Genomic DNA, 56728 nt, shown 5'->3' on the forward strand with positions numbered 1-56728 from the left:
CATAGACGTACGGCGCCCACGGTTCGGTGACGATACGCAGCTTCTCGCCCCGAGCGGCAAAGCTCAGGCAAGCAAAAACCAGCACGGCGAATAACTGCGTGATCAAAGGCATGGCTTGAGATTACGACGAGAAACCGGAAAGAGCCAGAAAGTGGCCGCAGAAGCTCTGTTTCGGGCGTTAAAAGCAAAAGATCGCAGCGGCGAAAGCGCTGTAGGCGCCGTCGTGGCTGCGATCTTCTGGTTCTGCGTTTACGTCTTTTTAGCGCGGCAGCTTCAGGTTGTTCCAGATCGCCAGGCTCGGTTCGGCCTGGTTCATGGAATAGAAGTGCAGGCCGGGCGCGCCGCCTTGCAGCAGGCGTTCGCACATTTCCGTGACGACCTGTTCGCCAAAGCGCTGAATGCTCTGGCTGTCATCGCCGTAGGCTTCGAGCTGCTTGCGGATCCAGCGCGGGATTTCCGCACCGCAGGCATCGGAGAAGCGCGCGAGTTTGCTGTAGTTGGTGATCGGCATGATCCCCGGCACCACCGGAATGTCCACGCCCAGCGCCTGCAAACGGTCGACGAAGTAGAAGTAGCTGTCGGCGTTGAAGAAGTACTGGGTGATCGCGCTGTCGGCGCCGGCGCGGGCCTTGCGCACGAAGTTGGCGAGATCGTCTTCGTAGTTGCGCGCTTGCGGATGCATCTCCGGGTAGGCGGCGACTTCGATGTGGAAATGATTGCCGGTTTCTTCACGAATGAATTCAACCAGCTCATTGGCGTGACGCAGCTCGCCGCTGGTCATGCCCATGCCGGACGGCAGGTCACCGCGCAGGGCGACGATGCGCTTGATGCCGGCAGCCTTGTACTCGTTCAGCAGGCCGCGCAGGTCGTCCTTGCTGTCGCCGACGCACGACAGGTGCGGTGCGGCGGGGATTTTGACTTCGCTCTCCAGCTGCAGAACGGTGTTCAGCGTGCGGTCACGGGTCGAACCGCCCGCGCCGTAGGTGCAGGAAAAGAAGTCAGGGTTGTAGGTGGCCAGCTGACGCGCAGTGGCGAGCAGTTTTTCATGCCCAGCATCGGTCTTGGTCGGGAAGAACTCGAAGCTGTAGCGACGGTCTTGGGACATCGGAGGGGACCTCCAGCTACGAGCTGCAAGCTTCAAGCTGCAAGAGAGCGGAGCGCCCAAACCTTGCACCTGAAGCTTGCGGCCAGCGGCTGCATAATGACGATGAAGTAGCCAGCGACAGCCGCAGGCAGCAAGTAAACCAACCGCTTCTACTTGCAGCTTGCAGCTTGAAGCTCGCAGCTGCTTTTAATAGCGGTAAGCGTGCGGCTTGAACGGGCCTTCGACGGTCACGCCGATGTAGTCAGCCTGTTGCTTGGTCAGTTGAGTGACCACGCCGCCGAAGCCGCGAACCATTTCCAGGGCCACTTCTTCGTCGAGTTTCTTCGGCAGTACTTCAACGGTCAGGCGCTCGGCTTTCTGGGCTGGCGACAGGTCGGCGTACTTCTGGCCGAACAGGAAGATCTGCGCCAGCACCTGGTTGGCGAACGAACCGTCCATGATGCGGCTCGGGTGACCGGTGGCGTTGCCCAGGTTCACCAGACGGCCTTCGGCCAGCAGGATCAGGTAGTCGTCGTTCTGTGGATCGAACGAGCCAGCGCCGGTACGGTGGATCTTGTGTACCTGTGGCTTCACTTCTTCCCATGCCCAGTTCTTGCGCATGAAAGCGGTGTCGATTTCGTTGTCGAAGTGACCGATGTTGCAAACCACGGCGCGCTTCTTCAGGGCTTTGAGCATGTTTGCGTCGCAAACGTTGACGTTACCGGTGGTGGTCACGATCAGGTCGATCTTGCCCAGCAGCGCTTTGTCGATGCTCGCTTCGGTGCCGTCGTTGATACCGTCGATGAACGGCGAAACCAGTTCGAAACCGTCCATGCAGGCTTGCATGGCGCAGATCGGGTCGACTTCGGAGACCTTGACGATCATGCCTTCCTGACGCAGGGACTGGGCCGAGCCCTTGCCCACGTCACCGTAACCGATGACCAGCGCTTGCTTGCCGGACAGCAGGTGGTCGGTACCACGCTTGATCGCATCGTTCAGGCTGTGACGGCAGCCGTACTTGTTGTCGTTCTTGGACTTGGTCACCGAGTCGTTGACGTTGATGGCCGGGATCTTCAGCTCGCCCTTGGCCAGCATGTCCAGCAGACGGTGCACGCCGGTGGTGGTTTCTTCGGTCACGCCGTGAACACGGTCCAGAACCTGTGGGTATTTCTTGTGCAGCAGCTCGGTCAGGTCGCCGCCGTCGTCGAGGATCATGTTGGCGTCCCATGGCTGGCCATCTTTCAGGATGGTCTGCTCCAGGCACCACTCGTACTCTTCTTCAGTCTCGCCTTTCCAGGCGAAAACCGGGATGCCGGCAGCGGCGATGGAAGCAGCGGCCTGGTCCTGAGTCGAGAAAATGTTGCAGGACGACCAGCGCACTTCGGCACCCAGGGCAACCAGGGTTTCGATCAGCACGGCGGTCTGAATGGTCATGTGGATGCAGCCGAGGATTTTTGCGCCTTTCAAAGGCTGCTCGGAAGCGTACTTGCGGCGCAGACCCATCAGGGCCGGCATTTCCGACTCGGCGATGATGGTTTCGCGACGACCCCAGGCAGCCAGGGACATGTCGGCAACTTTGTAATCGTTAAAATCTGCAGGCGTGATAACAGCGCTCATGAGAGCCTCCATTCGTAATGTATGCGAATGGGCGCCGTTGTGCGTTTAGTGTCCGGCCTGAGCCGGTCAACGCCCCATCCGAGCCTGACAGGTTGAACCTGCTGCAGCGCCCCTCGGACAGGTGGCGGGAAAACGGTACCAAGTGAAGGTTACCGTTTTGAAACGGGGGCGATTATAGCTTTCTTTGAGCTGCGAGTGGCAAGCTGCAAGCGACAAGTAACAGCGGCTCGGCTTTTAACTTGCAGCTCGTCGCTTGAAGCTTGAAGCTGGGGGCGTAACCTATTGCACAAACAACTCGGAGGCCGCCCCCCATGAATTTCCACACCCGCAAGTGGGTAAAACCCGAAGACCTCAACCCCAACGGCACCCTGTTCGGCGGCAGCCTGTTGCGCTGGATCGACGAAGAAGCGGCGATCTACGCCATCGTTCAACTGGGCAACCAGCGCGTGGTGACCAAGTACATTTCCGAGATCAACTTCGTCAGCGCCTCGCGCCAGGGCGACATCATCGAACTGGGCATCACCGCCACCGAGTTCGGCCGGACCTCGATCACCCTGACCTGTGAAGTGCGCAACAAGATCACCCGCAAGAGCATCCTGACCGTCGAGAAGATGGTCTTCGTCAACCTCGGCGAAGACGGCTTGCCGGCGCCGCACGGGCGAACCGAAATCAGGTACGTCAAAGACCAGTTCAAGGATGACGTGCCCGTTACCGAGTAATCGCGTCACACCGGCGAACGGAAGCCGATCGGCGCGTGTCGTAGCCTTATGACCCCGCCACCGGTTTCCCGCCATGACCACACCAACAGACGGCAAGACCCCCGATCTCTCGGCCAAGGAACAGCACGAAGTCGAGAAAAACCAGCCGCCCCGCGCGGCGGTTCTGCATGAAATCATCCGCAAACAGGGCGACCAGGAGCTGGAGCGCAGCATCGCCGCGCTCTGGTGGTCGGCGCTCGCGGCCGGGCTGACCATGGGCCTGTCGCTGATGGGCATGGGCCTGCTCAACTCGCGTCTGCCCGAGGGCGATGAATTTAAGGTGATCGCCAGTTTCGGCTACTGCGCAGGCTTTCTCGCGGTGATCCTCGCCCGCCAGCAACTGTTCACCGAAAACACCCTGACTGCCGTGCTGCCGGTGATGACCAAGCCGACCCTGGCCAATTTCGGCCGGCTGATCCGGCTCTGGACCGTGGTGCTGTTCGGCAACCTGTGCGGGACGATTCTGGTGGCGTACGTGATGCTCGAACTGCCGATCTTCGACAGCAAGACTGACGTAGCCTTCCTCGAAATCGGCCGCAAGGTCATGGAAAACCACGCGAGTCAGATGTTCGCCAAGGGCATTGTTTCGGGCTGGATGATCGCAACCATGGTCTGGATGATTCCGTCCATGGAGAGCGCGAAGATGTGGATCATCATCCTCATCACCTATTTCATGGCGCTGGGCGATTTCACCCACATCGTGGTGGGGTCTGCAGAGGTGTCGTATCTGGTGTTTGCCGGCGAGTTGCCGTGGAGTGACTTCTGGGCGGTGTTTGCCGGGCCGACCCTGGCGGGAAACATCATCGGCGGCAGTTTCATCTTCGCCCTGATCAGTCATGCGCAGATCCGCAGTGAAAGCGGCGCTCCGAAAGAGTCTGCGGACCAGGCCGAAAAGCCCGATCCGCAGCAGATCAAGAAATGATCAATGGTGCGCGGGCCCGGCAGCGCTCGCCGGCTCGTCGCGCGTTGCGTGCTTGACCAGTTTGCCGATGGTCAGGCCCTGCAACAGGATCGATGACAGCACCACGATGTAGGTGATGCTCAGCAGCAGATCGCGTTCCGGGCCCAGCGGCAGGGCCAGGGCCAGTGCCACCGAAACACCGCCGCGTAAACCACCCCAGGTCAGGATCCGGATCGTGCCGCGCGGCACCGTGCGCCAGCGCCGCAGCAAGACGATGGCCGGGGCCACGGTGAGCAGGCGCGACAGCAGAATCGCCAGCGCCAGCAGACTTGCCGCCGCCACGTGCGACCAGTTGAACGGCAGCAGCAACAGCTCCATCCCGATCAGCGCGAACAGCAGCGCGTTGAGCATGTCGTCGAGCAGTTCCCAGAAACCGTCGAGGTATTTGCGGGTCATGTCGTTCATCGCCAGGTTGCGACCCAGGTTGCCGATGATCAGACCGGCGACCACCATCGCAATCGGCGCCGAGACGTGCAGTTCGGTAGCCATCGCCGAACCGCCGATCACCAGTGCCAGGGTCAGCATGACTTCGATCTGGTGCTGCTCGATGCTCTTGATCATCAGGTACACCAGATAACCGATCAGCCCGCCGTACAGCACACCACCAACGGCTTCGTGGACGAACAGCATGGCCGTGGCGCCAACAGTCGGGGTTTCGCCCAGTTGCGCGATGCCCAGCAACACGGTGAACACCACCACGGCGGTGCCGTCGTTGAACAGCGATTCGCCGACGATGGTGGTCTTCAGCGGCTTCGAGGCATTGGCCGTGCGCAGCACGCCGAGTACCGCGATCGGGTCGGTCGGGGAAATCAGCGCGCCGAACAGCAGGCAGTAGAGGAAACTCACGTGCCAGCCGAACAGGGCAAAAATGTAGTAGGCGAGGCTGCCGATTACGGCGGTGGCGATCAGTACGCCGAAGGTCGCCAGCAGGCCGATGGGCCAGCGGTAGCTGCGCAGGTCGTTGAGGTTCACGTGCAACGCACCGGCGAACAGCAGGAACGAGAGCATCCAGTTCATCAGCAGACCGCCGAAGTCGATCTGACCGATCAGTTGCTGTACGCGCTCTTCGAGACCGGGGTAGCCGAGCAGGCTCAGGCCTTGCAGCAACAGGGAAAACATCAGTGCGGTAACCATCACGCCGATGGTCGGAGGCAGGCCGATGAAGCGGAAATTCACAAAGGTGAGGAGGGTGGTGAGGCAGATGAAAGCGGCGACGAGTTCAAGCATCCGGGGTCCTTTGGATGGGGGTGGAAGACAGCGCGCCCGTTCATGGACGCAAGGGTTGGATGGGCTGACGCCGGGTGGGGACACAATCGTGTCCCCCGGGAAAATCAGCCGGACACATTGGCCGCAGCGACACCCCGACGTTGCAGGTAGATGAAAAACAGCGCCGTGAGCACGGTCAGCACGCCCACCAGCGCGCCGGTCCACGGCAAGTCCGCCAGATCCGCGCCGCTGGCTACTACCAGTCCACCGATCCACGCGCCGGCGGCATTGCCGAGGTTGAAGGCGCTCTGGTTCAGGGTCGACCCGAGGTTCGGTGCTTCATGCGCCTGATCGATGATCAGCAATTGCAGAATCGGGCACAGGGCGAAGGCAAAAATTCCCCACAGCACCAGCGTGATCGCCGCTGGAACCACCGAGCGACTGGTCTGGCTGAACGCCGCCAGAATCACCACCACCGCTAGCGCGACACCCACCAGCGACGGCAACAGACGGCTGTCGGCCAGGCGCCCGCCGAGCATGCTGCCGCCGGTCAGGCCGACACCGAACAACAGCAACATCACGGTCACGCCGTGAGGGCTGACGCCGGTGATGTCCTGCAGAATCGGCGCGATGTAGGTGAACACGCTGAACAGGCTGGTGGACGCGAGCACGCTCATACCCAGCGCCAGCAATACGTTGACCTTGCCCAGCACCTTGAATTCGCTGGCGAGGTTGGCCTTGTCCATCGGGATGTGTTTCGGCAACCACAGCCACTGGGCGAGGGCGGCGATCACTCCGATCACCGAGACCGCCCAGAAGGTCGAGCGCCAGCCGGCGTACTGTCCGAGTGCTGTGCCCAGCGGTACGCCGAGGACGTTGGCCAGGGTCAGGCCGGTGAACATCATGGCAATCGCCTGCGCCCGTTTGTTCGGCGCGACCAGTCCGGCGGCCACCACCGAACCGATGCCGAAGAACGCCCCGTGGCACAGTGCGGTGACCACGCGCGCCGCCATCAGTGTCGCGTAGTTCGGCGCCAGCGCGCACAGCACGTTGCCGAGGATGAACATCAGCGTCATGCCCAGCAGCGTGGCCTTGCGCGGCATATTGGCGGTGCCGATCGCCAGGATCGGCGCACCGAACACCACGCCCAGGGCGTAGCCGGTAATCAACAGGCCGGCGTGGGGAATGCTCACCGCGAGGTCGCGGGCGACATCGGGCAGCAGGCCCATGATGACGAATTCAGTGGTGCCGATGCCAAAAGCGGCAACAGCGAGTGCAAGCAAGGCGAGTGGCATGCGCAAGGTCTCTGTCGGTAGTCTTGACGCTTTGATCAGGCATACGCAGGCCGGCGACCGGTCTCGGGCGAGAACGGGGCAGGCAGAAATTATTGGAATTTATCTGTGCGCAACTGAGTGCGGCGTGGTCGCGTGCAGTATAAACAGCTGCTGACACATCGCGAATCAATAATCTGACTAATTGGCTCAGGCTCAACAACAAGAAAAAAGGAGTGGCACGTGCTGGCGACAGCTCTGGTGTTGGTGGCGGCGCTGTTGCACGCAGCGTGGAACACGTTGGTCAAGTTCAGCGCCGAACGGCTGCTGGTGGTGGCCTGCATGGACAGCGTGGCGCTGTTGTTCGTCGCGCTGGCGTTGCCTTTCATCAGCCTGCCGCCGGCGGAAATCTGGCCGTGGATTCTGGCGTCCGCGGCGTTCGAGCTGCTCTATCGCTACCTGTTGATCCAGGCCTATCGGGTCGGCGACCTGGGGCTGGTCTATCCGTTGATGCGCGGATTGTCGCCGCTGGTGGTACTGGCGCTGACCCTGATCTTCGCCGGCGAGGTGCTGACCACCCAGCAAATCTTCGGGATCCTGCTGATCCCGCTGGGCATGGCTTGCCTGCTCTGGCAGGGCGGCGGCGGGAAACATTTGCCGTGGGCGATGCTGCCGGTGGTGGCGCTGATTGGGTTGTGCATTGGTTGTTACACCTACATCGATGGGCAGGCGTTGCGGCGCTGGTCGCATCCGCTGGATTACCTGGTCTGGGTCACGCTGCTCAGTGCCTGGCCATTCCCGTTGCTGGCGGGGGTAGCGAAAAGGCCGGCGTTCAAGCTGTTTTGGCGCGAGCAATGGAAGCTGGGGCTGGCGGTCGGGTTCTGCGTGTTGTTCAGCTACGCTCTGGTGCTGTGGGCGATGCAGTTGGGCTCGATTGCCGAAGCGGCGGCGTTGCGTGAAATCAGCGTGATCCTGGTGGTGCTGTTCGGCATGCGTTACCTGAAAGAACCTTTCGGCCGGCCACGGCTCTTAGCCTGTGGGCTGGTGCTGGTCGGCATGCTGGTGATGAAGCTCTGACCGCCCGGCAATTCTAAAACTCGAAAGAAGGACGGCGTTATGACGGTGGCTTTGTGGTGTGTGTTGATCGCGATCTTTCTGCCCTATCTGTGCACCGTCGTGGCCAAGGCCTCGGGTGGTTTCAGACTGCGGGACAATCATGATCCCCGGGACTTTCTGGACAGCGTGGATGGCGTGGCACGCCGTGCCCATGCGGCGCAACTGAACAGCTTTGAAGTGACCCCGGCGTTTGCGGCGGCGGTGATCGTCGCGCATCTGGTGGGCACGGCAGAGCTGGTGACGGTCAATGTGCTGGCGGTGCTGTTCATCACCAGTCGCCTGCTCTACATCATTTGCTATCTGGCGGACTGGGCGGCTTTGCGCTCGTTGGTCTGGTTCGTCGGGATGGCGCTGATTGCCAGCTTTTTCTTCGTTTCGGTCTGAACCTGAAAAGATCGCAGGCTGACGAGGCCTGCGATCTTTTGCATTGTACTTACGGCTTGTCGGCCACCTGCGGCACTTGCGGCAACGCCGCGCCTTTCGGCCAGAGCATCCAGATCTGCCCTTGCTGCTTCATGTCGCCGGCCAGTTGTCCGGCGGCATCGCCGGTGCCCCAGAACAGATCCGCGCGAACCTCACCGGCAATCGCGCCGCCAGTGTCCTGAGCAGCCACAGGGCGTACCAGCGGCGTGCCGTCCGGGCGAGTGGTCGACAGCCACAACAGGCTGCCCAGCGGAATCACCTTGCGGTCCACAGCCGCGCTGTAACCGGCGGTCAGCGGCACGTTCAGCGAGCCGCGTGGCCCTTCGTTGCTGTCCGGGTTGCGGGTGAAGAACACGTAGCTCGGGTTGCTCGCCAGCAGTTCCGGAATGCGCGAAGGGTTGGCCTTGGCCCAGTTGCTGATCGCACCCATGGTGACGTCTTCTTTTTTCAGCTCGCCCTGTTCCACCAGCCAACGGCCGATCGGTCGGTACGGATGACCATTCTGGTCGGCGTAGGCGATGCGCAGTTGTCGGCCGTCATCGGTCTGAATTCGCCCCGAACCCTGAATCTGCAGGAATTGCAGGTTCATCGGATCGGTCAGCCACGCCACGACCGGCGCCTTGACGCCCTGGCTCTCGATGGTCGCCGCGTCGTCGTAAGGCTTGAGCACACGACCTTCGAGGCGTCCTCGCAGACGCTTGCCTTTGAGTTCAGGGTAAATGCTGTCCAGCGACACAATGATCATGTCTTCGGGCACGCCATACACCGGCACGTTAGCGGTGGCGGTTTGCGTCAGACTGCCGGGGTACACCGGTTCGTAGTAGCCGGTGATCAGGCCGTTGGGATTGTCGTTCTCGGCGCGCAGGCCGAACACGTCAAGGTTCTGCTTGAGGAAGGTACGAATGTCGCCAGCGCTCTGCGGCACGTTGGCAGCTGCCGCGCAGGTCGGGCCCCAGACCGGGTCAGCCTTGAGCCGGGTGCAGGCGCTGCGCCAGGAGCCGAAACCGGCGACCAGATCGCTATCGGACACCGCCGGCAGGGCTTCCCAGGTGGCGCTGGAGTAGGTGGCCAGGGCGTGGGTTTTCGGCTTGGCGCTGTCGCCACCGGTGCAGCCGGCGAGGATCGCCAGCAGCGGGAGGGTAGCGATGAGCGGATGACGCCAGGCCTTGAAACGGCTGTTCATGGAGAGTTTCCTGTGCCGGTTGCAGAAGTGCTCCATGCGCTCAAGCAACCCGTATTGTTAATAGGGCTATTGGTGTTTGGCGGTGACGCGAGGATACTGGCCGCCGATTTCCGTGACCTGAAGCCACCATGACTCTTAAACGAATTTCTGTTGTATTGCTGGCCTGTCTGAGCTTGTCCGCCTGTGGCGGCGTCGACCCGAATTCCCCGCTGGGCCAGCGCAAGGCGATCTTCAAGCAGATGCTCAAGACCGGCGAAGACCTGGGTGGCATGTTGCGTGGGCGCATCCCGTTCGACGGAGCGAAATTCGCCGAAGGCGCGGTCAAGCTCGATGCGTTGTCCCATGAGCCGTGGAAACATTTTCCGCAGGTGCGCGAAGAAGATCACACCAGCGCCAGGGACGATGTCTGGCAGAAACAGGCCCGTTTCCAGGAAATGGCCCGCACCCTTGAAGCGGCCACCGGTGAACTGGTGATCGCCAGCAAGGTTCAACCCTACAAGGCCAGTAACCTGGGGCCTGCCGTGCAGAAAGTCGAAGATGCCTGCAGTGCCTGCCATAAAGAGTTTCGCGACCACTGATGTTCAAGGAATCACGGCTTTTGGCTGTGATTCCTGGCTTTCTTATTTGTCGAGTTCGTCCAGCGCGTCCTGTAATTCCTTGCGCGATTCGGCGAGCTTGTTCTTGCGCTTGTCGATCTTCTCCGGATCGCCTTTCTTCATGGCCTTGTCCAGATCGGCCTGACGCCTGCTCACTTCGTGCTTGGCGTCGAGCACCTTGTTTTCGCGTTCTTTCTTCAGGCCAGCGTCGGTGCAGTGTTCCGTGACTTCGCGCAGGGCGGTTTCGAGACCGGCCTGCTGGTCGGCGTTGCCGCGGGACTTGGCCTGTTCGATCTGATTGATGATGCCCTGCTTCTTGGCGGCACAACCGGTCAGGCCCGGAGCGTCTTCGTCGGCCATCACGGGGGCGGCGAGGACTGCGCAGAAAGACAGCAGGGCGAGCGGTGCGAGAAATTTCATAAAAGCTCCATGTGCAAAGGCAATCGTATCGGTGAAGCACTGCGCTGTTGGAGCGCTCCGGCGGACATTGGGTTCCCGGTTGGCCCGGGATTGCGCATTCAGAAGCCGTCGACACCGGCGGCTTGCAAGGTTTTACTCAGGGCCAGTACCTGCGGGTCGCGAAAAAAGGCGCTCAATTGCGCCGCGCGGCCCGGGCCGATCCCGGCTTCTGCCTGCCATTGTTCGGTATTGCGTTGTGCCAGCGCCTGCCATGAATCGGCAAGTGTTGCCTGACCTGTCGGCGGCAAACCCAGGGCTTTGAGCCACTGCGCAAACGGTCGTTGGCGGGCGCTGTGAAAACTGTGCAGCAGGCGGGCACTGCTGCGCTCGCCGAGACCGGCAATGTTAGCAAGCTCCGGCCCGTCGAGGGTCAACCAATCCAGCAGGCTGTTCAGGCGGCCTGTTTCCAGAAGTTTCTCCCAGGTGCCACGGCCGACATGGGGCAGCGCCAGTCCCTGCTTGCCGCTGAGCCAGGTCAGGCGCGCGAGGAACTGGCTTTCGCAGCCCGGCGTCGGTTGCCAGCAGCTCAGGGCGTGAAAATCGCTGGCGAGCGGAACGTTCAGCTCCACGCGTTCGGTGCTGCGCAGCACCACGCTGTCCAGGCGCGGGATCGTCAGCCCGGCCAGACTGATCGCGACCTGATCGCCGGGGCGGATGTCCAGCTCCTGCCAACGCCTGAGCGAACTGACGCTGACCCGTTTGATCTGCCGGTCATCGAGCATCACCGGCGACAGCTCGAGCACCGGCGTGATGCGCCCGGTGCGGCCGACCTTGAAGTTCACCTTGCGCACATTGGCCAGTGCCTGGGCGAACGGGTATTTCCAGGCGACAGCCCAGTAGGGCGGACGAGCCTGCCAGCGCTCGGCGGGCGGTCGCAGGCTCTGGCGCAGAACCACGCCGTCCGTGGCGAATGGCAATGGCGAGCGATACCAGTGATCGCGCCAGTGTTGCGCGTCGTTCAGGCTGGCGACGGCCTGGGTGTAGGGCTCCGTGGTAGGAAAACCGAATTGTGTCAGGGCCGCGATTCGCTCCGGCAAGTCCTTCGGCCCTTGCGGCCAGTCCCAGACAAACAGCCCGATGCCGGCGGCGTGTTCCGCGCCGAGATCCTTGCGTCCCAGCAGGCCGGCCACGGTGGCGCGGGCGTTGGCGCTGCCGGCACGTGCCTGCATGTGTCCGTTCAAGCGCCAGTAGAGTTCGCCTTGCACCAGCAGATCCTGCGGTTGCGTCAGCTGTTGCGGAATGGCTCCGATCTTTTTGGCCGACGCCGTCCAGTCCTGCCCGCGAACACCATCCCCGCGACTGATCGCCTGATGCAGTCGGCCGTCGCGATAGATCAGGGTCACCGCCACGCCATCGACCTTGGGTTGTACCCAGACGTTTTGGCGGTCGCGCAGCCAGGTGGCGATGTGCGCCGCATCGTGAAGTTTGTCCAGGCCGGTGTGGGCGACAGGGTGCGCAACCGGGCCTGATGCGCTGCGCAGCGTCTCGGGCGGAGAGGGAAGTTTGAAGCACCGACGCCATTGGTTCAGGCGCAAACGGGACTGATCGTAGAGCTCATCGGCGATCACCGAGCGGCCTTCGCGATGATAGGCGTCGTCCCAGCGATCAATCTGTTGTTGCAGGGCGGCGACTTCGCTCGAAGCCCGCGTGGCAGCCCAGTCGGGGCAGTCGTCAGCGAAGGCGTTGAGGTGGAAAACCGGCAGGAAAAACAAAAACAGACGCAGTGTGGCAAGCATTGTGAGCGTCCTTGCTCAGGGAGATGCTTGAAGGCTAGGCGAGGATTTGTTGTTGAGAGAGGTGGGTGTTTTGCGAGCTGTTTCCGATCCGGATGTGATGTTGTTGACTCGGGTCTCTTCGCGAGCAAGCTCGCTCCCACAGGGTTCGAATGAAAAAGCCCCGCACGGCGAACCGTGCGGGGCTTCTTGTACCACCAGGAAAATTACAGGCCGGCAGCGGAACGCAGAGCGTCGGCGCGGTCGGTTTTTTCCCAGGTGAAGGTGGAGAAGGTGTCTTCGCCAACGGTCTTGGTCTGCGGAGCACGACCGAAGTGGCCGTAGGCTGCGGTTTCCTGGTACATCGGGTGCAGCAGATCCAGCATGGTGGTGATCGCGTATGGACGCAGGTCGAACACTTCGCGGACCAGTTTGATGATCTTGTCATCGCTGATCTTGCCGGTGCCGAAGGTGTTCAGCGAGATCGAGGTAGGCTGGGCCACACCGATCGCGTAGGAAACCTGAATCTCGCAACGCTCGGCCAGGCCGGCAGCCACGATGTTCTTGGCAACATAACGGCCAGCGTACGCAGCCGAACGGTCAACCTTGGATGGATCCTTACCGGAGAACGCGCCGCCGCCGTGACGGGCCATGCCGCCGTAGCTGTCGACGATGATCTTGCGACCGGTCAGACCGCAGTCACCCACCGGGCCGCCAATGATGAACTGGCCGGTCGGGTTGATGTGGAACTGGGTGTCCTTGCTCAGCAGTTCGGCAGGCAGCACGTGCTTGACGATCAGCTCCATCACGCCTTCGCGCAGGTCGTTGTACGACACTTCAGGGTTGTGCTGGGTCGACAGGACCACGGCGTCGATACCGACAACCTTGCCGCCTTCGTAACGGCAGGTGACTTGCGACTTGGCGTCTGGACGCAGCCAAGGCAGCAGACCCGATTTACGGGCTTCGGCCTGACGCTGCACCAGTTGGTGCGAGAAGGTGATCGGTGCCGGCATCAGCACGTCGGTTTCGTTGCTGGCGTAGCCGAACATCAGGCCCTGGTCGCCGGCGCCCTGATCTTCAGGCTTGGCACGGTCAACACCCTGGTTGATGTCAGGGGACTGCTTGCCGATGATGTTCATCACGCCGCAGGTCGCGCCGTCGAAGCCGACGTCGGAGCTGGTGTAGCCGATGTCGCAGATCACGTCACGAACGATCTGCTCCAGGTCGACCCAGGCGCTGGTGGTCACTTCACCGGCAACGATGGCCACGCCCGTCTTGACCAGGGTTTCCACCGCAACGCGTGCATGCTTGTCCTGGGCGATGATGGCGTCCAGCACTGCATCGGAAATCTGGTCGGCGATTTTGTCCGGATGTCCTTCAGACACGGACTCGGAGGTGAAGAGGGAGTATTCGCTCATCTCGATGTTTTCCTGAATTTACCGATGGTGAGTGTCGCCAGCCGGTCGCTGAAAATGGCGAACCTGGATCTGGAAACCATTACGTAAGCCTACATAGAGGCTTTCCCCGGGAACGAGTCCCGCAGCGGTGGCCCAACGGGCCAGATCGTCCTGTTCAAACCCCAACCACAGATCACCGCAGGCCTCCCTGGCCCAACTCTGGTTGTGGCTACATAACTCTGTCACGAGCAGGCTACCGCCCGGTTGCAGCAGGCTGGCCATGTGCTTGAGCGCTTCGGCCGGCGCGGCGAAATGGTGCAACACCATGTTCAACACCACGCAATCGGCCTGAAGGCTCACGCCATTCAATGCATCGGCCAATTGCAGGCTGACGTTAGTCAGCTGTTCACGTTCACATACCTGACGGGCCAGTTCGAGCATCGCCGCGCTGTTGTCCAGCGCGGTTACGGTGCCGAAGCGACGCGCCAGTTCCGGCAGGAAAGCTCCATCGCCGGGGCCGACTTCAATGGCCGTGGCTGCGCCATCGAAGTTCAGTTTGTCGAGCAGGGCCAGCACGCTTTCACGGTACTGCGGCAGGCCGGCAATCAAATCCTGCTGGGCGCGGAATTTCTCCGCGACCCGGGCGAAAAAGTCCTGACTGTTGGCAGCGCGCTGCCCGTGAACCTGTGCGATCCGGGTTTCCACGTCCGCCGGCAGTGCCAGATTGTCGACTTCTTCTAACAAGGCCGCGTGCAACTTGCCGCCCAGCAACTCGGTGTGGGGCAGGGCGCGGCGATAGAACACCGCATTGCCTTCACGGCGAGTGGCCACCAGATCCGCCTGCGCCAGCACTTTAAGGTGATGGCTCATGCCGGACTGGCCGATACCGAAAATCTGCGCCAGTTCCAGTACGCCGAACGAGTCGTTGGCCAGAGCGCGCAATACATTCAGCCGCAGCGGATCGCCGCCGGCCTTGCACAGGGCCGCCAGCTCGTCGCAATCGTCATGGCGAATGGAAGGCACGCGTAAGTTCATAGGGCTGGCAGTCTAGTGACGGCCCGGATGCATCGCAAGGTCTATATCAAAAAGTTTTGATATTGCTCGATGGATGGCGCATTCGATTGCACTTCTCACGAACCGGTTAACTCTACAAATGAACAGCGGAAAGGTTTCACCTGCCGAATCCGATGTTATCCATGGGAAAAACGTCTCCGGATGACTATCTGTCATTGCCCCGAGGCGCTCGGGTGAGGGAAAATGCCCTCCTTTTTTCCGTTTCAATCTATTCACACCCAGGAGATCAGCGATGCCTAGCCGTCGTGAGCGTGCCAACGCCATTCGTGCCCTCAGCATGGATGCCGTGCAAAAAGCCAACAGCGGCCATCCCGGTGCCCCCATGGGTATGGCAGATATCGCCGAAGTGCTTTGGCGCGACTACCTCAAGCACAACCCGAGCAATCCATCGTTCGCCGACCGTGACCGCTTCGTGCTGTCCAACGGCCACGGCTCGATGTTGATCTACTCGCTGCTGCACCTGACCGGTTACGACCTGTCGATCGACGACCTGAAACAATTCCGTCAACTGCACAGCCGTACCCCGGGCCACCCGGAATTCGGTTACACCCCGGGCGTTGAAACCACCACCGGCCCACTGGGTCAGGGTCTGGCCAACGCCGTGGGCTTCGCCCTGGCAGAAAAGGTCCTGGGCGCGCAGTTCAACCGTCCTGGCCACAACATCGTCGACCACCACACCTACGTGTTCCTGGGTGATGGCTGCATGATGGAAGGCATTTCCCACGAAGTCGCTTCCCTGGCCGGCACGCTGGGCCTGGGCAAGCTGATCGCCTTCTACGATGACAACGGCATCTCCATCGACGGCGAAGTCGAAGGCTGGTTCACCGATGACACGCCGAAGCGTTTCGAATCGTACAACTGGCAAGTGATCCGCAACGTCGACGGTCACGACCCGGAAGAGATCAAGACCGCCATCGAGACCGCTCGCAAGAGCCCGCTGCCGACCCTGATCTGCTGCAAGACCACCATCGGTTTCGGTTCGCCGAACAAGCAAGGCAAGGAAGATTGCCACGGCGCCCCGCTGGGTGACGCGGAAATCGCCCTGACCCGTCAGGCGCTGAACTGGAACCACGGCCCGTTCGAAATCCCGGCCGACATCTATGCCGAGTGGGATGCCAAGGAAAAAGGCCGCGCTGTGGAAGCCGAGTGGGATCAGCGTTTCGCTGCCTACTCCGCCGCGTTCCCGACCGAAGCCAACGAACTGATCCGTCGCCTGAGCGGCGAGCTGCCGGCCGACTTCTCCGAGAAGGCCGATGCCTACATCGCTGAAGTCGCGGCCAAAGGCGAAACCATCGCCAGCCGTAAAGCCAGCCAGAACGCCCTGAACGCGTTCGGCCCGCTGCTGCCGGAAGTGCTGGGCGGTTCGGCTGACCTGGCCGGTTCCAACCTGACCCTGTGGAAAGGCTGCAAAGGCGTCAGCGCCGAAGACGCCAGCGGCAACTACATGTACTACGGCGTGCGCGAATTCGGCATGACCGCGATCATGAACGGCGTTGCCTTGCACGGCGGTCTGGTGCCTTACGGCGCGACCTTCCTGATGTTCATGGAATACGCCCGCAACGCGGTGCGCATGTCCGCACTGATGAAGCAGCGTGTGATCCACGTCTACACCCACGACTCCATCGGTCTGGGCGAAGACGGCCCGACGCACCAGCCGATCGAGCAACTGACCAGCTTGCGCAGCACGCCGAACCTCGACACCTGGCGTCCAGCCGACGCCGTTGAATCGGCGGTGGCCTGGAAAAACGCTCTGGAGCGCAAGGACGGTCCTTCCGCGCTGATCTTCTCGCGTCAGAACCTGCAGCACCAGACCCGTGATGCCGGCCAGATCGCCGACATCAGCCGTGGTGGCTACGTGCTGAAGGACTGCGCAGGCGAGCCTGAGCTGATCCTGATCGCCACCGGTTCGGAAGTCGGCCTGGCCGTTCAGGCCTACGACAAACTGACCGAGCAGGGCCGCAAGGTGCGCGTGGTTTCCATGCCTTGCACCAGCGCGTTCGACGCTCAGGACGCCAGCTACAAGCAATCGGTTCTGCCGTTGCAGGTCAGCGCGCGTATCGCGATCGAAGCGGCTCACGCCGACTTCTGGTTCAAGTACGTGGGTCTGGAAGGCCGCGTGATCGGCATGACCACCTACGGCGAATCGGCTCCGGCTTCGGCACTGTTCGAAGAGTTCGGCTTCACCCTGGAAAACATCCTGGGTCAGGCTGAAGAACTGCTGGAAGACTGATCCAGAAAAGGTGTCGTCTTAACTGACGCCATCGCGGGCAAGCCCGCTCCCACATGGGCGATGTAGATCCCTGTGGGAGCGGGCTTGCCCGCGATGGCGGTCGGTCAGGCAACATCGCTTTGACTGATACACCACGGTAATCGAGAACCCCATGCCTCAACCGCGTCCCTACAAAGTTGCACTCAACGGCTACGGCCGGATTGGTCGTTGCGTCTTGCGTGCGTTGTTCGAGCGAGGCGAAAAGGCCGGGTTTGAAATTGTCGCGATCAACGATCTGGCCGACATGGCCAGCATCGAATACCTGACACGCTTCGACTCCACCCACGGCCGGTTCCCCGGCGAGGTGAAGGTCGACGGCGATTGTCTGCATATTAATGGCGACTGCGTGAAGGTCCTGCGCAGTGCCACCCCCGAAGGCATCGATTGGGCGTCGCTGGGCGTCGATCTGGTGCTCGAATGCTCCGGCGCTTACCACACTCGCGCAGACGGCCAGCGCTTTATCGACGCCGGCGCGCCACGAGTGCTGTTCTCGCAGCCGATGGCCAGCGAAGCGGATGTCGACGCCACCATCGTCTATGGCGTCAACCAGGATTGCCTGACCGGCGACGAACTGCTGGTGTCCAACGCCTCCTGCACCACCAATTGCGGCGTGCCGCTGTTGCGGCTGCTGGATCAGGCGGTCGGTCTGGATTACGTATCGATCACCACGATTCACTCGGCGATGAACGACCAACCGGTGATCGACGCCTATCACCACGAAGACCTGCGCCGCACCCGTTCGGCGTTCCAGTCGGTGATCCCGGTGTCCACCGGTCTGGCGCGTGGTATCGAGCGCCTGCTGCCGGAACTTGCCGGGCGAATTCAGGCCAAAGCCGTACGCGTGCCGACGGTCAACGTGTCCTGCCTCGACATCACGATGCAGACCGCGAGCGACACCGACGCCGGCGAGGTCAACCGGATCCTGCGCGACGCTGCCACCAGCGGCCCGCTCAAAGGTCTGCTGGCCTACACCGAGTTGCCCCACGCAAGTTGTGATTTCAACCATGACCCACATTCGGCCATCGTCGATGCCAGTCAGACCCGCGTTTCCGGCCCTCGGCTGGTGAACATCCTGGCCTGGTTCGACAACGAATGGGGTTTTGCCAACCGAATGCTGGATGTTGCAGAGCACTATCTGCAGACAGCGACTTCAAAAAAACCGTAGGAAGTGCGACCCATGACCGTGTTGAAGATGTCCGACCTCGATCTGCAAGGTAAGCGCGTATTGATCCGCGAAGACCTCAACGTCCCAGTCAAGGACGGTGTTGTCACCAGCGATGCGCGTATCCTGGCTTCGCTGCCGACCATCAAGCTGGCCCTGGAAAAAGGCGCGGCCGTGATGGTCTGCTCGCACCTGGGTCGTCCGACCGAAGGCGAATTCTCCGCCGAGAACAGCCTCAAGCCTGTCGCCGACTACCTGAGCAAGGCCCTGGGCCGCGAAGTGCCGCTGGTGGCTGACTACCTGGGCGGCGTTGACGTCAAGGCCGGCGACATCGTGCTGTTCGAAAACGTGCGCTTCAACAAGGGCGAGAAAAAGAACGCCGACGAACTGGCTCAGCAATACGCTGCCCTGTGCGACGTGTTCGTGATGGACGCTTTCGGCACCGCGCACCGCGCCGAAGGTTCGACCCACGGAGTCGCCAAGTTCGCCAAGGTCGCCGCTGCCGGCCCGCTGCTGGCTGCTGAGCTCGACGCACTGGGCAAAGCCCTGGGCGCCCCGGCCAAGCCAATGGCTGCCATCGTTGCCGGCTCCAAGGTCTCGACCAAACTCGACGTGCTGAACAGCCTGAGCCAGATCTGCGATCAACTGATCGTCGGTGGCGGCATCGCCAACACCTTCCTCGCTGCTGCCGGTCACCCGGTTGGCAAGTCGCTGTACGAGCCGGACCTGCTGGACACCGCTCGCGCCATCGCCGCCAAGGTCAGTGTGCCGCTGCCGGTGGATGTAGTGGTTGCCAAGGAATTCGCTGAAAGCGCCGAAGCGACCGTCAAGCTGATCGCTGACGTCGCTGCCGATGACATGATCCTCGACATCGGCCCGCAAACTGCAGCCAACTTCGCTGAACTGCTGAAATCGTCGAAAACCATCCTGTGGAACGGCCCGGTCGGCGTGTTCGAATTCGACCAGTTCGGCAACGGCACCAAAGTGCTGGCCCAGGCCATTGCCGAAAGCGCTGCGTTCTCGATTGCCGGCGGTGGCGACACCCTGGCGGCCATCGATAAATATGGCGTGGCTGAAAAGATCTCCTACATTTCCACCGGCGGCGGCGCGTTCCTCGAATTCGTCGAAGGCAAGGTGCTGCCGGCCGTTGAAGTCCTGGAAAGCCGGGCCAAGGCCTGAGGCCGCCCGATTGGCCAGGCAAAGGAGTGTTCAGATGGTCAAGTCGTTAGCGCTGTTGTTGCTGACCGGTACGCTGGCGGCCTGCGGGAGTAACCCGAAGGCCGAGCCGACACCGGCACCCGGCGAGGCACAGAAAGGCTGCTACCAGGCCGACTGGCAGGCCGAAACCAACCCGGTGCTGAACAAGCGCTCGGGGCCGGAAGGCCTGGAAAAATACGAGACGCAAACCCCGGCCAAGGAACATGGTTGCCCTTGACCGGTCTGACTCTTTAACTCAGGGCCGGCGGCGTGCGCTGCCGGTCGAGGAACACGGATGAAAGGCTTGATCGCCGTTGCGGCACTGGGATTATTGGGTGGTTGCGCGCAGTGGAACCCGTTCCAGTCGTCCGCCCCTGTGGATAACTGGACCACCTGGACCTGCGACAGCCAGGCCAAGGTGCTGTGGCGCTACACCGATGCCGCCCGCAAGGAAGTCGATGTGCGTCTGGGCGGCGGTGATCAGGTCTATCGCCTGAAAGAAGAGCCGGGCGCCTCGGGCGCGCTGTACAGCGACGACATGCTGGCGTTTCACATCAAAGGTGAGGAAGGCCTGGTCTACTGGGTTGCCACCAATGATCTGATCGGCCGGGGCTGCAAAGCCGAATAAAACAGAATTTGCTTTATCGAATCACCACGTCGGGCCTCAACCCCCGATCTGCAATCACTTGAATAGCCGCCGCCGCTCCGGCAGGCTGGCACGATTAACGACCCAAACCGGGAGAGAGACACACAATGGCACTTATCAGCATGCGCCAGATGCTGGACCACGCAGCCGAGTTCGGCTACGGCGTTCCAGCCTTCAACGTCAACAACCTTGAGCAGATGCGCGCCATCATGGAAGCCGCTGACAAGACTGACTCCCCGGTGATCGTTCAGGCTTCGGCCGGTGCCCGCAAATACGCCGGCGCCCCGTTCCTGCGTCACCTGATCCTGGCGGCAATCGAAGAATTCCCGCATATCCCGGTGTGCATGCACCAGGACCACGGCACCAGCCCTGACGTCTGCCAGCGCTCCATTCAACTGGGCTTCAGCTCGGTCATGATGGACGGCTCCCTCGGCGAAGACGGCAAGACCCCGACCGACTACGAATACAACGTCCGCGTAACCCAACAAACCGTGGCCATGGCTCACGCCTGCGGCGTTTCGGTAGAAGGCGAGCTGGGCTGCCTGGGTTCGCTGGAAACCGGCATGGCCGGTGAAGAAGACGGCATCGGCGCCGAAGGCGTTCTGGATCACAGCCAGATGCTGACCGACCCGGAAGAAGCCGCTGACTTCGTCAAGAAGACTCAGGTCGATGCCCTGGCCATCGCCATCGGCACCAGCCACGGCGCCTACAAGTTCACCAAGCCACCTACCGGCGACGTGCTGGCGATCGACCGTATCAAGGAAATCCACAAGCGCATCCCGAACACTCACCTGGTGATGCACGGTTCCTCGTCGGTTCCACAAGAGTGGCTGGCGATCATCAACCAGTACGGCGGCGACATCAAAGAAACCTACGGCGTACCGGTCGAAGAAATCGTCGAAGGCATCAAGCACGGCGTGCGCAAGGTCAACATCGACACCGACCTGCGCCTGGCATCCACCGGCGCCATGCGTCGCCTGATGGCCACCAACCCGAGCGAGTTCGACCCACGTAAATTCTTCGGCGAAACCGTGAAGGCGATGCGCGACGTATGTATCGCTCGTTATGAAGCCTTCGGTACGGCTGGCAATGCTTCGAAGATCAAGCCGATCTCGCTGGAAAGCATGTATCAGCGTTATCTGAAGGGTGAGTTGAACGCCAAAGTCAATTGAGACTGGGTGTTGAGCTGATTGAATAAGAAATCCGCCGAAAGGCGGATTTTTTTTGCCCGGAAATTCATGGTTAGGCCATATTTCTGCTGGGTGAAATGTCACCGGTAACGGGCAAAATCCAGATTGATCTGGCGGGCTTCAATGGAAGCGGTCCTCTGCGAGGGCTGCAACCTGATACGTTTGGGAGTCGACGATGCGCGGGCGTGGAAATCGGCGGTCAATGGCCGAGGACCATGCTGGACCTCGGCGCCGTATGAACTGTAACTCGTCTGTAAACACGGATGATTCCATCAATAAGTTGAAGCTCAGTAGATCATTTAAAATTTATGAATTCATAAATAATGATGCTCTGGTTTGGAGTTGGTACGGGGTAAAAAAAACGCGACGTATCAAGTAATGTTAAAGGAGTAAGGTGTTTTAGACTGTAAGCTATGGGTTTTCCCGGAGAGCTGCGAGCTGAGGCTATAATTGCTGCGGCTACAGGATCAATTCCATTGTAAATCATGTGTTCGTAGATTATCCCCTTATGTTCAAATGTTATGTCGTCGCCTTTTTCCCAAGCCCATGGTTGTGTGCCCATTTTCCTGATCTCCATTCTGAATATTTTAGTCTTTATTTATTGATCTATGTGAGCGGCTATGGTTGACTGCATATGTTTAAGTGCTCGATTGATGGTTTGAGAAGTGTTCAATGTGTTATTTGAATTACTGGAATTGCCAAGGGCGCTTTCATCAATAATTATCGGACCAAACACGTTTTTGAGTGCAACTTTAGAGGTGGCTGTGGGAACAGGTGTGGGGATACCGGTGCTCTCGTCTTTTACAATGATTTCCTCTTTGACGGTGTCGAAGCCAATAACTTCGCCAGCAACTCGCTTACCGCCTGATAGCCAGGCAATCAGAAAAGTGCCGACCGAAATAAGCGCTATTGGTAGTTGCTGCGTGGCAGGCGTAGCTGTTGGCTGTATAGCAATGTAATTTGTTGATTTGCCTGTAATGATACTAATCATTTGAGTCACCATTGATAGTCGATGCGACTGTATCTTGGATCTGTCCGTTTATTAAAGCTCATCACGATGTCAAGGGTTTTCAGGTCTTTGAAATTAAATCCGATTGGATCGAATTTGATCATGGTGTAGGAGTAATAAATTTTCGGAATCAGCGTTGTGATGAAGTTTCGCATGACAAGTCGTGTGTATTAAATGTTTTAGCGCTCAAGTTATAAGCTGTGTCTTTATTTTGATCTCCAGGATGTTTTTACCGTGTTTCGCTCCGTGATCAAGGGCTCTGAATTGTAAAGGTTTTCGGGGAAATGATGTAAACCGTACCTTTGGCTTGGTCCGTCACTGATCCATAACACTCTATACTTCCATCGTTGAGTTTGTTCATGTCTTTCATGCCGACAAAAACTTTAAGAGGCCGGCTGTCGATGATTTGACGATTGTGTACGTAAGTATTTGCCGAATTGTTAGTTGTAATGTTCTCGAAAATAAAATCCAGCACCTGTCCCGCGTTGGTAGGGAGGGAGGGATCAATTTTCAAATTAATCCCCCCTAGATGTTGGAACTGTCCGTAGGGTTTGTTGTATTTGGTGTATGCGACATTTGCCGGGTCTTTTGGGTTTAAGCCGATTACATCTTCAGCTAAAATATTGGTGTCTGAATAACAGACCTTTGATTCTGGAATGACTACGTATTTAGTGATGGCCATGGTTGAGCGCCTTTGCCTAAAAGAGGAAATGTGGTTTGCGTGCCAGGTTGTTCAATCAGTTTAAACTGCGGGCCTGACCAGGCTGGAGGTCGCAAGGTCGGAGCTGTTATCAGATTATATTTGCCTTAGTCTATTCCCTTGAAATTCGACTGCTTCGGTGGTTACGTGAGCTTTGACTGTAACGGCAACCTCGTAGTTTGGATAAGGCTCAAGTCCCGCAGTCCTTAACGTTAATTTTTGCCAAATATAGGACTGGTTCAGTTCTTTACCTTGGGTGCCATTGACATAAGCTGGGTTATTTCGAGTATCCCAGTCTTTCTCAGTATATTTGCCACCTTGTTGCCGGATGTAGGGCGATAATATGAGTGGACGCAGATCGGGTTCCGTTCCCCGTTGGCCAGCTTTAACTTCACGAATCTCGGCAGAAGTTACAGTCCATGTGATACCTGACGTGTTGTTAAGTTGAGCATCAGTATCGTTTCTACTCGATGCACACCAGTCGGACACAATAAGAATTTCGTTGTTCTCATTCGTTGGCAGAATGAGTGCCTGAATATCCTCTGGACGGATCTCTATTAGCCTGTCATTTTCATCAAGTACTGTGATTTTTTCTTTCTGAATATCTTCAATGGTTCCACTTCGTAGCCTGTTTCTAACAATGGCATTAATGGCAACATAATTGCGATATAGAACAATAATATCTGTTTCCATTTTCTTTACCTCTCTTTTGCATCTACGGTGCGGCTTTTTTTCTGGCATTGGAACTGTCACATCTGACAGGTTTTTATACCGGTTCGCTATGTCACCGAGTCCGATCAGTAATAGCTGTGTGAAAATGCAGTCTTCCGTAGAGGCCAGCCCTGATCATCGAGCGTATTGCCGAGGCAATGACTCAAGCCTTGGCGAATCATCTGGGCAGAGTGAGCAGTGAGTTGTTTGCTGATATGCAGCGGGAATGGGATGCAGGGCGGGTAGTGGCGTTGAATGACTCTGTCGGCCCAGTATGAAGCGAAAGGCAGTCGGCGCGGCTCGTATTTGATACCTGTCGGCGGAGTTGAAACCAAGGTAAAGCGGGAGGCAGATTCATGTAATCAATCAGAAGACAAATAAATCTGTCCCCTCTATTCTTAAATTAGTCCCGCTTTTCTTGGTTTCAGGAGGGTGCATATTTGATAAGAGTGATAATAGCGGGTATGTCAAATGTTTCTGTTTCTTTCTTTGCGCAAACGGTTACGGTCAGTATTGTTTCAGTTAAAGGAGGCTGCGGGTAACTGTTCTTCGTAGATATTGACGAATCGTTATTGAATTTTCTGTTCCAGTCGGTGGGCGAAATCCCGTCTGGTGGATGGATGACGCGAGTTGTTGGTAAAACCTCAAGGGATTTTTCACTTACTGTGATCGACTGGACTTGCCACGTTGGTGTTGGCCCGGAGGTGGAGTGGGTGGTTTGTCTTAATTCATATTTACCCGGTATACCTGCATACTGGTTGTCTAAAGTATGGAGTTCACCATAATGGTGTATAGTCGGAGTGATTTGGTTATTAAATGTAGGAGCGGGTGGCTCATGGGATGATAGATTTCCAGCACCAAAGATTCCATCAGGAAGAATTGGGAGGTCTATTCTCGTCATAAAACCGCTTAATGTGTTTTGCGTTGGCGGATAAACGTGCTCTGTGTTTGGCTGGTCGATGATTATCGCTTTTATTTGTGATGCAGGGATGTTAACAGCCTGGCCGGTATTCGGGATGATACGGATAGAGTCAGCGTTTATTTCTGCTATTTTTCCAACCACTAATTTTATTTTATTACCTGATTGTGCTATCAATTGAATGATATTGGATCGAAAGTAGCTCACGCTAATGGTGTCATCGTTAATGCTCATTAGGATTCTCCATTAAAGAGCAGAAAAAGGTGACAGATTGTTTCGTAAAAAAATGGGGACAGGTTTATTCGAATAATAAATCTGTCCCCTTTGAATCTGAATCTTTTTGAATCTCTGATTTTTGTTGTTAATTAAAAACTAAGAAGCAGGCTCTGTCTGAAGTTCTTATGGCCGGAAAGAACATATTCAATTGATCATTTCCCAAAATATATACATTTTCAAAAATGGATATTGGTCCCGAAGAGCCTAGTTGGGGTGTTTGGGGTGTTTGGGGTGTTTGGATCGGTTTTGACGGGACATTCCCCATATCTGATGGGTTGTGCATTGTAAACTGTCCATTCGGATTGGGGTAAAATCTGCTGACTATAAGAGCTCTGCCATGAAGTTCATCATTGATCACTTCTTTTATCTCATTAAGGTTCACGGTCTTTATTTTGTCTGTAGTCTGTAAGGTTATATCTATAGTTTTCATTTCTTTGTTAAAGGAGTTGATTTTGCCTTCCAGTAATTTAGGCTTGTCGTACTCGGAAACTATCATTTTGATACTGGCGCCAGCCATATAATAAGTGCTTGGTGGCTTGATATCTGAGTCGCTCATTTTTTCAATCTCCTTGTAGGGTGTTGCGTCAGATTGGATTTTTTTTCAGCGTCGGCCACAGGGATTACATAAGTCCGTCCCCTTATCTGATGAAGAATGGGGAGAGATGGTGGGAGTTGCCATGACGTTAACCTTTCATGCTGTTGGGATATTTTTCTTGTGTTGATTTTTCATTATCCTGCAACCAGGATAATAGGCCCGTCTATAAAATTTCCGCTCTTAACGAACTCATGAATCTCAAAAGGTCGAAAGTGTTCGAACTGTGGAGGTATTAATTCGTCAAGGGTCGGGAACTCAAATCCTTCAAGTATAGATCTTTGGGGAGTTTGGGACTGTTTTGGCGGGTTGTTCTCCTCATCAACTGGGTCGTCCATTGAGGAGTCTGATTTTTCATCGGTGTTGAATATTTTGAATATAACAGCGCCACAGAAAAAATCTGTATCAAGAATCAAATTTTCTATGCTGTCAAAGTTAATGATCGTTGGAGTGTTTGTAGTGCGTGAAGTTATCTCTATGGTTTTTAGTTCTTCGTCGATGGATTTGATTGTGCCTGTCAGTAAATTACGTTTGGTGCCTTTTGATACTATCATGCTGATAGGGCCGCCAGGCATGTAACGGATGTTTAGCTTGTTATCTGAGTCGCTCATTTTGCAATCTCCTTGAAGGGTGTTGCGTCAGATTGAATTCTTTTTTTGTTAATTGAAACTGTCAGAGTTGACAGGTTTTTATGATTTTTTAATGTGGACGCTATTCAGTCCGGAAATATCAAATGGATTGAATCGAGGGTGTTTCACATTTGTTGATAAAAGATGATTCAAACAACAAATGAGGGTAAACCAAAGAACCCGCCATTGGCGGGTTCTTGGTTTCTCGCTTGCAGATCAGTGATTACATTCCTGGCAGGACATGATCCAGCGTCTGATTTACAGCCAGCTCCGCATCCCTCACCACTTGAGCGATACCCAGTGCAGTTTTGTGGTGGGATGGCGGCAGTATCGCGGGCGAAGTGTAATCTGAACTTTTATATCAGGTCACGCGGTATGTTCTTGAGTTTGAAATGCCTACCTGCTGTCCTGATGAATTGCTGTGAATGCATCTCAAGTCATAGGTGCCTGGCTGCGTAATCCGTTGTTTAATTAGAAGTTCATACCAGTACTGGCTTCCCCTGTAATTGATATAAGAATTTAATAGTGGCAGATCCAGGGTCCGGGTGTGAATGAGGGTAGAATTAAATGTGTTTAGGTCGATAAGTTCAAATGTCAATTTGTCGTCGATTCGCGTATAGAGGGGAAGTAGATAAAGTAGATTGTAGTAAGGTGGATTCGCGGGTGGAGAATTATCTGGTTTTTGTAATATCGGTGAGATCGCTGGGCGCGCTCCTGGTGTTATTGCTGGGCCAGAAGCGATTGCTGTTGTCAGTAATGGTGAAGTCGGGAGTGGAATGGCTGGAGGCTGTTCAGTATAGGTTGTCATTTTGGAACATTCCTTTGTTGTTGAGGGGGCGCAATCAAGATGATATGCGTCAAGCGTTTGGCCCGTTTGTAAAGGGATTGATGAGTCAATAGCCCGGTTGAATTCATCTAACTTCTGGGATTGCCCATTGAATTTTCCATATCGTGTATAAGCGACGTTTTGGGAATCCTTAGGGTGTCTGGATATATTTGTCCATTACAATGAGCCAAATCTGTATCGGGTTGGTTTCAGATCAATCAGCGCAATCCCTATCATGGTCTTTTGAGCTCTAACGTTTTCGGACTGATGATGTAGACCTGGTTGCCTGAGGTGATCGATCCATATAACCAAAACTTACCCTCTCCCAGTTTTTCCATTTCTGCTTTTGTCACATATAGGCGCTGACGCGTATTATTGGTTACTACGATATTGTAGATAGAGATATAGGAGGGAGGTCCATCTTCATTTTCAATGTAAAAATCCAGCTGATCACCGCTTTGGCTTATTGTTGCGGCATCCAACAGAATGCTAAATCCCTGGAATCTTTGAAAGGTGCCGTAGTTCTTGTTGTAGAGTGTGTAGGCAACATTGTTTGGGTCTTTATAGTTAAATCCGAGTATCGCGTCGGCTTTTATCGGTCCGTCAGAGTAATAGATTTCCGGTGCCGGTGTTGTGATGAAAGTTTGCATGCTGGTAGCCTCTTACTGGTTCGGAAGTTGTTTTGGGTAGGATCCATTAAAAATACGAACTTCCGTTCTCTCTGCATCCGCCAAAGCTTTACATCGTTGAGCTTGAACGTTCAAGGTAACTGCATGGTTACGTTTTTCGTGGTGAAGATGTAATAAGTATCGGTGGACTTTACATACATGTTTCCATAGACATCCCAGACTCCGACGTCAACTTTCAACATGTCCGCGGTGTTAACGTAATATACCGGGGAGTTTGCATTGACGGTCGTCAGCGTGAGACTGTAAGTCTTTTGGGGGGAAAGTAATATTGCGTTGTCAATGTAGAGGGACAAAACCCCTTCATCTGGTGTGTTGGCGGGGACTTTTATGCTGATGCCGGATAGGCGCTGGTAAGGTCCATAAGGTAGTCCGTGAGTTTGGTAGGCGGCATTATTCGGGTCTTTCATGTTTACCCCGAATGGTGATTTTAACGGGTGATTTTGGGAGTCGTTGTAAAAAAGAGTTACTTCTGGGAGTACAACATACTTGGCCATGATGCTCTCTCTCTCGGTTAACAGAAACTTGTTGGTTTGTGTGTTAATAGAGTGAGTTGTTTTCTGGTTTTTTTAACTGTCATATCTGACAGTTTTTTATATCGATTCTTTATTGCTTTAAAAGCGAATGGATATATGTTGATGCTGGTTATTTTTTGACGGCGTGAGTTCTATTGAGATTGGCTGGTATACAAGCTGGGTGGCTCTGTTCATGTGATGCTCAACGGGTCATTTAACCATCGTCGACTCAGTGCTTTTTACGCGTGCCTCAGAAAATGCCCCAATCAAGCTGGAGCATTTTTCTGAGGCTTATTCAAAAGAGTTGAATGGATTTACAGTGCAGAAGCGCTTGTTTCGCTTCACTCGGCTGGCATTATTCCTTTGGCTCTACGTGATCCAGCGCCTGATTCACCGCCAGTTCCCCCAGCATCACCAGTTGTGCAATGCCTATCGCGGTCTTGCGGTCGGCAGGGGTGAGGGAGGCGGCGAAGTTGTTGAGCATTTCGCTGGCGGAGCCGAGGGTTTCGCTGGCGTTGGCCAGCAGGGATTCGGTGTTGTAGGCGGGATTGGCAAAGTACATGCGGTCGGGTTCGTTGACCGTGGCCATGATGCGGGCGCCGGGGCAGAGGTAGTGGTCGAGGGCGCGTTCGGCGACTTCGTTGAGTTTTTTCGAATCGAGGGATTCGTAGGGGGAGGCCAGATCAATATCTGGAGGATTAGGCGTAGGTTTGAACATTTGGTGGATTCCCGATAGGGCCACGACCAATCCGCTACTACACGAAAGGGTGGCGGCTGTACGCAAGTTAGTAGACCGGGCAAACCCACCAAATCCCGGCGCACCCGAAGGCGCCATGCGCACAGCCACCATCAAGTACAGGCCAGGCCTGACTGAAGGACGCTTGTACGACGGTGGAGTTGCCGGGCTACTAAACCCGATCACTGCGAATCAGTGACCAGAATCAAGTTACCGACGGCCCTCCAGGCGCACAAGCCGGCGGATTCTGGCGTACCGGTAGGCAGCGACGCAAGCCGTTGTAGGCTTCAGGACGTTACGCGCACTGCCTTTAAACAGCGGCCTTAAACGTGCGCGCCACCGCTATTTATCGTGATCGATATCCAGCTTGCTGAACGTCACCTGCCCACCCTCGCTGGTGTACCCGGTGTTGTCCTGCACATACACGCCCGCCTTGAAATACAGCGGTTTGTTGCGCCACGTCGCGCTGATCTGAGAATCCCACTGATACCCGGCCGCACTCACGCCCAGTGCGCCGCCGGGGCTAAGGTGAATGAGGTAGTTGAACTCGCGATTGAGTTTGATCCCGGTGGCGAGGGTGATGACGCGGCTTTCGTCCTGATCCGGATGGGTGCGCAGTTTGATCACCAGGTTGCCGGTCTCGGTTTTGTCTTTGTACTGGTACTCAAGCTTGAGCATCGGCTTCTGGCTTTCATAGGCGTGGATCTGGCCGATGACGATCTTGCCGGAGCTGGGCACCTTGTTGACCGAAAGGGTCGCGCGCAGCAGGTTGTCGGCGTCGGGGTAATACCAGTTGCGCAATGTTCCGTTGCTCCAGGTTTCGCGCAGTTCGGTGCGCGGGTAGATGGCGTTTTCGGTTTTCGAACCGGTCACCGGGGACCAGAAGAACAGGGTGCCGGTGTCGGAATGGAAGTACTGATCCTTGAAGCCGTTCACCAGTTTGGAGGTTTCGACGGTGTAGGGCGGGCTGCCAACGGGAACGCTGAGGTTCCAGGTTGCGAGGTCGATCATGTCGGTTCTTCCACTCTGTTTCTCTTGCACGCGCGTGCCAGAAGCTCTAGCCCGCGCCTCTTGGGGGCGGCCTTTATAAGCGTAGAGGGATTTTTTGTTAACGGCCGTCTGGCGGATGATTGGCGTCAACATCCTGTCGAAATGCCACCTTTCCCGGAATTCGGGGCTTGCAGCCGTGACCGTTAGTCGGCTGATGACCGGTTTGGTTAAATGATGGCTGGATGACAGCTATTGCTTTTACAGATCCCGGACTAGAGTGAAGGCTCAGTGACTGTACGGTTTTCACGAGGAACCGCCCGGAACGCTGATCCGAGATGCCCCGACACGAGATGTCCCGACAAGAGAAGCAGCATGGAATGCGCGCAACCCCAGCCAGGTGAAGGCAGCTCAGTCCTTTTGATCGTTGATGACTACCCTGAAAACCTGATCAGCATGCGCGCATTGCTGCAGCGTCAGGACTGGCAGGTGATGACCGCGGCTTCCGGTTTCGAAGCCCTCAGTCTGTTGCTCGAACACGACGTCGATCTGGTGCTGCTGGATGTGCAGATGCCGGGCATGGACGGCTTCGAAGTCGCGCGTCTGATGCGCGGCAGTCAGCGCACGCGCCTGACCCCGATCATTTTTCTCACCGCCAACGAGCAGTCCCAGGATGCCGTTATCAAGGGCTATGCCAGCGGTGCTGTGGATTACCTGTTCAAACCGTTCGATCCGCAGATTCTCAAACCCAAAGTCCAGGCGTTGCTGGAGCACCAGCGCAATCGCCGGGCCTTGCAGCGCTTGAGCCAGGATCTGGAATCAGCACGGGCCTTCAATGCCTCGGTGCTGGATAACGCCGCCGAAGGGATTTTGGTGCTGGCCGAGGATGGCTTGATCCGCTTCGCCAACCCGGCGATTTCCCGGCTGCTGAACGCGCCGGTGAAGGAACTGGAAGGGCAGGAGTTTCTTGATTTCCTGCAGAAACCGCACATTCCGTTGTGGGCCGATTCCGAGTTTTATGCCAGTTACAAGCGTGGCGAGACGTTACGCTTACACGACGCGTTGCTGCGTACCGCGCCGGGGCAGCAAGTGCCGGTGGCTTTGTCCTGCGCGCCGCTGCCGAGTGAACAGCACGCCATGGTGGTGACGGTGCTGGACATGTCGGTGGTGCGCCACCTGCATCAGCAGCTGGAATTTCAGGCGGTCACCGACCCGCTGACCGGGCTGCTCAATCGCCGGGGTTTCTACCAGACTGTGGAAAACCTGCTGTTGCGTGGCGAGCGCACGGACAGCAGTTGGGTGCTGATGTACCTCGATCTCGACGGCTTCAAAAGGGTCAACGATTCCCTCGGCCATGATGCCGGGGACCGGGTGTTGCGCTGGGTCTCCGAACAACTGAAAGCCTGCCTGCGGCCATTCGATATTCTGGCGCGGATGGGCGGCGATGAATTCACCGCGCTGCTGGATCTGGAATTCCCCGAACAAGCGGCGAAGATCGCCGAAAAACTCATTGAGCGGGTGTCGATCTGTCAGCAGATTGAAGGTCTCGATATTGCCTTGGGCGCGAGTATCGGCATCGCCACTTACCCCGATTGCGGCAACAACCTCGACGGTTTGCTGCGTGCCTCGGACATTGCCATGTACGAGGCCAAGCGCGCCGGGCGTCAGCAATATCGTTTCTACGATCATGAAATGAACGGCCGCGCGCGATCGCGGCTGATGCTGGAAGAGAGCGTGCGCAACGCCATCGAGAATCGCGATTTCAATCTGGTGTATCAGCCGCAGGTGGCGATTGGTGATGGTCGCGTTCGTGGTTTCGAGGCGTTGCTGCGCTGGCAGCACCCGAGCGTCGGCGATGTGCCGCCGGGGCTATTCCTGCCGTTGCTGGAAGAGGCGACTCTGATCAGCCGGCTCGGCAGCTGGATTTATCATCGCAGCGCCGGGCAGCGTAAGGCGTGGGAGTCCGAGTTCTCCATGGATCTGGTGATCGGCGTGAGCCTGAGCAACACTCAGTTCGGCCTGCCGAATCTGGTGACTGAATTGCGCCAGGTGCTGGAGCGACATGGTTTGCAGCCGCACCAGATGGAAGTGGAAGTGACTGAAGAGGCCCTGACGATCAATCCGGACGAGACCCGCAAGCAGTTGAAGCTGCTGCGCAATCTCGGGGTGCGGGTGGCGCTGGATGATTTCGGTTCCGGGGCCTGCTCGTTGGCGCATTTGCGCGATCTGGAACTGGACACTCTCAAACTCGATCGCCACCTCATTGCCCGATTGCCGGACTCGTCCCGGGACGCCTCGCTGGTGCGCACGGTCATCAATCTGTGCAAGGAATACGGCTTGCTGGTGATTGCCGAAGGCGTGGAAACCGTCGAGCAATACCAGTGGCTGCAAGCTCATGGTTGCGAGTACGTGCAAGGGTTTCTGGTGGCACGGCCGTTGGTCGCCGAGGACACCGCACGCTTTACCGAGCCGTTCGACTGGAGCGCGTTGGCCGGTTGAATTCGCTACACTGGCGGCCTTTTCATGACCCGTGCCGCCCCATGACTGCGTTGAAATACCTCCAGGCCTATCCCGCGAATCTGCAGGATCAGGTGCGCCAATTGATCGCTGACAACCGCCTCGGTGATTACCTGAGCCAACGCTATCCGGGCCGCCACGATGTGCAGAGCGACAAGGCGTTGTACGGCTACGCGCTGGACTTGAAGCAGGAATACCTGCGCAACGCCCCGGCCATCGACAAGGTGCTGTTCGACAACCGCCTCGACCTGACCCACCGCGCCCTCGGCCTGCACACCACGGTGTCGCGGGTGCAGGGCGGCAAGCTCAAGGCCAAGAAAGAGATCCGCATCGCCTCGCTGTTCAAGGAGGCCGCGCCTGAGTTTCTGAAGATGATCGTCGTGCACGAGTTGGCGCACTTCAAGGAGTCGGATCACAACAAGGCGTTCTATAAATTATGTGAGCACATGCTGCCGGGCTACCACCAGGTCGAGTTCGACCTGCGGGTGTATCTGACCTGGCGAGACATGCAATAAAAGATCAAACAGCGGAGCGCATGCATGGACGTAAGCAAGACCAAGAGCAGTTTCTACCGGCGCTTGTACGTGGCGTACCTGATCGACAGCGGCCTGGCCAGCAGCGTGCCGGCGCTGACCGAGGTCACCGGCATGCCCCGGCGCACGGCGCAGGACACCATTGCGGCGCTGGCGGATCTGGATATCGTCTGTGAGTTCGAGCAGGAAGAGGGCGCGCGCAACCATGCGGGGCGCTATCGGATTCGTGATTGGGGGGCGATTGATCGGGGGTGGATCGAGCGGAATTTGCGGCAGATCAAGGCTGTTCTCGAGTATCCCTGAGTCCTGTGTTGACAGGGCTGGCGCCATCGCTGGCAAGCCAGCTCCCACAGGGATCTTCAGTGAACACAGTCATTGTGAGCGACAGATAAACCTGTGGGAGCTGGCTTGTCGGGCCGCCGCATCGCAGCGATGAGGGTTTCAGGAACGCCGCATACCAATATGCGGAATGTCATCCTCAAGATATTCTTCGCCCGCCACGACAAACCCGTACCGCCCGTAATACCCCTGCAAATGCGCCTGGGCCGACAGATAGATCGGCACTTCAGGCCAGCGCTTCTGCGCTTGTTTCAGCGCCTGCTCCATCATTTCATGCCCCAACCCTTTGCCACGCCCGGCCGGCGCCGTGAGCACGCGGCCGATCACCACGTCGCCGCCCTGGGATTCCGGGTCCAGCAGGCGCAGGTACGCCACCAGCTGATCACCGTCCCAGCCCATCAAATGGCAGGTGTCACCGTCCAGATCCTGACCGTCCGGATCCAGGTACGCGCAGCGCTGTTCGACCACGAACACTTCCGAGCGCAATTTCAAAATGGCATACAGCTGCTCCAGTCCCAGATCGCTGTGATGTTTGCAGACCCACTCGATTGTCATCTTCCGATTCCTTGAACTACGTCGCCCGATACTAAGCGCAGCGTCGAAATATGTCTGTATGGCTGAGAAATCTGTGACAAAGGCCAAAATGCCATCATTCCAATATCGCGGCCCGCCGTACTTTGTGTAATCTGCTGGGAAGCGCTGTGCAATGGCTTCAATGAGCTAATGTTAGGGCCTGGGATTCGCCGGTAAGGGGCCTTGGGGTTTTGACTGAAAACACGCCGGGCGGCCCGCCCGCTAAGGATTTTCAAGCATGCCGCGATTGCATCGAGCCTTTGCTTTGATCGGATTGCTGTTGCTGGGTCAAAGCGCGGCAGCAGAGAAATTGCGTCTGGTGTTCGACGTCTGGCCGCCCTTTACCGATGACACGCTGGTCAACGGTGGGCTGGCGACCGATATCGTCAGCACGGCCCTGGCTCGTGCCGGTTATGCCAGCGGTTACGAGCAGGTGCCGTGGGCGCGCGCGTTGATGGGGGTTGGCGAAGGACGTTACGACGTGCTGGTCAACGCCTGGTACAACGACGAGCGCACGAAGCTGGGGCAGTTTTCTGCCGAGTACCTGCTCAATCGCGTGCGTTTCCTCAAGCGCAAGGACGCGCCCATCGAATACAACAACCTGCAGGAACTGCACACCTATCCGATTGCGGTAGTGCGCGGCTACGCCTATTCGGCGCCGTTCGATGCTGACGCCGCGTTGCAGAAAGTCCCTGTGCATAACTTCGCCATGGCCGTGCGCATGCTGGCGGCGGACCGGGTCAAGCTGACCCTGGAAGACGAATACGTCGCCCGCTATTACCTGGCCCGGGAATCACCGAGAGTGCGCAACGCGGTGGAGTTTCTGCCCAAGCCGTTGAGCGAGAACAGCCTGCACATCCTGGTCAGCCTGAAGAACCCGCAGCACGAACAGATCGTGGCCGGGTTCGACAAGGCGATTGCGTCGATGAAGGCCGATGGCAGCTATGACAAGCTGCTCAGGCAGCATGGGATGTAAGGGGCTGATCCAGAATTTGCGGTGCGATTGATTGCCTCATCGCTGGCTTGCCAGCGATGAGGCCTGTCCGGCCAACTCAGTCTTCGGCTGTGTCTTTGATCAGGTGCGCCGCCAGCGTGCGCAACGGGCCGAGCTGGCGGCAGATCAGCGCCAGTTGCGTCTGCACCAGCCGCTGGCCTTCGTCGATTTCGTCCGGCATCTGCTCCAGCTCATTGGCCAGCGCTTCTTCCTCATCACTTTGAATCGCAATCGGCTGTTTGCTCGCCAGACCCTGGGCGATTTCATCGATGCTCGCCGCCAGACTCACCCCGGCGCCGTCGATCAGGTGTTCGCGCACCTCGGCCGGCAACTGGGTTTCGCGGTGCGCGCCGAGGCCTGACAGATAGCTGAGCAAGGTGTGCGACAGCACCAGGAAGCGGAAGCCCACGTCGGCTTCCTTCCGGAAATGCCCCGGCTCCATCAGCATGTTCGCCAGCGTAGTCGACAGCGCCGCGTCGGCGTTGTGCGCGTTGCGCCGGGCCAGGCGATAAGCGAGGTCGTCGCTCTTGCCGGCGGCATATTGCTGCATGATCTGGCGCAGGTAAATGCTGTTGCAGGTGAGGGTGTTGGCCAGCACTTTGTTCAGGCGCCGACCCTGCCAGTCCGGCAGGAACAGGAACACCGCAAGCCCGGCGATCAGGCTGCCGAGCAAGGTATCGAACAACCGCGGCACAAACAGCCCGTAGCCGTCACCGACCTGGTTGAAGCAGAACAGCACCATGATCGTGATCGCGGCGGTGGCCACGGTGTAGCGGGTGGTGCGGTTGGTAAAGAACACCACGCCGGCGGCGATGGCGAAACACGACTGCACCAGCGGGCTTGGGAACAGATCGAACAGCGCCCAGGCAATCGTCAGACCGATGGCGGTGCCGAAAATCCGCTGGCCGAGTTTGCGCCGGGTGGCGCCGTAGTTCGGCTGGCAGACGAACAATGTGGTGAGGATGATCCAGTAACCCTGCGACGGGTGAATCAAGTGCACCATGCCGTAGCCGATGCTCAACGCCAGCGGCAAGCGCAGGGCGTGACGGAACAGCAGCGAGGTCGGCGTCAGCTGGGTGCGCAGGCGAATCCAGACATCCTTGAAGTTGCGCGGCGAACGGTCGAGCAGGCTGCTGTCGGTGGCATCGGCCAGGGCGTCGGGGTTGCTGGCGTCGCTGAGCAAGCGGTCGAGGGTGCCGAGGTTGGCCGCCAGTGCGCGCAATGAACGCAGCAGCCCGCGCCAGGCCGGGTTGCTCTGGATGCGCAGGTGTTCGAGGGAGGCGTGCAGGTCGCTCAGGGCTTCGGCGAAACTCGCGTCGTAGATGAATGGCTGGCGCATCTGGATCGATTCGGCCAATGCACGGCAGACCTTGCCTTGCTGGCGCAGCAGGCGCTGGCAGCGGAACAGCACGTCGCTGTGGAAAAACGCATCGGCCAGGGCGTTGTAGGGATAGTGGGAAGAGCTGGCGCGTTCGTGAATGTCCTGAGCGAGGAAGTACAGCTTCAGGTAACGGCTGACTTTCGAGCCGGGGCGACCGTTGCCGACCCGGTGCAGGATGATTTCCTTGGCGCTGTTCAGGGCTGCGACGACCCGGCCGTTTTGCTGGGCCAGTTCCAGTCGCCGTGCTTCGACGTCCATCTGCCGGATCGGCTCGAACAGCGAGGATTTCAGCTTCAAGTAATAGCCGAGTTCGCGGAACAGCCGCGCCAGACTCTGCTGCACCGGCTGATTGGAAAACATCGCCTGCCACAGCACCGACAGCAGGCCGTACCATGCGGCGCCGGCCACCAGCAGCATCGGCTCGTGCCAGAAATCCGTGACCGCGCCGCCGCGCTGATCCACGCCGATCATGGTGTAGACGGAAAGAATCAGGGTCGCCGAAGCAATCGCACCATAACGCTCGCCGAGCGCACCGAGCATGGTCAGGCCGAAACTGGCCAGCGCTAGGGCAATGACGAACACGATGGGGTAGGGGAACAGCAATTCCACGGACAGCGCCGCAACGCTGAAACACACCAGTGTCACCGCCAGTGCGTTGAGGCGGCCCTGCCAACTGTCGTCGGTCTCGGCCAGGGCGCTGGCGATGATCCCGAGGAACAGCGGGATCAGCAGCCCCATTTCATCCTGATACCAGCACAGCGCCATGCTGCCGGTCAGGGCGATGAACACCCGCACGCTGTAGCTGAATTTATCCAGCGCCCACAGGCGCCGCAAAGACTGACGAAACGAGGTCGAGGACATGAAGTGCGAAGGCCTTCCGAGGCGATGCCGCTAAATTGAGCCAGTAATGACGCCGACGCAATGGCGCCGATCACATCTGACAGCAAAAAGTGTTCCTTTGGGTTCTTGCGCCGACTTCAAATTTTGAATCTTGCACACAAACCTGTGGGAGCTGGCAAGCCAGCTCCCACAGGTTTTTACATTTAGTGTTGAGTCAGACGTACTGCGCGGCTGCGTAACCCGAGGCCCAGGCCCACTGGAAGTTGAACCCGCCCAGATGCCCGGTGACGTCCAGCACTTCACCGACGAAGTACAGGCCCGGGCTTTTCAGCGACTCCATGGTCTTGGACGACACTTCGCGGGTGTCGACGCCACCCAGCGTCACTTCGGCAGTGCGGTAGCCTTCGGTGCCGGCCGGGACGACTTTCCAGCTGCCCAGCTTCTCGGCGATGTCCGCCAGTTCGGCATGGGTGTACTGCTTCATCGGTTTGGAGACGAACCAGTTGTCCGCCAGCAGGTTGGCCATTTTCTTGGTGAAGATTTCGCCGAGCAGGGTTTTCAGTTCGCTGTTCGGACGCTCGGCGGTTTGCTGTTGCAGCCAGCTCGCGGCGTCGTGATCGGGCAGCAAGTTGATCTCGACCGTGTCGCCCGGCTCCCAGAACGACGAAATCTGCAGAATCGCCGGACCACTGAGGCCACGGTGAGTGAACAGGATATTCTCGCGAAAGCTCTGATCGTTGCAGCTGACCAGACAATCCACCGAGGTGCCGGACAGTTCGGTGCACAAATCCTTGAGCTGATCGGTGATGGTGAACGGCACCAGACCGGCGCGGGTCGGCAGCAGTTCATGGCCGAACTGTTTGGCGACCTGATAACCGAAACCGGTCGCGCCCAACGTCGGGATCGACAGGCCGCCGGTGGCGATCACCAGCGACTGGCACTGGATCTGGCCGAGAGTCGTGTCGAGCAGGTAACCGCCTTCGACCTTCTCGATGGTCTGGATCGAGGTGTCGAGGTGCAGATTGACGCCGACCTGATCGCACTCATCCAGGAGCATGCCGAGGATGTCGCTGGATTTGTTATCGCAGAACAGTTGGCCGAGTTTTTTCTCGTGATACGGCACGCCGTGCTTGGCGACCATGCCGATGAAATCCCACTGGGTGTAGCGGGCCAGCGCGGATTTGCAGAAGTGCGTGTTCTGCGAAAGGAAATTGCTCGGTTCGGTGTACATGTTGGTGAAGTTGCAGCGCCCACCGCCGGACATCAGGATTTTCTTGCCGGCCTTGTTCGCGTGGTCGAGCAGCAACACCTGACGCCCGCGCCCGGCGGCGGTCAGTGCACACATCAACCCTGCGGCGCCAGCGCCAATGATCACGACTTCGGTAGAGCGCAAAACGGTGTCCTCACACTAAATTCAAATTCACCGGAAACCAATGTGGGAGCGAGCTTGCTCGCGATAGCAGTGTGTCAGTCACACATATTTCAACTGACAGATTGCAATCGCGGGCAAGCCCGCTCCCACAGGGGATCTTCCTTGGATGGAAGATCGCTTACAAAACGCGAACGCGCAGCGAACGACCCTTGATCTTGCCGTTGTTCAAGCGCTGCAGCGCCTGCATGACCACGGTGCGCTCGACGGCCACATAGGACTGGAAGTCAAAGATCGCGATCTTGCCGACCTGGGCGCCCGGGATGCCGGCTTCGCCGGTCAGTGCGCCGAGAATGTCGCCCGGACGTACTTTGTCCTTGCGCCCGCCAGCGATGCACAGCGTGCTCATCGGCGGTTGCAGCGGGGCACCGCCCTGGGACTTGAGGTTATCTACCTGATCCCAGTTCAGCGGGGTTTTCTGCAGTTGTTCGATGGCTTGCGCGCGGTGCGCTTCAGACGGCGCCACCAGGCTGACCGCGATGCCTTTCTCGCCGGCACGACCGGTACGGCCGACGCGGTGAATATGGATTTCCGAGTCGCGGGCCAGTTCGACGTTGATCACCATGTCCAGTGCATCGATGTCCAGACCACGGGCGGCCACATCGGTGGCGACCAGTACTGAGGTGCTGCGGTTGGCGAACATCGCCAGCACCTGATCGCGGTCACGCTGTTCCAGATCGCCGTGCAGGCCGACGGCGGAAATGCCTTTGGAGGTCAGGTGATCGACGGTTTCCTGCACTTGCTGCTTGGTGAAGCAGAACGCCACGGTGGAGGCCGGGCGGAAGTGGTGCAGAACCTTGGTCACCGCGCTCATGCGCTCTTCCGGGGAAATCTCGTAGAAGCGCTGTTCGATCTGGGTGTCGTCGTGGAACGCTTCGGCTTTCACCGTTTGCGGGTCACGCATGAACTTCGACGCCAGTTGCTTGATGCCCACCGGGTAGGTCGCGGAGAACAGCAGAGTCTGACGACGGGCCGGGGTCTGCTCGATGATGTCTTCGATGGCGTCGTAGAAGCCCATGTCGAGCATGCGGTCGGCTTCGTCGAGGATCAGCGTGTTGAGGCCGTCGAGGACCAGCGACCCCTTGCGCAGGTGTTGCTGGATGCGCCCCGGCGTGCCGACGATGATGTGCGCGCCGTGCTCCAGCGAACCGATCTGCGGGCCGAAGGACACGCCGCCGCACAGGGTCAGGACCTTGATGTTGTCTTCGGCACGAGCCAGACGACGGATTTCCTTGGCGACCTGGTCAGCCAGTTCGCGAGTCGGGCAAATCACCAGCGCCTGGCAACCGAAGTAGCGCGGATTGATCGGGTTCAGCAGGCCGATACCGAACGCGGCGGTCTTGCCGCTGCCGGTCTTGGCCTGGGCGATCAGGTCCATCCCCTTGAGGATCACCGGCAAGCTCTGCGCCTGGATCGGCGTCATCTGGGCATAACCGAGCGATTCGAGGTTAGCCAGCATGGCGGCGGACAGCGGCAAAGTATTAAAAGCGGTGGCGATGGTGGTCACGGGACTGGCCTGCAAAACAAATGTCGCGCAGTGTAGCAGCCTCTGGCCACTTTCCTCGAAAGTTCTGGACGAACGCAAAGCCTGTGACGAGGGCCGGTTCCCTCGCCACGCAGACCCTTTCAATGCTCGATATGTTCTTCCCGGCGTTTGGCGCGCCGTCCGTCCTCTTTCGATAGCTGCGAGAAAATCGTCGCCGCCAGCATCGCCATGATCCCCACGGTCACGAACGTGAGTTGAAATGCGCCCAAAACGGTCTCAACGCCGTCGTTGCCGACTTCCGCCGTAAAGCCGCCAAGCAGCGCACCGGCGCACGCCACACCGAGGCTCAGCGACAACTGCGCCACCACGGACAGCAAGCTGTTGCCGCTGCTGGCGCTGGCGTCGTCGAGATCGATCAGGGTCACGGTGTTCATCGCGGTGAATTGCAGCGAGTTGATCGCGCCGAGAATCGCCAGCAGGCACAGCAACAGCCAGTACGGCGTCTGCTCGCTGACCAGCCCCATGCTCGCCAGCATGATTCCCAGAAGCAGGGTGTTGCCGGTCAGCACGATGCGATAGCCCAAGCGCTCGATCAGTGGCCGCGCGCCCCACTTGGCAACCATCGCGGCTGCGGCCAACGGCAGCATGCTCATCCCGGCCTGGGACGGCGAATAACCCAGCGCCACTTGCAGCAGCAACGGCACCAGAAACGGCAGTGCGCCGCTGCCCAGCCGGGCGAAGAGGTTGCCGAGAATGCCGACCGCGAAGGTGCGGGTCTTGAACAGCGACGGCGCGAACAGCGGGTTTTCAATGTGCCCGGCGCGCAGCCAGTACGCCGCCAGACAGGCCATGCCGCCGAACAGCAACAGCATCACTCGCAGATGCGGCAGGTGCAGTTCGCCGAGGCCTTCCATGGCGATGGTGATCAGCACCATCGCCGCGCCGAACAACAGGAATCCCAGGCTATCGAAGCGCGTGCGCTCGGTGCCGCGCAGGTCGGGGATGAATTTCCACACCGCGTAGCAACCGATGACACCGACCGGCAGGTTGATCAGGAAGATCCAGTGCCACGTCAGGTATTCGACCATCCAGCCGCCCATGGTCGGACCGATCAGCGGGCCGAGCAGGCCGGGAATGGTGATGAAGCCCATGATCCGCACCAGTTCCGAACGCGGGTAGGCGCGCAGCACCACCAGGCGTCCGACCGGCAGCATCAGCGCGCCGCCGAGGCCCTGGATCACCCGCGCGCCGATCAGCATGCTCAGGCTGCTCGACAAGGCGCAGAGCAGCGAGCCGAGGCTGAACAGCAGGATCGCGCCGAAGAAGATTTTCTTGGTGCCGAAGCGGTCGGCGATCCAGCCCGAGGCGGGAATCAGCAGGGCCACGGTGAGCATGTAGGCGATGATCACGCCCTGCATGCGCAGCGGGTCTTCGGCCAGATCCCTGGCCATGGCCGGCAGGGCGGTGTTGAGGATGGTCCCGTCGAGGGACTGCATGAAGAAAGCGATGGCGACGACCCATGGCAACCAGCGGGCGGTGATGGCGTCGAGAGGCGGGCGGTTGGGCATGGAACCTCTGTTAGTGGCAGGTAACCGGACCCTGTGGATGCTGCGGTGCGACGATTCGACTTGCCAGCGATGGCGGACTTTCAGGCAACGAAGATGTTGAATCTGATGCCTTCATCGCTGGCAAGTCGAATCGTCGCACCGCAGCCCCCACAGGTTTTGCGGTGTCGCGGTGTTATAAGGTCAGGGTCAATCGGCTCACCAGCGCCCCCGGCAACAGCGCCGACGAGGTATTGCGCTGGCTGTAGGTGCTCGCCGACAGCAGCAACTCGCGTTCGGCGGTCAACGCTTCCAGCTGCGAACCCAGCAGGCTGTAGGCGCTGTCGTCGAAACGCATGGTACTGACCGGCGCCTGAATCTCGCCGTTCTCGACCCAGAAGGTGGCAAACCGGGTCATCCCGGTCAGGCGCGCCGCCGGTTGATCGGAGAAATTCAGGTACCACAGATTGCTGATGTACAGCCCGGTGCCCAGTTGCTTGAGAATTTCCGCTTGAGGCAAATCACCAGCGCCCATGTTCAGCGCGCTCGGCGATTCGCCGCCGCTGGCACCGTTGGCCGCCAGACCGTATTCGGCAGCACTGCGCGAACCCACCAACTGGTCCCCCGCCTTGCCTTCGATGATCAAGCGCAGATCGCTGCGCGGGTAACCTTCACCGGAGAACGCCGGGCTCAGCGATTCGCTGACTTTCTCGTCGAGGGACACCAGCGGGCTGAACGCCTGATCGCCGGCATACAGCTTCTGCAACGGGCTGCTTTTGCTGGCAATCGACTGCGCCGAGAAACCGCCCCAGCACAACATGCCCATGATTTCTTCCAGGGCTGCGGGCGCCAGATAGGCGCGGTATTGGCCAGGCGGCAAGGTGCGCAGCGGGCGACCGAGAAACTCCAGCTGTTCGCGGGCCTGCTGGATGCGTCTGGCGAAGTCTTCGCTGTTCCAGTCATGCCCGGCGTAGCTGGCTTTCACCGCTTCGCCGTTCTCGTGGAACAGACTGAAATCGAAGTTGAAGCTGTTGGCCTGATGCCAGCCGAACGCCCCGGAAGAGCTGGCAAAACCACGGCTGATCGGGCCGGCGGCGTAGAAGCCGACCAGATCCAGGCCTTCGGCAGCATTAGCGATTTCCGCCACCACCTGCTCGGTGTCCGGCAGCGGATGTTCCTGCACGTTCTTGCTCTGCCAGCCGTTGTGGTTGAGCAACAGGTACGGATCCTGCGGCAGCAGCGGCAGGGTTTCGCGCAGTTGTTGCAAACCTTCGGCGAGGCGTTGCAGGTCGGTGGCCTGCTCACCGGACAGGGTAATGTGCAGGTCGGCATGGCGACCGTCGTCGATCAGTTTCAGGCCGATACCGGCTTGTTGCACTTGCCCGGCCTGACGCACCCTGGCGTGGTTGAAACGGACGAAGGCCGACGATTCGGCGTCGTAACTCAGGGTGAACTGTTCCGGCTCGCACACGGCATCGCGCAGCCAGTTGACCAGCACCTTGAACGCCTCGGACGGGTTCTTGGAAATACTCATCAGGCGTCTCCCCCAAACACATCTACATTACTGAACACGCAGGCCGGCGAAGCGTGGCCGACGCGGATCACCTGGTTAGGTTCGCCCTTGCCGCAGTTCGGCGTGCCCAGCACCTTTGTGGTGCCGGCGTTGCCGACGGCGCGCAGGCTCTTCCAGAAGTGCGCGGAAATGCCCCGGTAGTTTGGATTTTTCACTACACCCTTGAGTTCGCCGTTTTCGATCAACTGGCCCCATTCGCAGCCGAACTGGAATTTGTTGCGCGCATCGTCGATCGACCACGAACGGTTGGTGCTCATCAGAATGCCGTTTTCGATGCCGCCGATCAGTTGCTCCAGCGGCTGGTCGCCCGGCTCGATGTTGAGGTTGGCCATGCGGTCGATCGGTGGGCGGTTCCAGCCGCAGGCGCGGCTGTTGGCGACGCCATCCAGGCCCGCGCGAAATTGCGACAAGGCACCGCCCAACGGACGGACCAACAGGCCTTCATGAATCAAAAACTGCTTGCTGGCCTTGGAGCCGTCGTCATCGTGACCATAACTCGCCAGTTCCTCGGGAATGCCCGGATCGAACGTCACGTTGAGCAGTTTCGAGCCGTATTGCAGGCTGCCGAAATCCGAGGCTTTGACGAAACTGGTGCCGGCGTAATTGCGCTCGTCGCCGAGGATGCGGTCGAGCTCCAGCGGGTGGCCGATGGATTCGTGGATCTGCAGCATCATCTGGTCCGGCATCAGCAGCAGGTCGCGCGGGCCTTGCGGGGTGTTGGACGCGAGCAGCAGTTGCAGCGCCTGATCGGCGACCTGCGGACCGGCACCGATCAGGCCGCAACGGCTGATCACATCGGCGCCGCCCTGCTGGCCGAAGTTCTCGCGACCGAGGCTGCGGGTCTGGCTGTCGTTGCCGTCGTAGGCGGTGACGCTCAGGCCCGGATAGACGAAACGCTGGGCCTGGCGCAATTCGGCGCCGGCGCTGCTCAGGTAGATCTGTTCGACGTGGGTGATCCCGATGCTCACTTCCCAGTTCACCAGGCGCTCATCCTTTGGCACCGAGGCGGATTCCGCGCCGAGCAGCTCGAAGCATTCGCTCAGGGACGGGAAGGGTTGTTCCAGATTGGGTGAAAAGTAATCGGCGCGGTCGCTGGACACCGGCTGCTTGCTCAAGTCGAGCAGGGCGTGCGGCTTGATCCGCCGGGCCTGTTGTTCGGCACGCTCGAGGGCGGCTTGCAGGCCTTGTTGCGACAGGTCATTGGTCGCGGCGTAGGCTTCGACGCCGTTGACCCGGACGGTGAGCATCGCGCCTTCGTCGCGGCTCAGGCTCGGCGGTTCGGCAACGTTCTTGCGCACCGACAGGTACTGGCCGGACTCGCGTACATACCGCAGGGAAAAAAACTCGGCGCCCGTGCGCAAGGCAGCAAAGCGCTGCTTGAGCTGGGGGTGGAAATCGAACATCAGGGAACCTCCTTGTCATGGGAGCAGCGGCAAAGCGAATTCGGCGGGGAGGGAGGGGACGATTGGGCGAGGACTAGAGTAGGCCTGCGTGGGGGGGAGTATCAAGCGTAGCGCTTGAGAGGGAAATACATTCTGTGAGTGACCTTCATCCCCTCAGGCGAAAGGGGCGTACTTGAGCACGCGTGTCCAAGGGCCCCTGGTCGGCTCTGCGGTAAAGCTTCAGTTATTCAAATAGACGAATGCGAGTACGTAAACCAGCAGGCTGGCAAAGAAACCTGGCAGAATTTTTCGGGTTCTGGCCACGACGACAAATGTTCCGACTAACAGCAGCAGTTTCAGCGCATCCAGAATCTGAAACTGTTGCATCAGACTCGGGCCATCAAGCCTGGCAAATGCCGTGTCATAAATGATCACTCCCAACATCGCTTGGGCGCTGTAACTGACGAAGCGGTAAAAGGAACCTTCGGTGCGCGTCAACGCCGTGGTGTTTTTGAAAGCAAACGGTAATGCACGAAATGCAAAAGCCGTGATTGCGGCGAAGCCGATCAGCATCCAGACAGTCATTGCGAAGCCGTTCCTTGGCGAGTACGGGTGTTTTCAATCATTACGAGCATGCCGCCGATCACAAAGGGCGTAATCAGCAAGTTGTAGTCCTTGAAGAGCAACACCAGCAAAGGAGCACCGATGAAGCCCAGCCAGTAGCTGGAGACCTCCATGTAGTGCGGCCAGTGCTTGCCGGCCAGCGCAGTGAACTGAAGTGGCAAGAGCATCGTCATGGCGGCTGCAACGGTCGGTGACGCAAAATCTGCGCCGGCGATAAAGCCGACGTAAGTGCAGATGATCGACAAGGCGAAGATGGGTGCGCCTACGCCAACAAAATACGCGAACGGGAAACTCGTCTTGTGCTTGAAGCGCGTTATGCATGCCGTGAAGATCGAGGGTGTCAGCAGTATCAATGACGCGAGAGTCTTACGCGTCGACGTCTGCTTGAGGTGCGGTGCCAACGTCGCTGAAAGCAAAACAAATCGGGCGTTGAGTGCCAGAATAATCGGGATCAGTAACCATCCGTCGTTGTAGTTTTGTATGAGTAGAAACTGTAACGGCGTCGAAAAAATCAACAGGGTCGTCGCCATCGTCTGACTCAATGTCAGCGCTTGAGCAGCGCCCACCATTCCGATGGATAAATACAGAAAAATGAACGCGATGCCGAAGGTGATAGCGTCGCGCCCTCCCGCCTTGAGCGTTTGCGCGAAGGTGGAGTCGGATGAAGACTGGCAGCCGTTCATCAAGCCGCTCCTCGGACTGCGTGCTTTTCGTCCAGCGAGTAATACTGCTTGCGAGGCCCTTTGCTGCGAAACAACAAGCGTGGCGTAGTGGTCAACGTCGAAGTTGCGGCTTGCGAGCGAACCTCATCGGCGCTGATGTTCAGAGTGGGGCGAGCATGCAATATCTTGTTATTGGCAACGATCAGGAACGTGCCGGTCTGCGCCGTGGAGACATTGCACTTGGCAGTGGGTAGCCCTGCGCGGATTTTGTCCAACACCTCTTGACCGCCGTTGAGCGCACGCATTCGCTCGCCGCTGTGAATGTCGATACGGAAATCAAGTGAAAACCGGTAGCCATACAGTTCACTGTATTCAACGACATTTCGAACGCGCTCTTTCGAGCCGCTGACGTTTTTACCTGAAATGAAAATCGCCTGCATGCCAAGTAAGGTTTGAATTTCTTCATCATCAAGTGATAACAGCAAGTCGGCTGGGAAATAATAGGCGGTCGGCGTGCGAGTAGTGTCCCGGCACACCGTGAGTGCAAGATAGTCAACATCCAGACTTTCATACAAATCATCTGAGTGCGGGGTGATGTCACCATAACCATTACCCCATTCCCGATACTTTTCAGCGGAAGGTTTCATGTACAGCGCTTTATGGTCTTCGTATTCGTACTTGATATCAGTCAAGTGGAACAGGTCGGCCAGCGCCTCGTGGACGGTGAGGGCCAGTGCGGGGCAGTCGATGCTGAAAATATTTCTGATACACACCGCGGCAATGCCTTTGTTGGTGCCGACCTGGTCAAAGTAGAGGGTGTCTTCCGGGTGAAGATAATTAATGAATAAATTTGTAAGTTGTATTTTTAGGGTGTGCAGGTTTTGACCCTTGTTCTTTTTCCACCATGACTCGATAACGCCGCTTAAATAGCTGAAGTCCAAAGTGATGGTTTTTTCTTTAGATAATGCATGCCGAAAGAAGCTGGCGGACATATTCTCATTTGCGTAGTTGAATGGCATTGTTCTTCCTTGGTTTGTACTTTGGAGGCGCGCATTCTAGTGTGTTTGATCGAGAGGTAAAGTTGGTAAGTATTGCGAGTTTTGTTCGGTTGAAGTTGCACTTTTAAATAGTAGGAAGGGTTAAATAAAAAAACCGCCAGCCTCTGAAAGAGGTGGCGGTTTTTAGTGCCGGTGCCAGTAGGTTGTCAGTGAGCGGCAGGCGTTACATCACGCAGCGCCTTGCCTTTCACCGGCGCATCGCCAGCGACATAGTACGGTGCGTTGCTGCGCGGCAACGGCTGGCGGCCACGGATCTTGTCGGCGATTTTCTCGGCGATCATGATTGTCGGCGCGTTCAGGTTGCCGGTGGTGATGATCGGCATGATCGAAGCATCGACCACACGCAGACCCTGCATGCCATGCACGCGGCCTTCGCCGTCCACTACTGCCATTTCGTCGGTGCCCATCTTGCACGAGCAGGACGGGTGGAACGCGGTTTCGGCGTGCTCGCGAATGAACTTGTCCAGCTGCTCATCGGTTTGCACGTCGATGCCCGGGCTGATTTCGCGGCCACGGAAGGCGTCCAGTGCAGGCTGTTGCATGATTTCACGGGTCAGGCGGATGCCGTCGCGAAATTCCTGCCAGTCCTGCTCGGTGGCCATGTAGTTGAACAGGATGCTCGGGTGCTGGCGCGGGTCCTTGGATTTGACCTGGACGCGACCGCGGCTCGGCGAACGCATGGAACCCATGTGCGCCTGGAAACCGTGCTCTTTCACACCGTTGCTGCCGTTGTAGTTAATCGCCACCGGCAGGAAGTGGTACTGGATGTTCGGCCACTCGAATTCCGGACGGGTACGGATGAATCCGCCGGCTTCGAACTGGTTGCTGGCGCCGATGCCGGTGCCGTTGAACAGCCACTCGGCACCGATGGCCGGCTGGTTGTACCAGAGCAGCGACGGGTACAGCGAGACCGGTTGGGTGCAGGCGTATTGCAGGTACAGCTCGAGGTGATCCTGCAGGTTTTCGCCGACGCCCGGCAGATCGTGAACCACCGGGATGTCGAGGCTTTCCAGCAGTTTCGCCGGGCCGACGCCGGAGCGTTGCAGCAGTTGCGGCGAAGCGATTGCGCCGGAGCAGACGATGACTTCCTTGCGGGCGCGGGCTTCAACACGTTCTTCAGCGGCGCCGACCAGGTAACGCACGCCAACGGCACGCTTGCCTTCGAACAGAACCTTGTCAGTCAGGGCGTGAGTGACGATGGTCAGGGTCGAACGCTTCTTGGCCACGTCCAGGTAACCACGGGCGGTGGAAGCACGGCGGCCGTTCGGCGTCACGGTGCGGTCCATCGGGCCGAAGCCTTCCTGCTGGTAGCCGTTCAAGTCTTCGGTACGCGGGTAACCGGCCTGCACGCCAGCTTCAACCATGGCGTGGAACAGCGGGTTGTTGCCCGCTTTCGGGGTGGTCACGCTGACCGGGCCGTCGCCACCGTGATAGTCGTTCGGGCCGATGTCGCGGGTTTCCGCTTTACGGAAATACGGCAGGCAGTCGAGGTAGGACCAGTCTTCCAGGCCTGGCAGTTTCGCCCAGCCGTCGTAGTCCATCGCGTTGCCACGGATGTAGCACATGCCGTTGATCAGCGAGGAGCCGCCGAGGCCCTTGCCGCGACCGCATTCCATCCGGCGACCGTCCATGTGTGGCTCCGGATCGGTTTCGTAGGCCCAGTTGTAGCGACGGCCCTGCAGCGGGAATGCCAGGGCTGCCGGCATCTGCGTGCGGAAATCGAGACGGTAGTCCGGGCCGCCGGCTTCGAGCAGCAGGACGGTGACGCCTTCGTCTTCAGTCAGACGGGTCGCCAGGGTGTTACCGGCAGAGCCGGCACCGACGATGATGTAATCGAATTCTTGGGACATTGAATGCACCCTCTTTGAAGTTGGTCAGGTCAGGCCTGGCGAGTGCTTTGCACTCGATTCGCGGGCAAGCCCGCTCCCACAGGGGTCGGGGCTGCCACAGATCGGGTGGACGACATCCAACCTGTGGGAGCTGGCTTGCCAGCGAGGCGGCCTCGCAGGCGATAGAGCGCTCGGGTCTTAGAACACCGAGACGTAATCGCCCAGCTCGACCTGTACCGATTTGATGCGAGTGAAGTTGTTCAGCGAGCTGATGCCGTTCTCACGGCCCACGCCCGACTGCTTGTAACCGCCAACCGGCATTTTTGCGTCGGACTCGCCCCAGGCGTTGATCCAGCAGATACCGGCTTCCAGTTGATGAATCACGCGGTGGGCGCGGTTCAGGTCGCGGGTGACGATACCGGCGGCCAGGCCGAAGTCGGTGTCGTTGGCGCGACGGATCACTTCTTCTTCGGTTTCGTAGCTCAGGATCGCCATCACCGGGCCGAAGATTTCTTCACGGACGATAGTCATGTCGTCGGTGCAGTCGGTGAACACGGTTGGAGCCACGAACGCGCCTTTGGCGAATTCGCCGTCGGTCAGACGCTCGCCGCCGCACAGCACGCGGGCGCCTTCTTCTTTACCTTTGGCGATGTAGCCCAGTACGCTTTCCATGTGCGGGAAGCTGACCAGCGGGCCGAAGTTGGTGTTTTCGTCTTCCGGGTTGCCAACGCGGATGCGGGCAACGCGCTCGACGATCTTGGCTTCGAAAGCGGCTTTCAGGTGGCTCGGCACGAACACGCGAGTGCCGTTGGTGCAGACCTGACCGGAGCTGTAGAAGTTGGCCATCATGGCGGTGTCGGCGGCGCGATCCAGGTCAGCGTCGTCGCAGATGATCAGCGGGGACTTGCCGCCCAGTTCCATGGTCACGTCTTTGAGCGACGAAGCCGAAGCGCTGGCCATGACCTTCTTGCCGGTGTCGGTGCCGCCGGTGAAGGAGATTTTCTCGATGCGCGGGTGCTCGGTCAGCCAGGTGCCGACTTCACGGCCGCTGCCGGTCAGCACGTTGAAAACACCGTTCGGAACGCCGGCTTCGGTGTAGATCTCGGCCAGTTTCAGGGTGGTCAGCGAGGTGACTTCGCTTGGCTTGAAGATCATCGCGTTACCGGCCGCCAGGGCTGGCGCGGATTTCCACAGGGCGATCTGGATCGGGTAGTTCCAGGCGCCGATACCGGCAACCACGCCCAGCGGCTCGCGACGGGTGTAGACGAAGGACGTGTCACGCAGCGGGATCTGTTCGCCTTCGATGGCGGGTACCAGGCCTGCGTAGTATTCCAGTACGTCGGCGCCGGTGACGATGTCGACGTATTTGGTTTCGGAGAAGGCTTTACCGGTGTCCAGGGTTTCCAGGGCAGCCAGTTCATCGTTGCGCTCGCGCAGGATGTCGACGGCGCGACGCAGGATGCGCGAACGCTCCATGGCGGTCATCGCGGCCCAGATTTTCTGGCCCTTTTCGGCGCTGACCACAGCACGCTCGACGTCTTCCTTGGTCGCGCGTTGCACCAGTGCGAGGACTTCACCATTAGCCGGGTTGATGGCTTCGAAGGTGGCATCGCTGCCGGCGTCGGAGTACGCGCCATCGATGTAGAGTTTTTGCAGTTCGAAACGGGCCATAGTGTCCTCGCAAGTGCATTAGTGGTTGGCGTTGGCCACCGGGTGAGCCATGTAACTGTGGCATCGCTGGTCGGTGACAGTTCAGGGGCCGAGCGTTTTTTCTGTGCTCTAGCTCACCTGCTTGGCCAATTGGAAATCCATGTATTCGTAAGCGATCTGTTGCGCCTGCGCAGTGTCGAAAGCGTCTCCCGACAGCGCGCCGCGCAACCACAAGCCGTCGATCAGAGCTGCCAGTCCACGGGCGGCGGTGCGCGCATCTTCGAGCGGCAACACACGGCGGAACTCGCAGCACAGGTTGGAATACAGACGGTGATCGTTGATCCGCTGCAACCTGTGCAAAGACGGCTGGTGCATGCTGGTGGCCCAGAAGGCCAACCAGGTTTTCATTGCCGGGCCATTGACCTGGCTGGCGTCGAAGTTGCCTTCGATGATCACCTGCAGATGCGCCCGGGGGCTGCTGTCTGCCAGCGCCTGACGGCGCGCGGTGACGTTCTCGCTGAGGACGCTCATCAGATACCGCATCGTGGCGGCAATCAGGCCGTTCTTGTCCTGAAAATAGTGACTGATGATGCCATTCGAGACACCGGCCAAACGGGCGATCAGCGCAATGCTGGCGTCCCCCATTCCGACCTGATCAACCGCCTGCAAAGTGGCTTCGATCAGTTGTTGGCGGCGGATGGGTTGCATACCGACCTTGGGCATCTTGCACATCTCCTTAGGCCTTCCGACAGACGACAAACGCCGATCGGATTGAGGGCCAGTCTATTTTGTTTTGATTGAACGTTCAATCAACAAAGAATAAGATCTGCGACAAATCGTCGCTGCCTACAGATTTTTCCTGCGTGTAAGTGGCGATAAAACCGACATCCGAAAATGCTCGAAACCTGCGCGGGGCAAGGCGCGGTTCGACGTTCGATGGACGTGTTGAATGGGCAAGACGCTCAAGGCCAGGTTTCGGATGAACGTCCAGACCTCGGCCACGACGGCGATTCGCGGTGCCAACTCTGCAGGTTCGGGCTTTTTTCGGGGTGTCTTTATATCACCCGCCGGTCGGCTGCCAACTAACCGATTGGTCGGGTTCCGTGTTGCCTTGTGTTCTTCTCTCGCACTGCCTGGAGCATTTGTGCCATGAGTTCTGCCTCGCTAATAAAGACCCCGCCCGAGAAGGTGACGGTCAACGGTTGGGTGTTCTACACCTCTACCGCGCTGATTCTGTTGTTGACCGCCATTCTGATCATCGCCCCGCAAGAGGCCGGCAGAATGCTGGGAGTGGCTCAGGCCTGGTTGTCCCGCAGCTTCGGCTGGTACTACATGGTGGTGATCGCTGCTTACCTGGTATTTGTGGTGGGCCTGGCGTTTTCCTCCTACGGCAAACTCAAACTGGGTAGCAAGGACGACACCCCGGATTTCAGCTACGGCGCCTGGGCGGGGATGCTGTTCTCGTCGGGTATCGGTATTTCGCTGCTGTACTTTGGCGCCTCCGAGCCGCTGGATCACTACTTCAATCCGCCGGAAGGCGCGTCGGCCACCAACCTGGCGGCCCGTCAGGCTGTTCAGCTGACCTTCCTGCACTGGGGCCTGCACGGCTGGGCGATCTACGCGCTGGTCGGTCTGGCCGTGGCCTATTTCGCTTACCGTCATAACCAGCCGCTGGCCCTGCGTTCGGCGCTGTACCCGCTGGTGGGCGAGCGTTGGGTCAAGGGCGCTGCCGGTCATGCGGTGGACGGCTTCGGCATGTTCGTGACGCTGCTGGGGCTGGTGACCAACCTGGGAATCGGCTCGCTGCAAGTGTCCTCGGGCCTGGAAAACCTGTTCGGCATGGAACACAGCAACACCAACCTGCTGATCGTGATCATCGTGATGAGCACCGTGGCGACCATCGCCGCCGTGTCCGGTGTGGAAAACGGCATCCGTCGTCTGTCCAACCTCAACATCATCCTGTTCAGCGGCCTGCTGATTTTCGTTCTGCTGTTCGGTCCGACCCTGCACTTGCTCAACGGCTTCGTGCAGAACATCGGTGACTACCTCAACGGCGTCGTGCTGAAGACGTTCGACCTGTACGTCTATGAAGGCGACAGCGAGAAGTCCGACCGCTGGCTGGGCCTGTGGACGCTGTTCTACTGGGCGTGGTGGATCTCCTGGGCTCCATTCGTCGGCATGTTCATCGCGCGGATTTCCCGTGGTCGTACCGTGCGTGAACTGGTGGCTGGCGTGTTGCTGATTCCGCTGGGTTTCACCCTGGCGTGGCTGTCGATCTTCGGTAACTCGGCGCTGGATCTGGTGATGAACCAGGGCGCGGTGGAACTGGGCAAGACGGCGCTGGAACAGCCGTCGATGGCGATCTATCAGTTGCTGGAACACTACCCGGCGTCGAAAGTCGTCATCGGTGTGTCGATCTTCGTTGGTTTCGTGCTGTTCCTGACCCCGGCCGACTCCGGCGCGGTGATGATGGCGAACCTGTCCTGCAAGGGCGGCAACGTCGACGAAGACGCCCCGCACTGGCTGCGGATCTTCTGGTCGGTCGTGATCACGCTGGTGACCATCGGCCTGCTGTTCGCCGGTAACTTCGAAGCCATGCAGACCATGGTGGTGCTGGCCGGTCTGCCGTTCTCGGTGGTGCTGGTGTGCTTCATGTTCGGCCTGCACAAGGCGATGCGCCAGGACATGCAGATCGAACAGGAGCAGGCGCAACTGGCTGAACGCGGTCGTCGTGGTTTCAGCGAGCGCCTGACCCAGCTGGATCTGCAACCGAGCCAATCGGTGGTTCAGCGTTTCATGGACAAGCACGTCAGCCCGGCACTGGAAGATGCCGCTGCGCAAATGCGTGCACAGGGTCTGGAAGTGCAGACGCTGCTGGGCAAGTCCAAGCGCTGCATGGGCGTGCGGGTCGAGATGGAAGAGGGCAACCCTTTTGTCTACGAAGTGAGCCTGGACGGCTACCTGGCGACCCCGAGCGAGTCGGTCCAGTCCGATGAAGCGCGCCAGCGTTTCTACCGCGCCGAGGTGTACCTGCACAACGGCAGCCAGGACTACGACCTGATGGGCTTCACACAGGATCAGATCACACGCGATGTGCTCGATCAGTTTGAAAGCCATCGGCAGCTCCTTGGCCGGGTCTATAGCTGAGTTGTGAGTGACGCGGAGTTTCAGTGAAACCGCGTCGGCTTCATCGCGGGCAAGCCCGCTCCCACAAGTTTGGCGTCGTACACAAATAATGCGAACGCTACTGGACCTGTGGGAGCGGGCTTGCCCGCGATGGGGCCATCAGATGTAAAGATGAATTTCCCGATGTCCTGATAAACAAAAACGCCGCGATCTCTCGCGGCGTTTTTGCATCTGTACTCTTTACCCCAGGTTCTTGCCGAGCAGTGCGTGATACAGCTCACTGTCTCCAAGAATCCCCACCACATGATTGTTGTCGTGCAGCACCAGTTTGTTGCCGGTCTGGTAACGGATCTGCAACGCGTCGCGCATGCCGATGTTCGAGTCCACCAGCGTCGGTTTGCGCTCCAGCCCTTCCACGGCTTGCCCCGGCGCCCAGTTCTGCAGGTTCAGCACCGAACCGTTTTGCCGCGCACCTTTGATGGTGTTGCCTTCGGCCAGGTCCAGCCACGAATCGCCGCCCGGATCCAGACACACCGAGCCATTGATGCGTTTGCAGTTGTCCAGGGTGCGCATCAGGCTGCGACCGCACAGCACGTTCAACGGGTTGGTGTGGGCGACGAAGGTGCGCACGTAATCGTCCGCCGGGTTCAGCACGATCTCTTCCGGCACGCTGTACTGGATGATCCGGCCGTCTTTCATGATCGCGATGCGACTACCCAATTTGAGCGCTTCGTCGAGGTCGTGACTCACGAACACGATGGTCTTGCTCAGCTTGCGTTGCAGTTCCAGCAGTTCATCCTGCAATCCCTGACGAATCAGCGGGTCGAGGGCGGAAAACGGTTCGTCCATCAGCAGAATGTCGGCGTCCATCGCCAGTGCGCGGGCCAGGCCGACACGCTGCTGCATGCCGCCGGACAGCTCGTTGGGCTTCTTGTTGCGCCACTGGGTCAGGCCCACGAGCTCAAGCTTGTCGTCGACCAGTTTGCGGCGTTCTTTCTCGGGGCGGCCCTGCATTTCCAGACCGAAGCTGATGTTTTCGCGCACGGTCAGCCAGGGCATCAAAGCGAATTTCTGGAACACCATCGCAATGCGCTTGGTGCGCATCATTTTCAGTTCGGCAGGGCTGCAGGACGCGATGTCTATCTGCTTGCCTTCGTGCTCGACGAACAGCTTGCCGCGGCTCACGGTGTTGAGGCCGTTGATGCAGCGCAGCAGGCTGGATTTTCCGGAGCCGGACAGGCCCATCAGTACACAGATCTCGCCTTTCTCGATATCCAGGCTGGCCTTTTCAACGCCGACAATCTGCCCGGTCTTTTTCAGGATCTCGTTACGGGTCATGCCCTGATCCAGCAGCTTGAGCGCCTCGCGTGGATCCCTGGCGAAGATAACGTCAACGTTATCGAAGCGAATAATGCTCATGCGTCACCCCCTACTTTGGCGTCGGGTTGTTTGCAGATACGGTCGAGCATGATCGCCAGCAGTACGATCGCCAGGCCCGCTTCGAAGCCCAGGGCGATATCAGCAGTGTTCAGTGCGTTGACCACCGGTTTGCCGAGTCCGTCGGCGCCCACCAGTGCCGCGATCACCACCATCGACAGCGACAGCATGATGCACTGGGTGATGCCGGCCGCGATGCTCGGCATGGCGTGAGGCAGTTCGATCCGTGAAAGCAGTTGGCGACGCGAGCAGCCGAAGGCCTTGCCGGCGTCCATCAGTTCTTCCGGGACATCGCGGATGCCCAGGTAGGTCAGGCGGATCGGTGCGGCGATGGCGAACACCACCGTCGAGATCAGGCCCGGCACCACACCCAGCCCGAAGAGGGTCAGGGTAGGAATGAGGTAAACGAAGGTCGGTACGGTCTGCATCAGATCGAGTACCGGCCTCATCAAAGTGTAGAACATCGGTTTGTGCGCGGCGACGATGCCCAGCGGCACGCCGATGACCACGCAGACCAGGGTCGCGAACATGACCTGGGCGAGGGTTTCCATGGTTTCCTGCCAGTACCCCAGGTTGAGGATCAGCAGGAAGGAGGCGACCACGAACGCGGTCAGGCCCCACTTGCGTTGAATGAAGTGGGCCAGCAGGGCGATGAGGCCGATCAGCACCAGCGGGTTGAACCAGGTCAGCGCAAACGTCACGCCGTGGATCATCGTTTCCAGTGTCACGGCGATTGCGTCGAAGGTGTTGGCGCCGTGTTGCGTCAACCATTCAACGAAGCCCGCGATGTACTGGCCTAAAGGGATTTTCTGATCAATCAGCATGGTAGTGAACGTCCGCATGCAAGGAAATAAACAGCCCGGACGGCGTGAGCCGTCCGGCATAAGCGATTACTGGAGTTTGGCTTTAACGGCCTCCAGGCCTGGTTTACCGTCAATGGTGGTCACGCCAGCGAGCCAGGTATCGAGCACCTGTGGATTCTTTTTCAGCCAGGCCTTGGCGGCCGCGTCAGGCTTCATCTTGTCGTCCAGGATGTTGCCCATCAGTTCGCTTTCCATGTCGACGGTGAACTCCAGGTTTTTCAGCAGCTGGCCAACGTTGCTGCATTCCTCGGCGTAGCCCTTGCGGGTGTTGGTCGCCACGGTGGCGGCGCCGAAATCCGGGCCGAAGAAGTCATCGCCGCCGGTCAGGTACTGAATCTTGAAGCGCTTGTTCATCGGGTGCGGCGCCCAGCCGAGGAACACCACGGCGGTGTCGCGTTTCTGCGCGCGGTCGACCTGCGACAGCATGCCCGCTTCGCTGGACTCGACAACCTTGAAGCCGGCGTCTTTCAGGCCGAAGGCGTTCTTGTCGATCATGCTCTGGATCAGACGGTTGCCGTCGTTGCCCGGCTCGATCCCGTAGATCTTGCCGTCGAGTTCTTTCTTGAATTTGGCGATGTCGGCGAAGTCGTGCAGGCCCTTGTCATACAAGGCTTGCGGAACGGCGAGGGTGTACTTGGCGCCCTTGAGGTTGGTGCGCACGGTTTCCACGGTGCCGGCGTCGCGGTAGGCCTTGATGTCGTTTTCCATGGTCGGCATCCAGTTGCCGAGGAACACGTCCATGTTCTTGCCGTCGGCCAGCGACTTGTAGGTCACGGGTACGGAAATCATGGTGGTCTTGGTCTTGTAGCCGAGGGCCTGAAGCACGACGGAGGTGGTGGCGGTGGTTGCGGTGATGTCGGTCCAGCCGACATCGGAGAAGTTCACGGTACTGCACTGCGCCGGTTCTGCGGCTTGAGCCAGTAAAGGCAGACTCAGCATGGCGGCCAACAACAACGACGGGGAACCTTTCATGAATGGACT

At 58.6% G+C, this 56728-nt stretch carries 53 protein-coding genes and 1 riboswitch (1 of these 54 only partly in view); of the genes, 16 read left to right on the forward strand and 37 right to left on the reverse strand.

All coding sequences use genetic code 11. The features are described from left to right. The 3 genes from QLG12_RS23910 to ahcY form a co-directional block, all read right to left on the reverse strand. Positions 1–112: the beginning of a transporter substrate-binding domain-containing protein gene (locus QLG12_RS23910; protein WP_197867231.1), read on the reverse strand. 701 nt of this gene lie to the left of the window's left edge; 112 of the gene's 813 nt are visible here — the first part of the coding sequence; it begins with the start codon at positions 110–112; its stop codon lies beyond the left edge, outside the window. 147 nt (positions 113–259) lie between these two features. Further along, a complete protein-coding gene (gene metF / locus QLG12_RS23915; RefSeq protein WP_007959683.1) occupies positions 260–1105 on the reverse strand; it encodes a methylenetetrahydrofolate reductase [NAD(P)H] in 846 nt (281 codons plus the stop codon). A 186-nt stretch (positions 1106–1291) separates the two neighbouring features. Further along, positions 1292–2701, reverse strand: a complete 1410-nt coding sequence (gene ahcY / locus QLG12_RS23920; RefSeq protein WP_039767963.1) for an adenosylhomocysteinase — start codon at positions 2699–2701, stop codon at positions 1292–1294. A gap of 22 nt (positions 2702–2723) precedes the next feature. Then, positions 2724–2822, reverse strand: a riboswitch (S-adenosyl-L-homocysteine riboswitch). A gap of 190 nt (positions 2823–3012) precedes the next feature. Between ahcY and QLG12_RS23925 the strand changes: the two genes are divergently transcribed. Then, positions 3013–3420 carry a hotdog domain-containing protein gene (locus tag QLG12_RS23925; RefSeq protein ID WP_011336338.1) on the forward strand — a complete coding sequence of 136 codons (408 nt, stop codon included), beginning with the start codon at positions 3013–3015 and terminating at the stop codon, positions 3418–3420. A gap of 73 nt (positions 3421–3493) precedes the next feature. Next, entirely contained in the window at positions 3494–4381 is an 888-nt protein-coding gene (locus QLG12_RS23930; RefSeq protein WP_236192179.1) for a formate/nitrite transporter family protein, read from the forward strand. On the opposite strand, the gene QLG12_RS23935 is transcribed toward QLG12_RS23930, so the two are convergent. Continuing rightward, positions 4382–5647 (reverse strand): sodium:proton antiporter, encoded by a 1266-nt coding sequence (locus QLG12_RS23935; protein WP_282475330.1) that lies wholly within the window; start codon positions 5645–5647, stop codon positions 4382–4384. Positions 5648–5751: 104 nt separating this feature from the next. Next, a complete protein-coding gene (locus QLG12_RS23940) occupies positions 5752–6921 on the reverse strand; it encodes an MFS transporter (RefSeq protein WP_282475331.1) in 1170 nt (389 codons plus the stop codon). Between the two features lie 219 nt (positions 6922–7140). Between QLG12_RS23940 and QLG12_RS23945 the strand changes: the two genes are divergently transcribed. Together QLG12_RS23945 and QLG12_RS23950 are read left to right on the forward strand one after the other, a co-directional pair. Further along, positions 7141–7974, forward strand: a complete 834-nt coding sequence (locus QLG12_RS23945) for an EamA family transporter (protein ID WP_282475332.1) — start codon at positions 7141–7143, stop codon at positions 7972–7974. A gap of 39 nt (positions 7975–8013) precedes the next feature. After that, positions 8014–8397 (forward strand): MAPEG family protein, encoded by a 384-nt coding sequence (locus tag QLG12_RS23950; protein ID WP_064380149.1) that lies wholly within the window; start codon positions 8014–8016, stop codon positions 8395–8397. A 49-nt stretch (positions 8398–8446) separates the two neighbouring features. On the opposite strand, the gene QLG12_RS23955 is transcribed toward QLG12_RS23950, so the two are convergent. Continuing rightward, on the reverse strand, positions 8447–9619 hold the full coding sequence (locus QLG12_RS23955) for a murein transglycosylase A (RefSeq protein ID WP_197867236.1): 1173 nt from the start codon (positions 9617–9619) through the stop codon (positions 8447–8449). A 128-nt stretch (positions 9620–9747) separates the two neighbouring features. Between QLG12_RS23955 and QLG12_RS23960 the strand changes: the two genes are divergently transcribed. After that, on the forward strand, positions 9748–10197 hold the full coding sequence (locus QLG12_RS23960; RefSeq protein ID WP_197867237.1) for a cytochrome c: 450 nt from the start codon (positions 9748–9750) through the stop codon (positions 10195–10197). 42 nt (positions 10198–10239) lie between these two features. On the opposite strand, the gene QLG12_RS23965 is transcribed toward QLG12_RS23960, so the two are convergent. The 4 genes from QLG12_RS23965 to QLG12_RS23980 all read right to left on the reverse strand — a co-directional run bounded on the left by QLG12_RS23965 (position 10240) and on the right by QLG12_RS23980 (position 14818). Next, on the reverse strand, positions 10240–10635 hold the full coding sequence (locus tag QLG12_RS23965) for a DUF1090 domain-containing protein (RefSeq protein ID WP_039767970.1): 396 nt from the start codon (positions 10633–10635) through the stop codon (positions 10240–10242). Between the two features lie 98 nt (positions 10636–10733). Next, entirely contained in the window at positions 10734–12410 is a 1677-nt protein-coding gene (ligB, locus tag QLG12_RS23970) for an NAD-dependent DNA ligase LigB (RefSeq protein ID WP_282475333.1), read from the reverse strand. 203 nt (positions 12411–12613) lie between these two features. Beyond that, positions 12614–13804, reverse strand: coding sequence for a methionine adenosyltransferase (gene metK / locus QLG12_RS23975; RefSeq protein WP_011336330.1), 1191 nt, complete (start codon positions 13802–13804; stop codon positions 12614–12616). Positions 13805–13822: 18 nt separating this feature from the next. Next, positions 13823–14818, reverse strand: coding sequence for a metalloregulator ArsR/SmtB family transcription factor (locus tag QLG12_RS23980; protein WP_282475334.1), 996 nt, complete (start codon positions 14816–14818; stop codon positions 13823–13825). 271 nt (positions 14819–15089) lie between these two features. Here QLG12_RS23980 and tkt point away from each other — a divergent pair, with 271 nt between their 5' ends. The 6 genes from tkt to fba all read left to right on the forward strand — a co-directional run bounded on the left by tkt (position 15090) and on the right by fba (position 21303). Continuing rightward, complete coding sequence (gene tkt / locus QLG12_RS23985) at positions 15090–17087, forward strand: transketolase (protein WP_197867240.1); 1998 nt, start codon at positions 15090–15092, stop codon at positions 17085–17087. 151 nt (positions 17088–17238) lie between these two features. Then, a complete protein-coding gene (gene epd / locus QLG12_RS23990; RefSeq protein ID WP_064380162.1) occupies positions 17239–18291 on the forward strand; it encodes an erythrose-4-phosphate dehydrogenase in 1053 nt (350 codons plus the stop codon). 12 nt (positions 18292–18303) lie between these two features. Further along, positions 18304–19467 (forward strand): phosphoglycerate kinase, encoded by a 1164-nt coding sequence (locus QLG12_RS23995; RefSeq protein ID WP_179693423.1) that lies wholly within the window; start codon positions 18304–18306, stop codon positions 19465–19467. Positions 19468–19501: 34 nt separating this feature from the next. After that, positions 19502–19723, forward strand: coding sequence for a hypothetical protein (locus tag QLG12_RS24000; RefSeq protein ID WP_282475335.1), 222 nt, complete (start codon positions 19502–19504; stop codon positions 19721–19723). Between the two features lie 57 nt (positions 19724–19780). Continuing rightward, positions 19781–20113, forward strand: a complete 333-nt coding sequence (locus QLG12_RS24005) for an MliC family protein (protein ID WP_197867243.1) — start codon at positions 19781–19783, stop codon at positions 20111–20113. Between the two features lie 125 nt (positions 20114–20238). Continuing rightward, positions 20239–21303, forward strand: a complete 1065-nt coding sequence (fba, locus tag QLG12_RS24010) for a class II fructose-bisphosphate aldolase (protein ID WP_007959708.1) — start codon at positions 20239–20241, stop codon at positions 21301–21303. 313 nt (positions 21304–21616) lie between these two features. On the opposite strand, the gene QLG12_RS24015 is transcribed toward fba, so the two are convergent. The 11 genes from QLG12_RS24015 to QLG12_RS24065 all read right to left on the reverse strand — a co-directional run bounded on the left by QLG12_RS24015 (position 21617) and on the right by QLG12_RS24065 (position 29931). Next, the gene (locus QLG12_RS24015) at positions 21617–21883 is read right to left on the reverse strand and encodes a hypothetical protein (RefSeq protein ID WP_197867244.1); all 267 of its coding nucleotides are present in this window, start codon (positions 21881–21883) and stop codon (positions 21617–21619) included. A gap of 36 nt (positions 21884–21919) precedes the next feature. Beyond that, positions 21920–22312 carry a hypothetical protein gene (locus QLG12_RS24020; protein ID WP_197867245.1) on the reverse strand — a complete coding sequence of 131 codons (393 nt, stop codon included), beginning with the start codon at positions 22310–22312 and terminating at the stop codon, positions 21920–21922. A 268-nt stretch (positions 22313–22580) separates the two neighbouring features. After that, positions 22581–23012 (reverse strand): hypothetical protein, encoded by a 432-nt coding sequence (locus tag QLG12_RS24025; RefSeq protein ID WP_197867246.1) that lies wholly within the window; start codon positions 23010–23012, stop codon positions 22581–22583. Between the two features lie 114 nt (positions 23013–23126). Further along, a complete protein-coding gene (locus QLG12_RS24030; protein WP_197867247.1) occupies positions 23127–23723 on the reverse strand; it encodes a hypothetical protein in 597 nt (198 codons plus the stop codon). 442 nt (positions 23724–24165) lie between these two features. Beyond that, the gene (locus QLG12_RS24035) at positions 24166–24894 is read right to left on the reverse strand and encodes a hypothetical protein (RefSeq protein WP_282475336.1); all 729 of its coding nucleotides are present in this window, start codon (positions 24892–24894) and stop codon (positions 24166–24168) included. Positions 24895–25021: 127 nt separating this feature from the next. Then, positions 25022–25492 (reverse strand): hypothetical protein, encoded by a 471-nt coding sequence (locus QLG12_RS24040; RefSeq protein WP_282475337.1) that lies wholly within the window; start codon positions 25490–25492, stop codon positions 25022–25024. Positions 25493–25665: 173 nt separating this feature from the next. Further along, positions 25666–26139: a hypothetical protein gene (locus QLG12_RS24045; protein ID WP_282475338.1), complete on the reverse strand. Its 474-nt coding sequence runs from the start codon at positions 26137–26139 to the stop codon at positions 25666–25668. Positions 26140–27216: 1077 nt separating this feature from the next. Continuing rightward, the gene (locus QLG12_RS24050; protein ID WP_197867252.1) at positions 27217–27633 is read right to left on the reverse strand and encodes a hypothetical protein; all 417 of its coding nucleotides are present in this window, start codon (positions 27631–27633) and stop codon (positions 27217–27219) included. A 110-nt stretch (positions 27634–27743) separates the two neighbouring features. Further along, entirely contained in the window at positions 27744–28166 is a 423-nt protein-coding gene (locus QLG12_RS24055; RefSeq protein WP_236192164.1) for a hypothetical protein, read from the reverse strand. 373 nt (positions 28167–28539) lie between these two features. Then, positions 28540–28902 carry a DUF6124 family protein gene (locus QLG12_RS24060; protein ID WP_282475339.1) on the reverse strand — a complete coding sequence of 121 codons (363 nt, stop codon included), beginning with the start codon at positions 28900–28902 and terminating at the stop codon, positions 28540–28542. A 360-nt stretch (positions 28903–29262) separates the two neighbouring features. Further along, entirely contained in the window at positions 29263–29931 is a 669-nt protein-coding gene (locus QLG12_RS24065) for a polysaccharide lyase family 7 protein (protein WP_197867255.1), read from the reverse strand. A gap of 351 nt (positions 29932–30282) precedes the next feature. Between QLG12_RS24065 and QLG12_RS24070 the strand changes: the two genes are divergently transcribed. Genes QLG12_RS24070 through QLG12_RS24080 form a run of 3 tightly spaced genes read left to right on the forward strand, consistent with a single transcriptional unit; the run spans position 30283 to position 33260 of the window. After that, complete coding sequence (locus QLG12_RS24070; RefSeq protein ID WP_197867256.1) at positions 30283–32406, forward strand: EAL domain-containing protein; 2124 nt, start codon at positions 30283–30285, stop codon at positions 32404–32406. Positions 32407–32447: 41 nt separating this feature from the next. Continuing rightward, entirely contained in the window at positions 32448–32939 is a 492-nt protein-coding gene (locus QLG12_RS24075) for a M48 family metallopeptidase (RefSeq protein WP_064380182.1), read from the forward strand. A gap of 24 nt (positions 32940–32963) precedes the next feature. Next, positions 32964–33260 carry a winged helix-turn-helix domain-containing protein gene (locus tag QLG12_RS24080; protein WP_064380184.1) on the forward strand — a complete coding sequence of 99 codons (297 nt, stop codon included), beginning with the start codon at positions 32964–32966 and terminating at the stop codon, positions 33258–33260. A 138-nt stretch (positions 33261–33398) separates the two neighbouring features. On the opposite strand, the gene QLG12_RS24085 is transcribed toward QLG12_RS24080, so the two are convergent. Further along, complete coding sequence (locus QLG12_RS24085) at positions 33399–33851, reverse strand: GNAT family N-acetyltransferase (RefSeq protein ID WP_039767984.1); 453 nt, start codon at positions 33849–33851, stop codon at positions 33399–33401. 256 nt (positions 33852–34107) lie between these two features. Here QLG12_RS24085 and QLG12_RS24090 point away from each other — a divergent pair, with 256 nt between their 5' ends. Further along, complete coding sequence (locus tag QLG12_RS24090) at positions 34108–34845, forward strand: transporter substrate-binding domain-containing protein (RefSeq protein ID WP_197867259.1); 738 nt, start codon at positions 34108–34110, stop codon at positions 34843–34845. Between the two features lie 76 nt (positions 34846–34921). Here the strand turns inward: QLG12_RS24090 and yccS are convergent, their stop codons facing one another. The 12 genes from yccS to betI all read right to left on the reverse strand — a co-directional run bounded on the left by yccS (position 34922) and on the right by betI (position 51044). Continuing rightward, positions 34922–37105: a YccS family putative transporter gene (yccS, locus tag QLG12_RS24095; protein ID WP_282475340.1), complete on the reverse strand. Its 2184-nt coding sequence runs from the start codon at positions 37103–37105 to the stop codon at positions 34922–34924. A 193-nt stretch (positions 37106–37298) separates the two neighbouring features. Continuing rightward, complete coding sequence (locus QLG12_RS24100) at positions 37299–38477, reverse strand: NAD(P)/FAD-dependent oxidoreductase (protein WP_197867261.1); 1179 nt, start codon at positions 38475–38477, stop codon at positions 37299–37301. A gap of 157 nt (positions 38478–38634) precedes the next feature. Continuing rightward, the gene (dbpA, locus tag QLG12_RS24105; RefSeq protein ID WP_197867262.1) at positions 38635–40020 is read right to left on the reverse strand and encodes an ATP-dependent RNA helicase DbpA; all 1386 of its coding nucleotides are present in this window, start codon (positions 40018–40020) and stop codon (positions 38635–38637) included. A 119-nt stretch (positions 40021–40139) separates the two neighbouring features. Further along, positions 40140–41567, reverse strand: a complete 1428-nt coding sequence (mdtD, locus tag QLG12_RS24110; RefSeq protein ID WP_197867263.1) for a multidrug transporter subunit MdtD — start codon at positions 41565–41567, stop codon at positions 40140–40142. A gap of 172 nt (positions 41568–41739) precedes the next feature. Continuing rightward, positions 41740–43077 (reverse strand): TldD/PmbA family protein, encoded by a 1338-nt coding sequence (locus QLG12_RS24115; protein ID WP_282475341.1) that lies wholly within the window; start codon positions 43075–43077, stop codon positions 41740–41742. Beyond that, a complete protein-coding gene (locus tag QLG12_RS24120) occupies positions 43077–44519 on the reverse strand; it encodes a TldD/PmbA family protein (protein WP_197867265.1) in 1443 nt (480 codons plus the stop codon). Before QLG12_RS24120 ends, QLG12_RS24115 begins: the two co-directional genes overlap by 1 nt. A gap of 219 nt (positions 44520–44738) precedes the next feature. Next, positions 44739–45083, reverse strand: a complete 345-nt coding sequence (locus tag QLG12_RS24125; RefSeq protein WP_197867266.1) for an AzlD domain-containing protein — start codon at positions 45081–45083, stop codon at positions 44739–44741. Beyond that, positions 45080–45805, reverse strand: coding sequence for an AzlC family ABC transporter permease (locus QLG12_RS24130; RefSeq protein WP_064380201.1), 726 nt, complete (start codon positions 45803–45805; stop codon positions 45080–45082). The genes QLG12_RS24125 and QLG12_RS24130 overlap by 4 nt, the downstream gene beginning before the upstream one ends. Beyond that, positions 45805–46803, reverse strand: a complete 999-nt coding sequence (locus QLG12_RS24135) for a hypothetical protein (RefSeq protein ID WP_282475342.1) — start codon at positions 46801–46803, stop codon at positions 45805–45807. The genes QLG12_RS24130 and QLG12_RS24135 overlap by 1 nt, the downstream gene beginning before the upstream one ends. A gap of 185 nt (positions 46804–46988) precedes the next feature. After that, positions 46989–48692: a choline dehydrogenase gene (betA, locus tag QLG12_RS24140; protein ID WP_282475343.1), complete on the reverse strand. Its 1704-nt coding sequence runs from the start codon at positions 48690–48692 to the stop codon at positions 46989–46991. 177 nt (positions 48693–48869) lie between these two features. Next, positions 48870–50342: a betaine-aldehyde dehydrogenase gene (gene betB / locus QLG12_RS24145; protein WP_064380209.1), complete on the reverse strand. Its 1473-nt coding sequence runs from the start codon at positions 50340–50342 to the stop codon at positions 48870–48872. A 108-nt stretch (positions 50343–50450) separates the two neighbouring features. After that, complete coding sequence (gene betI, locus QLG12_RS24150) at positions 50451–51044, reverse strand: transcriptional regulator BetI (protein ID WP_011336305.1); 594 nt, start codon at positions 51042–51044, stop codon at positions 50451–50453. A gap of 483 nt (positions 51045–51527) precedes the next feature. Here betI and QLG12_RS24155 point away from each other — a divergent pair, with 483 nt between their 5' ends. Further along, positions 51528–53468 carry a BCCT family transporter gene (locus tag QLG12_RS24155; protein ID WP_230737772.1) on the forward strand — a complete coding sequence of 647 codons (1941 nt, stop codon included), beginning with the start codon at positions 51528–51530 and terminating at the stop codon, positions 53466–53468. Between the two features lie 219 nt (positions 53469–53687). Here the strand turns inward: QLG12_RS24155 and choV are convergent, their stop codons facing one another. From choV to QLG12_RS24170, 3 genes are all read right to left on the reverse strand, one after another. After that, positions 53688–54866, reverse strand: a complete 1179-nt coding sequence (choV, locus tag QLG12_RS24160; RefSeq protein ID WP_064380211.1) for a choline ABC transporter ATP-binding protein — start codon at positions 54864–54866, stop codon at positions 53688–53690. Beyond that, the gene (choW, locus tag QLG12_RS24165) at positions 54863–55708 is read right to left on the reverse strand and encodes a choline ABC transporter permease subunit (protein ID WP_064380213.1); all 846 of its coding nucleotides are present in this window, start codon (positions 55706–55708) and stop codon (positions 54863–54865) included. Before choW ends, choV begins: the two co-directional genes overlap by 4 nt. Positions 55709–55774: 66 nt before the next feature. After that, entirely contained in the window at positions 55775–56719 is a 945-nt protein-coding gene (locus QLG12_RS24170; RefSeq protein ID WP_197867269.1) for a choline ABC transporter substrate-binding protein, read from the reverse strand. Positions 56720–56728 lie beyond the last annotated feature (9 nt).

Origin of the sequence: Pseudomonas sp. V88_4 (genome assembly GCF_029967985.1) — a bacterium.
In the GTDB taxonomy this organism is placed as follows: domain Bacteria; phylum Pseudomonadota; class Gammaproteobacteria; order Pseudomonadales; family Pseudomonadaceae; genus Aquipseudomonas; species Aquipseudomonas glycinae.

What these genes read in the sequence shown, in the direction of transcription:
- metF (WP_007959683.1), bottom strand. Translation starts at nt 1,105, where the DNA reads ATGTCCCAAGACCGTCGCTACAGCTTCGAGTTCTTCCCGACCAAGACC.
- ahcY (WP_039767963.1), bottom strand. Translation starts at nt 2,701, where the DNA reads ATGAGCGCTGTTATCACGCCTGCAGATTTTAACGATTACAAAGTTGCC.
- QLG12_RS23925 (WP_011336338.1), top strand. Translation starts at nt 3,013, where the DNA reads ATGAATTTCCACACCCGCAAGTGGGTAAAACCCGAAGACCTCAACCCC.
- QLG12_RS23930 (WP_236192179.1), top strand. Translation starts at nt 3,494, where the DNA reads ATGACCACACCAACAGACGGCAAGACCCCCGATCTCTCGGCCAAGGAA.
- QLG12_RS23935 (WP_282475330.1), bottom strand. Translation starts at nt 5,647, where the DNA reads ATGCTTGAACTCGTCGCCGCTTTCATCTGCCTCACCACCCTCCTCACC.
- QLG12_RS23940 (WP_282475331.1), bottom strand. Translation starts at nt 6,921, where the DNA reads ATGCCACTCGCCTTGCTTGCACTCGCTGTTGCCGCTTTTGGCATCGGC.
- QLG12_RS23950 (WP_064380149.1), top strand. Translation starts at nt 8,014, where the DNA reads ATGACGGTGGCTTTGTGGTGTGTGTTGATCGCGATCTTTCTGCCCTAT.
- QLG12_RS23955 (WP_197867236.1), bottom strand. Translation starts at nt 9,619, where the DNA reads ATGAACAGCCGTTTCAAGGCCTGGCGTCATCCGCTCATCGCTACCCTC.
- QLG12_RS23960 (WP_197867237.1), top strand. Translation starts at nt 9,748, where the DNA reads ATGACTCTTAAACGAATTTCTGTTGTATTGCTGGCCTGTCTGAGCTTG.
- QLG12_RS23965 (WP_039767970.1), bottom strand. Translation starts at nt 10,635, where the DNA reads ATGAAATTTCTCGCACCGCTCGCCCTGCTGTCTTTCTGCGCAGTCCTC.
- ligB (WP_282475333.1), bottom strand. Translation starts at nt 12,410, where the DNA reads ATGCTTGCCACACTGCGTCTGTTTTTGTTTTTCCTGCCGGTTTTCCAC.
- metK (WP_011336330.1), bottom strand. Translation starts at nt 13,804, where the DNA reads ATGAGCGAATACTCCCTCTTCACCTCCGAGTCCGTGTCTGAAGGACAT.
- QLG12_RS23980 (WP_282475334.1), bottom strand. Translation starts at nt 14,818, where the DNA reads ATGAACTTACGCGTGCCTTCCATTCGCCATGACGATTGCGACGAGCTG.
- tkt (WP_197867240.1), top strand. Translation starts at nt 15,090, where the DNA reads ATGCCTAGCCGTCGTGAGCGTGCCAACGCCATTCGTGCCCTCAGCATG.
- epd (WP_064380162.1), top strand. Translation starts at nt 17,239, where the DNA reads ATGCCTCAACCGCGTCCCTACAAAGTTGCACTCAACGGCTACGGCCGG.
- QLG12_RS23995 (WP_179693423.1), top strand. Translation starts at nt 18,304, where the DNA reads ATGACCGTGTTGAAGATGTCCGACCTCGATCTGCAAGGTAAGCGCGTA.
- QLG12_RS24000 (WP_282475335.1), top strand. Translation starts at nt 19,502, where the DNA reads ATGGTCAAGTCGTTAGCGCTGTTGTTGCTGACCGGTACGCTGGCGGCC.
- QLG12_RS24005 (WP_197867243.1), top strand. Translation starts at nt 19,781, where the DNA reads ATGAAAGGCTTGATCGCCGTTGCGGCACTGGGATTATTGGGTGGTTGC.
- fba (WP_007959708.1), top strand. Translation starts at nt 20,239, where the DNA reads ATGGCACTTATCAGCATGCGCCAGATGCTGGACCACGCAGCCGAGTTC.
- QLG12_RS24015 (WP_197867244.1), bottom strand. Translation starts at nt 21,883, where the DNA reads ATGGGCACACAACCATGGGCTTGGGAAAAAGGCGACGACATAACATTT.
- QLG12_RS24020 (WP_197867245.1), bottom strand. Translation starts at nt 22,312, where the DNA reads ATGATTAGTATCATTACAGGCAAATCAACAAATTACATTGCTATACAG.
- QLG12_RS24025 (WP_197867246.1), bottom strand. Translation starts at nt 23,012, where the DNA reads ATGGCCATCACTAAATACGTAGTCATTCCAGAATCAAAGGTCTGTTAT.
- QLG12_RS24030 (WP_197867247.1), bottom strand. Translation starts at nt 23,723, where the DNA reads ATGGAAACAGATATTATTGTTCTATATCGCAATTATGTTGCCATTAAT.
- QLG12_RS24035 (WP_282475336.1), bottom strand. Translation starts at nt 24,894, where the DNA reads ATGAGCATTAACGATGACACCATTAGCGTGAGCTACTTTCGATCCAAT.
- QLG12_RS24040 (WP_282475337.1), bottom strand. Translation starts at nt 25,492, where the DNA reads ATGAGCGACTCAGATATCAAGCCACCAAGCACTTATTATATGGCTGGC.
- QLG12_RS24045 (WP_282475338.1), bottom strand. Translation starts at nt 26,139, where the DNA reads ATGAGCGACTCAGATAACAAGCTAAACATCCGTTACATGCCTGGCGGC.
- QLG12_RS24050 (WP_197867252.1), bottom strand. Translation starts at nt 27,633, where the DNA reads ATGCAAACTTTCATCACAACACCGGCACCGGAAATCTATTACTCTGAC.
- QLG12_RS24055 (WP_236192164.1), bottom strand. Translation starts at nt 28,166, where the DNA reads ATGGCCAAGTATGTTGTACTCCCAGAAGTAACTCTTTTTTACAACGAC.
- QLG12_RS24060 (WP_282475339.1), bottom strand. Translation starts at nt 28,902, where the DNA reads ATGTTCAAACCTACGCCTAATCCTCCAGATATTGATCTGGCCTCCCCC.
- QLG12_RS24065 (WP_197867255.1), bottom strand. Translation starts at nt 29,931, where the DNA reads ATGATCGACCTCGCAACCTGGAACCTCAGCGTTCCCGTTGGCAGCCCG.
- QLG12_RS24070 (WP_197867256.1), top strand. Translation starts at nt 30,283, where the DNA reads ATGGAATGCGCGCAACCCCAGCCAGGTGAAGGCAGCTCAGTCCTTTTG.
- QLG12_RS24075 (WP_064380182.1), top strand. Translation starts at nt 32,448, where the DNA reads ATGACTGCGTTGAAATACCTCCAGGCCTATCCCGCGAATCTGCAGGAT.
- QLG12_RS24080 (WP_064380184.1), top strand. Translation starts at nt 32,964, where the DNA reads ATGGACGTAAGCAAGACCAAGAGCAGTTTCTACCGGCGCTTGTACGTG.
- QLG12_RS24085 (WP_039767984.1), bottom strand. Translation starts at nt 33,851, where the DNA reads ATGACAATCGAGTGGGTCTGCAAACATCACAGCGATCTGGGACTGGAG.
- QLG12_RS24090 (WP_197867259.1), top strand. Translation starts at nt 34,108, where the DNA reads ATGCCGCGATTGCATCGAGCCTTTGCTTTGATCGGATTGCTGTTGCTG.
- yccS (WP_282475340.1), bottom strand. Translation starts at nt 37,105, where the DNA reads ATGTCCTCGACCTCGTTTCGTCAGTCTTTGCGGCGCCTGTGGGCGCTG.
- mdtD (WP_197867263.1), bottom strand. Translation starts at nt 41,567, where the DNA reads ATGCCCAACCGCCCGCCTCTCGACGCCATCACCGCCCGCTGGTTGCCA.
- QLG12_RS24115 (WP_282475341.1), bottom strand. Translation starts at nt 43,077, where the DNA reads ATGAGTATTTCCAAGAACCCGTCCGAGGCGTTCAAGGTGCTGGTCAAC.
- QLG12_RS24120 (WP_197867265.1), bottom strand. Translation starts at nt 44,519, where the DNA reads ATGTTCGATTTCCACCCCCAGCTCAAGCAGCGCTTTGCTGCCTTGCGC.
- QLG12_RS24125 (WP_197867266.1), bottom strand. Translation starts at nt 45,083, where the DNA reads ATGACTGTCTGGATGCTGATCGGCTTCGCCGCAATCACGGCTTTTGCA.
- QLG12_RS24130 (WP_064380201.1), bottom strand. Translation starts at nt 45,805, where the DNA reads ATGAACGGCTGCCAGTCTTCATCCGACTCCACCTTCGCGCAAACGCTC.
- QLG12_RS24135 (WP_282475342.1), bottom strand. Translation starts at nt 46,803, where the DNA reads ATGCCATTCAACTACGCAAATGAGAATATGTCCGCCAGCTTCTTTCGG.
- betA (WP_282475343.1), bottom strand. Translation starts at nt 48,692, where the DNA reads ATGTCCCAAGAATTCGATTACATCATCGTCGGTGCCGGCTCTGCCGGT.
- betB (WP_064380209.1), bottom strand. Translation starts at nt 50,342, where the DNA reads ATGGCCCGTTTCGAACTGCAAAAACTCTACATCGATGGCGCGTACTCC.
- betI (WP_011336305.1), bottom strand. Translation starts at nt 51,044, where the DNA reads ATGCCCAAGGTCGGTATGCAACCCATCCGCCGCCAACAACTGATCGAA.
- choV (WP_064380211.1), bottom strand. Translation starts at nt 54,866, where the DNA reads ATGAGCATTATTCGCTTCGATAACGTTGACGTTATCTTCGCCAGGGAT.
- choW (WP_064380213.1), bottom strand. Translation starts at nt 55,708, where the DNA reads ATGCTGATTGATCAGAAAATCCCTTTAGGCCAGTACATCGCGGGCTTC.
- QLG12_RS24170 (WP_197867269.1), bottom strand. Translation starts at nt 56,719, where the DNA reads ATGAAAGGTTCCCCGTCGTTGTTGTTGGCCGCCATGCTGAGTCTGCCT.